This window comes from Acinetobacter sp. MD2(2019) (genome assembly GCF_035615615.1).
Lineage (GTDB): Bacteria > Pseudomonadota > Gammaproteobacteria > Pseudomonadales > Moraxellaceae > Acinetobacter.
The window spans coordinates 1-57,671 of record NZ_VTDU01000013.1 but is presented as its reverse complement, the minus strand read 5'-3'; the positions used below and the strand labels follow the sequence as shown (position 1 = coordinate 57,671).

The 57,671-nt window shown below is 40.4% G+C and carries 56 protein-coding genes, 3 tRNA genes and 1 pseudogene (1 of these 60 running past the window's edge); 17 read left to right on the top strand and 43 right to left on the bottom strand.

From position 1 onward, the window contains the following. From era to I2F62_RS08620, 6 genes are all read right to left on the bottom strand, one after another. Window positions 1-164, bottom strand: the beginning of a protein-coding gene (era, locus tag I2F62_RS08645; RefSeq protein ID WP_324626628.1) for a GTPase Era. The gene continues 856 nt to the left of window position 1, outside the view; only the first 164 of its 1,020 coding nucleotides appear in the window; the start codon lies at window positions 162-164; its stop codon lies off the left edge, out of view. 2 nt (window positions 165-166) lie between these two features. Continuing rightward, entirely contained in the window at window positions 167-868 is a 702-nt protein-coding gene (gene rnc, locus I2F62_RS08640; RefSeq protein ID WP_324626611.1) for a ribonuclease III, read from the bottom strand. Continuing rightward, window positions 840-1,217: a DUF4845 domain-containing protein gene (locus I2F62_RS08635; RefSeq protein WP_324626610.1), complete on the bottom strand. Its 378-nt coding sequence runs from the start codon at window positions 1,215-1,217 to the stop codon at window positions 840-842. The genes rnc and I2F62_RS08635 overlap by 29 nt, the downstream gene beginning before the upstream one ends. A gap of 24 nt (window positions 1,218-1,241) precedes the next feature. Beyond that, on the bottom strand, window positions 1,242-2,105 hold the full coding sequence (gene lepB, locus I2F62_RS08630) for a signal peptidase I (protein WP_324626609.1): 864 nt from the start codon (window positions 2,103-2,105) through the stop codon (window positions 1,242-1,244). 20 nt (window positions 2,106-2,125) lie between these two features. Continuing rightward, on the bottom strand, window positions 2,126-3,943 hold the full coding sequence (gene lepA / locus I2F62_RS08625) for a translation elongation factor 4 (protein WP_324626608.1): 1,818 nt from the start codon (window positions 3,941-3,943) through the stop codon (window positions 2,126-2,128). Between the two features lie 207 nt (window positions 3,944-4,150). After that, window positions 4,151-4,603 (bottom strand): thioesterase family protein, encoded by a 453-nt coding sequence (locus I2F62_RS08620; protein ID WP_324626607.1) that lies wholly within the window; start codon window positions 4,601-4,603, stop codon window positions 4,151-4,153. Window positions 4,604-4,732: 129 nt separating this feature from the next. Between I2F62_RS08620 and I2F62_RS08615 the strand changes: the two genes are divergently transcribed. Next, a complete protein-coding gene (locus tag I2F62_RS08615) occupies window positions 4,733-5,206 on the top strand; it encodes a DUF523 domain-containing protein (RefSeq protein WP_324626606.1) in 474 nt (157 codons plus the stop codon). A gap of 42 nt (window positions 5,207-5,248) precedes the next feature. Further along, window positions 5,249-5,842: a uracil-DNA glycosylase family protein gene (locus I2F62_RS08610; protein WP_324626627.1), complete on the top strand. Its 594-nt coding sequence runs from the start codon at window positions 5,249-5,251 to the stop codon at window positions 5,840-5,842. A 50-nt stretch (window positions 5,843-5,892) separates the two neighbouring features. Here I2F62_RS08610 and I2F62_RS08605 read toward each other — a convergent pair whose 3' ends face one another. From I2F62_RS08605 to pabC, 7 genes are all read right to left on the bottom strand, one after another. Continuing rightward, window positions 5,893-6,636 carry an amino acid ABC transporter ATP-binding protein gene (locus I2F62_RS08605; protein ID WP_324626605.1) on the bottom strand — a complete coding sequence of 248 codons (744 nt, stop codon included), beginning with the start codon at window positions 6,634-6,636 and terminating at the stop codon, window positions 5,893-5,895. Window positions 6,637-6,651: 15 nt separating this feature from the next. Continuing rightward, window positions 6,652-7,326, bottom strand: coding sequence for an amino acid ABC transporter permease (locus I2F62_RS08600; RefSeq protein ID WP_324626604.1), 675 nt, complete (start codon window positions 7,324-7,326; stop codon window positions 6,652-6,654). A 1-nt stretch (window position 7,327) separates the two neighbouring features. Next, entirely contained in the window at window positions 7,328-8,170 is an 843-nt protein-coding gene (locus I2F62_RS08595) for an amino acid ABC transporter permease (RefSeq protein ID WP_324626603.1), read from the bottom strand. A 70-nt stretch (window positions 8,171-8,240) separates the two neighbouring features. Next, the gene (locus I2F62_RS08590) at window positions 8,241-9,095 is read right to left on the bottom strand and encodes an amino acid ABC transporter substrate-binding protein (protein ID WP_420713749.1); all 855 of its coding nucleotides are present in this window, start codon (window positions 9,093-9,095) and stop codon (window positions 8,241-8,243) included. Window positions 9,096-9,473: 378 nt separating this feature from the next. Next, a complete protein-coding gene (gene tmk, locus I2F62_RS08585; protein ID WP_324626601.1) occupies window positions 9,474-10,082 on the bottom strand; it encodes a dTMP kinase in 609 nt (202 codons plus the stop codon). After that, window positions 10,082-11,152 (bottom strand): endolytic transglycosylase MltG, encoded by a 1,071-nt coding sequence (gene mltG / locus I2F62_RS08580; RefSeq protein WP_324626600.1) that lies wholly within the window; start codon window positions 11,150-11,152, stop codon window positions 10,082-10,084. Before mltG ends, tmk begins: the two co-directional genes overlap by 1 nt. Then, window positions 11,137-11,976 carry an aminodeoxychorismate lyase gene (pabC, locus tag I2F62_RS08575; RefSeq protein ID WP_324626599.1) on the bottom strand — a complete coding sequence of 280 codons (840 nt, stop codon included), beginning with the start codon at window positions 11,974-11,976 and terminating at the stop codon, window positions 11,137-11,139. The genes mltG and pabC overlap by 16 nt, the downstream gene beginning before the upstream one ends. Window positions 11,977-12,298: 322 nt before the next feature. Between pabC and I2F62_RS08570 the strand changes: the two genes are divergently transcribed. From I2F62_RS08570 to I2F62_RS08540, 7 genes are all read left to right on the top strand, one after another. Continuing rightward, window positions 12,299-12,838 carry an RBBP9/YdeN family alpha/beta hydrolase gene (locus I2F62_RS08570; RefSeq protein WP_324626598.1) on the top strand — a complete coding sequence of 180 codons (540 nt, stop codon included), beginning with the start codon at window positions 12,299-12,301 and terminating at the stop codon, window positions 12,836-12,838. 222 nt (window positions 12,839-13,060) lie between these two features. Beyond that, window positions 13,061-13,984 carry a CysB family HTH-type transcriptional regulator gene (locus I2F62_RS08565; RefSeq protein ID WP_324626597.1) on the top strand — a complete coding sequence of 308 codons (924 nt, stop codon included), beginning with the start codon at window positions 13,061-13,063 and terminating at the stop codon, window positions 13,982-13,984. Between the two features lie 98 nt (window positions 13,985-14,082). Beyond that, window positions 14,083-14,820 (top strand): hydroxyacylglutathione hydrolase, encoded by a 738-nt coding sequence (gene gloB, locus I2F62_RS08560; RefSeq protein WP_324626596.1) that lies wholly within the window; start codon window positions 14,083-14,085, stop codon window positions 14,818-14,820. A gap of 283 nt (window positions 14,821-15,103) precedes the next feature. Next, the gene (locus I2F62_RS08555; protein WP_324626595.1) at window positions 15,104-15,307 is read left to right on the top strand and encodes a hypothetical protein; all 204 of its coding nucleotides are present in this window, start codon (window positions 15,104-15,106) and stop codon (window positions 15,305-15,307) included. Window positions 15,308-15,793: 486 nt separating this feature from the next. Further along, window positions 15,794-16,420: a hypothetical protein gene (locus I2F62_RS08550; RefSeq protein ID WP_324626594.1), complete on the top strand. Its 627-nt coding sequence runs from the start codon at window positions 15,794-15,796 to the stop codon at window positions 16,418-16,420. A gap of 232 nt (window positions 16,421-16,652) precedes the next feature. Next, window positions 16,653-19,283, top strand: a complete 2,631-nt coding sequence (gene mgtA, locus I2F62_RS08545) for a magnesium-translocating P-type ATPase (RefSeq protein WP_420713748.1) — start codon at window positions 16,653-16,655, stop codon at window positions 19,281-19,283. A 352-nt stretch (window positions 19,284-19,635) separates the two neighbouring features. Next, complete coding sequence (locus I2F62_RS08540; protein ID WP_324626592.1) at window positions 19,636-20,343, top strand: hypothetical protein; 708 nt, start codon at window positions 19,636-19,638, stop codon at window positions 20,341-20,343. Between the two features lie 160 nt (window positions 20,344-20,503). Here I2F62_RS08540 and I2F62_RS08535 read toward each other — a convergent pair. Then, window positions 20,504-20,579 (bottom strand) — tRNA-Gly (locus I2F62_RS08535). Between the two features lie 62 nt (window positions 20,580-20,641). After that, complete coding sequence (gene cysS, locus I2F62_RS08530; RefSeq protein ID WP_324626591.1) at window positions 20,642-22,069, bottom strand: cysteine--tRNA ligase; 1,428 nt, start codon at window positions 22,067-22,069, stop codon at window positions 20,642-20,644. 208 nt (window positions 22,070-22,277) lie between these two features. Between cysS and I2F62_RS08525 the strand changes: the two genes are divergently transcribed. From I2F62_RS08525 to lptB, 5 genes are read left to right on the top strand one after another with little or no spacing between them, the layout of a single operon-like run. Continuing rightward, entirely contained in the window at window positions 22,278-23,252 is a 975-nt protein-coding gene (locus I2F62_RS08525; RefSeq protein ID WP_324626626.1) for a KpsF/GutQ family sugar-phosphate isomerase, read from the top strand. After that, the gene (locus I2F62_RS08520) at window positions 23,252-23,791 is read left to right on the top strand and encodes an HAD-IIIA family hydrolase (protein ID WP_324626590.1); all 540 of its coding nucleotides are present in this window, start codon (window positions 23,252-23,254) and stop codon (window positions 23,789-23,791) included. Before I2F62_RS08525 ends, I2F62_RS08520 begins: the two co-directional genes overlap by 1 nt. Before the next feature lie 34 nt (window positions 23,792-23,825). Continuing rightward, entirely contained in the window at window positions 23,826-24,374 is a 549-nt protein-coding gene (gene lptC / locus I2F62_RS08515) for an LPS export ABC transporter periplasmic protein LptC (protein WP_324626589.1), read from the top strand. Next, entirely contained in the window at window positions 24,358-24,942 is a 585-nt protein-coding gene (gene lptA, locus I2F62_RS08510) for a lipopolysaccharide transport periplasmic protein LptA (RefSeq protein WP_324626588.1), read from the top strand. Before lptC ends, lptA begins: the two co-directional genes overlap by 17 nt. After that, complete coding sequence (gene lptB / locus I2F62_RS08505; protein WP_324626587.1) at window positions 24,939-25,682, top strand: LPS export ABC transporter ATP-binding protein; 744 nt, start codon at window positions 24,939-24,941, stop codon at window positions 25,680-25,682. Before lptA ends, lptB begins: the two co-directional genes overlap by 4 nt. Window positions 25,683-25,788: 106 nt before the next feature. Here lptB and I2F62_RS08500 read toward each other — a convergent pair whose 3' ends face one another. The 5 genes from I2F62_RS08500 to I2F62_RS08480 form a co-directional block, all read right to left on the bottom strand. After that, the gene (locus tag I2F62_RS08500) at window positions 25,789-26,847 is read right to left on the bottom strand and encodes a 2,3-butanediol dehydrogenase (protein WP_324626586.1); all 1,059 of its coding nucleotides are present in this window, start codon (window positions 26,845-26,847) and stop codon (window positions 25,789-25,791) included. Window positions 26,848-26,920: 73 nt separating this feature from the next. After that, window positions 26,921-28,321 (bottom strand): dihydrolipoyl dehydrogenase, encoded by a 1,401-nt coding sequence (gene lpdA, locus I2F62_RS08495; protein WP_324626585.1) that lies wholly within the window; start codon window positions 28,319-28,321, stop codon window positions 26,921-26,923. Window positions 28,322-28,331: 10 nt separating this feature from the next. Next, entirely contained in the window at window positions 28,332-29,876 is a 1,545-nt protein-coding gene (locus I2F62_RS08490; RefSeq protein WP_324626584.1) for a 2-oxo acid dehydrogenase subunit E2, read from the bottom strand. A 1-nt stretch (window position 29,877) separates the two neighbouring features. Next, the gene (locus I2F62_RS08485; RefSeq protein WP_120429437.1) at window positions 29,878-30,897 is read right to left on the bottom strand and encodes an alpha-ketoacid dehydrogenase subunit beta; all 1,020 of its coding nucleotides are present in this window, start codon (window positions 30,895-30,897) and stop codon (window positions 29,878-29,880) included. Window positions 30,898-30,912: 15 nt separating this feature from the next. Continuing rightward, the gene (locus I2F62_RS08480) at window positions 30,913-31,875 is read right to left on the bottom strand and encodes a thiamine pyrophosphate-dependent dehydrogenase E1 component subunit alpha (protein ID WP_324626583.1); all 963 of its coding nucleotides are present in this window, start codon (window positions 31,873-31,875) and stop codon (window positions 30,913-30,915) included. A 452-nt stretch (window positions 31,876-32,327) separates the two neighbouring features. Between I2F62_RS08480 and I2F62_RS08475 the strand changes: the two genes are divergently transcribed. Continuing rightward, window positions 32,328-33,434, top strand: a complete 1,107-nt coding sequence (locus I2F62_RS08475) for a transcriptional regulator (protein ID WP_324626582.1) — start codon at window positions 32,328-32,330, stop codon at window positions 33,432-33,434. A gap of 72 nt (window positions 33,435-33,506) precedes the next feature. Here the strand turns inward: I2F62_RS08475 and I2F62_RS08470 are convergent, their stop codons facing one another. Continuing rightward, window positions 33,507-34,907 (bottom strand): PepSY-associated TM helix domain-containing protein, encoded by a 1,401-nt coding sequence (locus I2F62_RS08470; RefSeq protein ID WP_324626581.1) that lies wholly within the window; start codon window positions 34,905-34,907, stop codon window positions 33,507-33,509. A gap of 14 nt (window positions 34,908-34,921) precedes the next feature. Between I2F62_RS08470 and I2F62_RS08465 the strand changes: the two genes are divergently transcribed. Together I2F62_RS08465 and I2F62_RS08460 are read left to right on the top strand one after the other, a co-directional pair. Further along, window positions 34,922-35,380, top strand: coding sequence for a DUF2946 family protein (locus tag I2F62_RS08465; protein ID WP_324626625.1), 459 nt, complete (start codon window positions 34,922-34,924; stop codon window positions 35,378-35,380). A 118-nt stretch (window positions 35,381-35,498) separates the two neighbouring features. Further along, window positions 35,499-37,439, top strand: coding sequence for a TonB-dependent copper receptor (locus tag I2F62_RS08460; RefSeq protein WP_324626580.1), 1,941 nt, complete (start codon window positions 35,499-35,501; stop codon window positions 37,437-37,439). A gap of 123 nt (window positions 37,440-37,562) precedes the next feature. Here I2F62_RS08460 and I2F62_RS08455 read toward each other — a convergent pair whose 3' ends face one another. The 22 genes and pseudogenes from I2F62_RS08455 to I2F62_RS08350 form a co-directional block, all read right to left on the bottom strand. After that, entirely contained in the window at window positions 37,563-38,618 is a 1,056-nt protein-coding gene (locus I2F62_RS08455; protein ID WP_324626579.1) for a dipeptidase, read from the bottom strand. 33 nt (window positions 38,619-38,651) lie between these two features. Further along, window positions 38,652-39,797, bottom strand: a complete 1,146-nt coding sequence (gene pqqE, locus I2F62_RS08450; protein ID WP_324626578.1) for a pyrroloquinoline quinone biosynthesis protein PqqE — start codon at window positions 39,795-39,797, stop codon at window positions 38,652-38,654. Continuing rightward, a complete protein-coding gene (pqqD, locus tag I2F62_RS08445; RefSeq protein WP_324626577.1) occupies window positions 39,794-40,078 on the bottom strand; it encodes a pyrroloquinoline quinone biosynthesis peptide chaperone PqqD in 285 nt (94 codons plus the stop codon). Before pqqD ends, pqqE begins: the two co-directional genes overlap by 4 nt. Further along, window positions 40,075-40,836 carry a pyrroloquinoline-quinone synthase PqqC gene (pqqC, locus tag I2F62_RS08440; RefSeq protein ID WP_324626576.1) on the bottom strand — a complete coding sequence of 254 codons (762 nt, stop codon included), beginning with the start codon at window positions 40,834-40,836 and terminating at the stop codon, window positions 40,075-40,077. Before pqqC ends, pqqD begins: the two co-directional genes overlap by 4 nt. Before the next feature lie 12 nt (window positions 40,837-40,848). Beyond that, window positions 40,849-41,760 carry a pyrroloquinoline quinone biosynthesis protein PqqB gene (gene pqqB, locus I2F62_RS08435; protein WP_324626575.1) on the bottom strand — a complete coding sequence of 304 codons (912 nt, stop codon included), beginning with the start codon at window positions 41,758-41,760 and terminating at the stop codon, window positions 40,849-40,851. A 70-nt stretch (window positions 41,761-41,830) separates the two neighbouring features. Beyond that, a complete protein-coding gene (pqqA, locus tag I2F62_RS08430; RefSeq protein WP_001982218.1) occupies window positions 41,831-41,905 on the bottom strand; it encodes a pyrroloquinoline quinone precursor peptide PqqA in 75 nt (24 codons plus the stop codon). A 316-nt stretch (window positions 41,906-42,221) separates the two neighbouring features. Next, window positions 42,222-43,403, bottom strand: a complete 1,182-nt coding sequence (locus I2F62_RS08425; RefSeq protein ID WP_324626574.1) for a fimbrial protein — start codon at window positions 43,401-43,403, stop codon at window positions 42,222-42,224. Further along, entirely contained in the window at window positions 43,403-45,964 is a 2,562-nt protein-coding gene (locus I2F62_RS08420) for a fimbria/pilus outer membrane usher protein (RefSeq protein WP_324626573.1), read from the bottom strand. Before I2F62_RS08420 ends, I2F62_RS08425 begins: the two co-directional genes overlap by 1 nt. 11 nt (window positions 45,965-45,975) lie before the next feature. Beyond that, complete coding sequence (locus I2F62_RS08415) at window positions 45,976-46,680, bottom strand: molecular chaperone (protein WP_324626572.1); 705 nt, start codon at window positions 46,678-46,680, stop codon at window positions 45,976-45,978. Window positions 46,681-46,697: 17 nt separating this feature from the next. After that, complete coding sequence (locus I2F62_RS08410; protein WP_324626571.1) at window positions 46,698-47,282, bottom strand: fimbrial protein; 585 nt, start codon at window positions 47,280-47,282, stop codon at window positions 46,698-46,700. 697 nt (window positions 47,283-47,979) lie between these two features. After that, window positions 47,980-48,056, bottom strand: a tRNA-Ile gene (locus I2F62_RS08405). A 63-nt stretch (window positions 48,057-48,119) separates the two neighbouring features. Further along, window positions 48,120-48,196, bottom strand: a tRNA-Val gene (locus tag I2F62_RS08400). Between the two features lie 203 nt (window positions 48,197-48,399). After that, window positions 48,400-49,185: a formate dehydrogenase accessory sulfurtransferase FdhD gene (gene fdhD, locus I2F62_RS08395; RefSeq protein WP_324626570.1), complete on the bottom strand. Its 786-nt coding sequence runs from the start codon at window positions 49,183-49,185 to the stop codon at window positions 48,400-48,402. Window positions 49,186-49,263: 78 nt separating this feature from the next. Then, entirely contained in the window at window positions 49,264-51,678 is a 2,415-nt protein-coding gene (locus I2F62_RS08390) for an FdhF/YdeP family oxidoreductase (protein ID WP_324626569.1), read from the bottom strand. 152 nt (window positions 51,679-51,830) lie between these two features. Further along, window positions 51,831-52,295: a molybdenum cofactor biosynthesis protein MoaE gene (locus I2F62_RS08385; RefSeq protein WP_324626568.1), complete on the bottom strand. Its 465-nt coding sequence runs from the start codon at window positions 52,293-52,295 to the stop codon at window positions 51,831-51,833. Window positions 52,296-52,298: 3 nt separating this feature from the next. Continuing rightward, the gene (locus I2F62_RS08380) at window positions 52,299-52,550 is read right to left on the bottom strand and encodes a MoaD/ThiS family protein (RefSeq protein WP_324626624.1); all 252 of its coding nucleotides are present in this window, start codon (window positions 52,548-52,550) and stop codon (window positions 52,299-52,301) included. Window positions 52,551-52,583: 33 nt separating this feature from the next. Beyond that, window positions 52,584-53,801 (bottom strand): molybdopterin molybdotransferase MoeA, encoded by a 1,218-nt coding sequence (locus I2F62_RS08375; protein WP_324626567.1) that lies wholly within the window; start codon window positions 53,799-53,801, stop codon window positions 52,584-52,586. Next, on the bottom strand, window positions 53,798-54,721 hold the full coding sequence (gene moaCB / locus I2F62_RS08370; protein WP_324626566.1) for a bifunctional molybdenum cofactor biosynthesis protein MoaC/MoaB: 924 nt from the start codon (window positions 54,719-54,721) through the stop codon (window positions 53,798-53,800). Before moaCB ends, I2F62_RS08375 begins: the two co-directional genes overlap by 4 nt. Before the next feature lie 83 nt (window positions 54,722-54,804). Beyond that, window positions 54,805-55,854, bottom strand: a complete 1,050-nt coding sequence (gene moaA, locus I2F62_RS08365; RefSeq protein WP_324626565.1) for a GTP 3',8-cyclase MoaA — start codon at window positions 55,852-55,854, stop codon at window positions 54,805-54,807. Window positions 55,855-56,035: 181 nt separating this feature from the next. Further along, window positions 56,036-56,395, bottom strand: coding sequence for a DUF1304 domain-containing protein (locus I2F62_RS08360; RefSeq protein ID WP_324626564.1), 360 nt, complete (start codon window positions 56,393-56,395; stop codon window positions 56,036-56,038). 68 nt (window positions 56,396-56,463) lie between these two features. Continuing rightward, window positions 56,464-57,441 (bottom strand): zinc-binding dehydrogenase, encoded by a 978-nt coding sequence (locus I2F62_RS08355; protein ID WP_324626563.1) that lies wholly within the window; start codon window positions 57,439-57,441, stop codon window positions 56,464-56,466. 73 nt (window positions 57,442-57,514) lie between these two features. After that, window positions 57,515-57,671 (bottom strand): annotated as a pseudogene (locus I2F62_RS08350) (IS5/IS1182 family transposase); the annotation flags it as partial.

Here is a 57,671-nt window from a genome sequence, read left to right as displayed (position 1 = left end):
TGGTTCATTAATGTCGATTTACCTACGTTTGGACGACCAACGATTGCAACAAATCCACTTTTAAAATCCGCTGGAATTATTGTACCTTGTGACTTAAAGAACGAATCAATTAAGTTTGGTTCTTCTGGGTTCACATTTTGATCATCATGCTGATCAGATGACATCGTCATGCTGTTTTTTGCTCCAATAACTTCAATATTTCAGCAGCCGCTGCTTGCTCTGCAAAACGACGACTACTTCCTTCACCTAGGGCAACCGGCAAAGCATCCACTTTACACACCACTTTAAAGTGTTGATTTGGTGCATCACCTTGGATGTCCGTCACCTCATAAATTGGCAAAGGCTTTTTGTGTGCTTGTAAAAATTCTTGCAAGCGTGATTTTGGATCTTTTAACTGATCCGTTGGTTCAATATGGCTTAAATACGGCTGATACCAATTTAAAACAATGGTTTTTAATTTTTCTAAATCGTTACAATCTAGATAAATTGCACCAATAATGGCTTCAACAGTATCGGCAAGAATAGATTCGCGGTGATGTCCACCCGACTTCAATTCTCCCATACTTAAAATCATATACTGACTAAGTTTCAAATCGTTTGCAATTTTGCCTAAAGTTTCTTGACGAACCAATGTTGCACGCATTCGCGTTAAGCGACCTTCATTTTCATGCGGATAGGCATGATATAAATAGTTTGCAACAATCATTCCAAGTAAAGAATCTCCAAGAAATTCTAGACGTTCATAATTATATTTATGACTCACCGAACGATGCGTTAAAGCAAGCTGCAATAATTCAGCTTGCTGAAACTGATAACCAATTTGTTGAGCTAAGCGCATATTACTTAGCTTGGACTGACCTTTGATCAAAACTTTTCTCGAAGCTTAGTATTAAATCAATATTGAGAAACAGGTGACGACGGACTTCGTAATCTTTTTTCACCTGTAACTGACCTTCTTTACGTTCAACTTTGGCAATGCTCGCAAACTTTAAGTCTTCGATATTATTTCGACTAAAACTTTCAGCCATTTTCGCTGAGTAGGTTTCTATAGAAATAGACGAATCGTTAGTTTTTAGGGTTTCTACAATCTGTTTATTGATGATGTAATCATCCCAATACGCAGGCCATGTAATTAATGCGACTTTTAGAATCGCAACAAATACCAAAGCACCAAAAACCAAACCTAAAGTTGAAGCACCACGCTGACTTTGCAACATTATCGTTGTTATCCAAGTTAAATTTTAGTCAATTTTACCATTTCGACCAAAACTTGGAAGATGTAATCCTGGTTCTTTATGCATCCAAACATAAAATGCACGGCCTGTTAAGTTTTCTTCAGGCACAAAACCCCAGAAGCGACTGTCTGCACTTTCATCGCGGTTATCGCCCATTGCAAAATAATGTCCTTTTGGAACCGTAACTTCCCATGCCTTACCTTCACTTTGCACGAATGTTTGATTCGCACTTGCAACAAACGGTACTGCACTTGCTTGATTAGCAGACACAGCATAATTATATTGCTCGACCAAAGGATCGCGTCCCTCTAAATGACGAACAAGATGTTTATGTGTACCTAAAGTCTCATAGGTATATAACGGTGCAAAAGAAGATAACTTGTCTTTTTCGCGATTAAATTGCGTTGCTGTTTCCGCAAGGGTTTGACCATTAATGGTGAGCAAGCCATTACGGTAACTGATATGATCGCCCGGTAAACCCACAACACGTTTGATATAACTGATTTTCGGATCGAGTGGATAACGAAACACAATTACATCGCCACGTTCAGGCTCGCCCACATTAATCACTTTCTGATTAAGCAAAGGCAAACGAATCCCGTAATTAAACTTATTCACCAAAATAAAATCACCGGTTTCTAAGGTAGGCACCATAGAATCTGATGGAATATTAAATGGCTCATATAAAAATGAGCGCAAAATTAATACAACCGCAAGCACCGGCCAAAAGTCATACGCCCATGTAATGACAAAATGTTCATTACCCCGTCCTCTTGTTTGGCGCTGTTTAAGTTTCAACTTATCCAACAGCCAAATAAAGAATAAAACAATCGTTACGGGAACGAGGATTAAATTAAAATCAAAATCCATGGGGGTATCCTAATGGTGGTTTATCGATCGACTTTCAATACCGCTAAGAAAGCTTCTTGTGGAATTTCAACGCTTCCCACTTGCTTCATGCGTTTCTTACCTTCTTTTTGTTTCGAAAGCAATTTCTTCTTACGCGAAACATCACCACCGTAACATTTTGCCAATACATTCTTACGCATTGCTTTTACAGTTGAACGGGCAATAATTTGTGCGCCAATCGCTGCTTGAATAGCAACATCGTACATTTGACGTGGAATCAAATCTTTCATTTTTTCAACCAAAGCAATTCCACGATGTCGCGCATCTTGACGGTGACAAATCATCGCCAACGCATCGACTTTTTCGCTGTTAATCAATACATCAACTTTCACTAAAGATGAGCTTTCAAAACGCACGAAGTTGTAATCTAACGATGCAAAACCACGCGAACATGATTTTAATTTATCAAAGAAATCCATCACCACTTCAGCCATTGGAATTTCAAAAGTCACTGAAACTTGGTTGCCCAAGAACTTCATGTCTTTTTGCACACCACGACGTTCAATACACAATGTCATTACATTACCCAAGTATTCTTGAGGAACTAAGATATGACATTCTGCAATAGGCTCGCGTAAATCTTCAATCGTACTGCCGTCGGGCATTTTTGATGGACTGTCGATGTAAATCGTGTCGCCTTTTTTAGTCACGGCTTCATAAATCACCGTTGGCGCAGAGCTAATTAAGTCTAGATCGTACTCACGCTCTAAACGCTCTTGTACGATTTCCATATGTAGCATGCCTAAGAAGCCACAACGGAAACCAAAACCTAGCGCATCTGAACTTTCAGGTTCAAAGAACAAAGCGGAATCGTTAATTTGTAGTTTTTGTAATGCTTCACGGAACGGCTCGAAGTCGCTCGCGTCAATTGGGAACAAACCCGCATAAACCTGAGGTTTTACCTTTTTAAAACCGGGTAAAGTTGCAACTTCAGGCGTTGAAGATAATGTGATGGTATCACCGACGGGCGCACCAAAAATATCTTTAATCCCTGCAATGACAAAGCCAACTTCACCTGCTTCAAGAATATCGGTTTCGGTATGTTTTGGATTAAACACACCGACAGAAGTTACAGGATGAACTTGCCCTGTCGATTTCACCAGCATTTTGTCGCCCTTACGGATACGACCTTGCTTAATACGCACCAAAGACACGACGCCCAAATAGTTGTCGAACCATGAGTCAACAATTAACGCTTGTAGCGGTGCTTCACGGTCGCCTTCAGGTGCAGGAATCACATCGACCAAACGCTCAAGTACGCCTTCAACACCTAAACCAGTTTTAGCTGAACACGTTGGTGAGTCTGTTGCTTCAATGCCAATAATTTCTTCAATTTCGTGAATAACGCGTTCAGGTTCTGCTTGTGGCAAGTCAATTTTATTTAAAATAGGTAAAACTTCTAAGCCTTGCTCAATTGCGGTATAGCAGTTTGCAACTGATTGTGCTTCTACGCCTTGTGCAGCATCTACTACAAGCAACGCACCTTCACAGGCAGCAAGCGAACGTGATACTTCATAGGAGAAATCGACGTGCCCCGGAGTGTCAATAAAGTTAAGCTGATACTCTTGACCATTTGGATGCGTGTAATATAAGGTCACAGACGCGGCTTTAATGGTAATACCACGTTCACGCTCAAGCTCCATAGAATCCAAGACCTGAGCTTGCATTTCACGATCTTGCAGACCACCACACATTTGAATAAAACGGTCGGCCAAAGTCGACTTGCCGTGGTCGATATGCGCAATAATAGAAAAGTTGCGAATATTTTTAATATCTACGGATTTTTTAGCTTGCGCCATGGGTTACCTTGAGAAAATAAAACGTCATTGGCTTATAAAAAGCAATGAACCAAACGGTTTAACAAAATTGTCGTGAATTATAGCAGAAGCGTAAGATCAAGGCGCAAAATATTTTATCCTTTGCACAAACACAGCGCACAAGCATATAAATCCACCATTTTTTAAAATTACAGCACGTTATTCGCCAACAATTTTTTTGATGATTATTTAAAAATCTGTGTTTTCAGTAAAGTCGAATGGATTCACTTGTTCGGATAATGCGCTATAGGCCTGAATAAATGTTGGCGACATGCGTTTTGGTCGTCCCGTGCTTAGTTCTACGCATGCCCATTTAGTGGTCCCGACTAAAATAATTGCTGCATCTTTGGCACGATACAACGCATAATCGCGATAACTATGCATAGAATCTGTTTTAGAAACCCATGTTCGAAGTATCAGTTGATCTGCTAAAAAGGCAGCTTTACGATATTGCACATGCTGCTCAACTACCACCATGGCATGCTTTAATTGTTGGAATATTTCTAAACTTAAGCCTAAATGTGTTGAATGCGCCTGTGCAATCTGCTGCATCCATGCTAAATAAGCCATCTGCTGGACTTGCCCTAATTCATCCAAATGTTCAGGCAATATTTGTACCTGTAAATCAAACACCTGACTCATAATTTTTCCATCAAAACCTAAACAATCATGTTACGCCAATTTAAATAATGCCTGCATCAAATAAAAATAAATCTGCACATATTCAAACCACTACACTATACTCAAATACAATAAATTGAGATTCATTTTATGATTTTAGTCAGTGCCTGCCTTGCAGGTGAACCTGTTCGTTATGATGGAAAATCATGCCTAACACCACTCTTAGCAACCCTGATTGCACAAGGTAAAGTAAAAACAGTATGCCCTGAATTACTAGGAGGATTTAGCACGCCAAGACTTGCAGCTGAAATACAATATGGTACAGGTGCAGACGTATTAAATGGTGATGCAAAAGTTGTAGATTCTTCAGGCCAAGATGTCACCGCCATGTACCTAGACGGTGCAAAAAAGACCTTACATTATGTACAAAAACTTCGTCCTCAATGTATCGTTTTAAAAGAAAATAGCCCTTCATGTGGTTCAGCATTTATTTATGATGGTCATTTTCAGCAAAAGAAACGCCATGGATTCGGGGTCACAACTACGCTATTGCAGCAGCATGGCTTTCAAGTGATTTCAGAGCATGAGCTTCCAACATGGCTTGACCAACATCCACTCGATTAAACGGATGAATAGATTTTGAAAAATAAAGAAAATAACCACATTATTTCCGAGCAACAAATTGAAACTCACCCTCTACCACCATTCTTACCCATAAATGCACAGCTTTTAATGCTTGGTAGCTTTCCACCGCCACAAAGTAAATGGAAAATGGATTTTTATTATCCAAATTTTCAAAACGATATGTGGAGAATTATGGGCTTACTGTTTTTTCAGGATAAAAACCAATTCTTAGATTTAACCAATAAACAATTTAAATTAACCGAGATTAAAGCTTTTCTAGAATATTACGGCATTGCCATTTACGATACCGCCTATCAAGTGATTCGGCAAAAAGGCAATGCGTCTGATCAGTTTTTAGAGGTAGTGACGCCCAGTCCACTCATCGAAATCTTAGAAAAAATTCCCGCTTGCCACAGCATTATGACCACAGGTGAAAAAGCAACAAACACGCTGATGCTTAATTTTAGCCCAGACACCCCCAAACCCACACTGAACCAAGCATCACAAGCGCAATTAAAACAGAAAGCATTACAATTGTATCGCTTACCTTCAAGCTCAAGAGCCTATCCGCTGGCTTTAGAAAAGAAGGCCGAATGTTATGCCGAGTTTTTTAGAAATATAGGTATGCTCAATTAAAAAACCCCTCTTAACTTTAAAAGGGGTTTTATTGAAAGCATTACAGCGAATTAATGCACCGCTTGAATTTTTTCTAGGAAAGATTTGGCACGTTCATGCCGTGCATCTAGGTTTCCGAAAAATTCAGAGGTTGCACAATCTTCTAAAATCTCACCTTGATCCATAAAAATCAGGCGATTAGATACTTTTTTTGCAAAGCCCATTTCATGAGTTACGCACATCATGGTCATGCCTTCGTTTGCAAGTTGCACCATCACATCAAGCACTTCGCCAACCATTTCTGGATCTAGCGCAGATGTCGGCTCATCAAACAACATACAAATTGGGTCCATGCACAAGCCGCGCGCAATCGCCACACGTTGTTGCTGACCACCCGAAAGTTGCCCCGGAAATTTATCTTTATGCGCCAACAAACCAACACGCTCTAAATATTGTGTCGCTTTGGCACGTGCATCGGTTAAATTACGCTTAAGAACTTTAATTTGTGCAATGGTTAAATTTTCAAGCACAGTCATATGTGGGAAAAGTTCGAAATGTTGAAATACCATTCCCACACGTGAACGAAATTTGGCTAAATCCGTTTTAGGATCGGTTAATGACACATTATCAACAATAATTTCGCCTTTTTGGAATGGCTCAAGTGCATTAACAGTTTTAATTAAAGTAGATTTCCCTGAACCTGAAGGGCCACATACAACAACAACATCGCCTTTTTCAATTGATGTAGAGCAGTCTGTTAAAACACGGAAATCACCATACCATTTAGAAATGTGTTGTATATCGATCATCGGCATTTTGATATCCTCAATTTAGCGAATAATGGCTACTTTTTGCTGTAAGCTCTTAACTAATCTAGATAAGAAGAAAGAAATACAAAAATAAACCACGGCAACAATAAGATAGAATGTTGCTTTTGTTTCTGGTCCATACGTATTGGCTAAGCTGTCTGCATTACCTAAGAAGTCTGGCGCACCAATCACATAAACCAATGAAACATCTTGGAATAAAATAATGGTTTGGGTCAGTAAGACAGGAATCATATTGCGAAATGCTTGTGGCAACACCACATAACGCATCGATTGCCCATAGGTAAATCCCAAAGCGTAGCCAGCAAAGACCTGCCCTTTAGACACCGATTGGATTCCTGAACGCACAATTTCAGAGAAGAATGCTGCTTCAAATACCGCAAATGTGACCACACTTGAAAACAATGGACCGTAATAAGTATCTGACTGAAAATGAAAAACTTTAGGTAATAAAAAGTAAAAAATAAAAATGACTTGAATGAGTGGAATACCCCGAAAACAATCCACATACAGTTTTGAAAAATTCCGCGCAATTACGTTATTTGACAAGCGCATCATCGCCAGCGGCGTACCAATCAAAATCCCGCCAATCATAGCGAGTACGGTCACGGTCAGCGTAAACTGCAAGCCTTTTAATAAGGTCTGAATCACATCAGGATGTAATATACTATAATCCATATTATTTACCTCCCGAGCCTAATCCAGGCACACTCATGCGCTTTTCAATCCAAGCCATCACGCCTTTAATCGTGTAGGTAATGATTAAATATACTGGTGTAGAAAGAATCAAAATGACCACATCTTGCGAAGTTTCTTCACGCATGGTTTTAGTATAAGCAAAGAAATTAAGTACACTCAACGCATATAAAACGGCTGAGTTTTTAAAGATGTTCATTGATTCAGAAGTGAGCGTTGGCCAAACAATTCGATATGCTACAGGTAAAATTACATAGCGATAGCTTTGTGCTGTGGTAAATCCCATTGCAGAAGCAGCAAATTTTTGACCGCGCGAAACAGTTAAAATCCCTGCGCGAATATGTTCAGAAATACGTGCTGCCGTATATAAGCCAAGCGCCATAACCCCAATAATTGCAGGATGTTGATTCAGAATACCTTTCCACCATCCACCCGCAACAATTTCACCACTACCTGGGCTTAAACTATGCGGTAAAAACTCAGGGAAGACGAATGCCCAGAAAAACAATTGAACAATCAATGGAATATTTCGGAAGATTTCAACATAAGTATTGCCAATTGCAGCCAATGGCTTATTCGGCAAAGTACGAATAACCCCCAACACCGAACCCAATAAAAAAGCAATAACAAAAGATACTAATGCCGTCCACACCATGGTCAAGACACCATTTCCAAGCATTTGTAACCATGTTGGTGCTTCAGCAAACGTGGAATAATTACTACCACCAATATGCTGACAAATCGTTTCTGCCCATTGTGCTTTATCGACGCTGTATTCATTGGATGCTAAGCAGAACGAAGTCCAATTTAATGAGCCAAGAGACATAAATGCTCCTCATAAAAACAAAAACCTGATCACTCACAGCGTGAATGATCAGCGTTATTAAAATGGCAAATTAGATACCAGCGTCAGTTGGGCGCGCTTTTAATTTATTGAATGATGCACTTGGCTTCATATTTAGGTTGGTATTTTTTGGTGGGATTGGAGATTCAAACCATTTTTTATACAGCTTGTCCATTTGACCAGATTTCCACATGTTGGTTACGACACGGTCAGCCACCGCTTTGATAGGTGCATCGCCTTTAGCCAACATAATTCCATATGGTTCAGAAGATAACACTGGCCCAACAATGGCAAAACTCTTTGGATTTGAAGATTTGGCAATTAAGCCTGCTAAAATATTATCATCCATCACAAACGCTGCGGCACGGCCTGACGCCAACATTGCAAAAGAGTCGGCATGGTCTTTACCATATACGTTTTGTACTTTTACAGACTGACCTTTTTCATTCATTTTAATGTATTTATCAGACGTTGTGCCTTGTGTAGTCACAACCGCTTTACCATTTAGGTCACCAATACTTTTAATGCTTGTACCGGCTTTAACAGCCATACGCACTTCGGTTGCATAGTAGTTGGTTGAGAAGGAAACTTGTTGCTGACGTTGAATTGAGTTTGTGGTTGTGCCACATTCCATATCGATATTACCAGAAAGCAATTCAGGAATTCGCGTTGAAGAAGTGACTGCCTTATATTCAACTTTTAAGTTTGGCATTTTCAATTCTTTTTTAATTTCATTTGCAACATTATTACAAATATCAATTGCGTAACCGACCGGCTTACCCGCAACAACATATGAAATTGGATCTGAAGATTCACGATGCCCAATCACAATTTTGCCAGAACTTTTAATTTTAGCTAAAGTGTCTGCTGCCTGAACTTGAGTCGCTCCGCCAATTGCACAAAACATTAGTGCAGAAGCAAGTACTGATTTAGAAGAAATTTTCATGATTCACTCCGTGATTAGTCATTGTTTTAACCATTTATATCCAGATAGATTTGTTACTCTGGCTAAAACGATTCTACTTTTTATAAGGCAAATAACATGCCAACCATTATTTAGTAATATTTATTTTTTCGAATTACTAATGCTAGATTTATAATCAATTTACGAACAAGTGTGAACTAAAAACCAAGCGCATACGACTTTTGTCTAATTTTAGCGCAAAATTTCAAACTCTATTGAGCATCCATCGTCATTTTTTCAATCTTCACATTCCGTATTTATCGCTAAAAATAAAAAACGCCCAATTAAAGAGCGTTTTTAGCAAAACTGTTTGTTTTTGTTTCAGTCTGTTTGATTTAGTGCACGCAAGGCTTGCTGAAAAACTTGTTCTTCATTTTGCGTAGCATCTAAACGAATGATTCGTTGTGGATATTGCTCATATAAATATTGATATCCCGCGCGCACTTTGTTAAAAAATTCCATTTTTTCTTGCTCGAAACGGTCGAGTGCGCCACGTTCTCGTGCACGCGCCATGCCCATTTCAATGGGTGCATCTAACCAAAAGGTGATATCGGGTAAGCGTGTAACAAAGTTTTGGTTGAGTAGCTCAAGTTTATTTTGGTCTAGTCCCCGCCCTTTGACTTGGTAGGCAAAACTGGCATCACAAAAGCGATCAGTTAAAACAATTTTATTTGCCGACAATGCCGGTAAAATCACTTGGTTTAAATGTTGGCTTCTTGCCGCATACATTAATAAAAGTTCGGTGTCTGCACTCATGCTTTCATCATTATCGACTGCAAGCAACATCGACCGAATTTTTTCCGCCAATGGCGTACCACCCGGCTCTCTGGTTAATACAACATCATGATTTAAATTTAAAAAATGTGCATGTAATTTGCGAATTAACGTGCTTTTACCTACACCTTCTGTACCTTCAAAACTTATAAACATTATGGTGTAGCTCCACTTTTCTTGGCTCTTAAAACAGCTAAATATTGTTGCACGGCGCGATTATGATCCTCTAAGTTTGCAGTAAAGGTATGACCGCCATTGCCGGTTGCAACGAAATAAATATTATTCGATTGGTCGGGATGTAAAGCCGCTTGAATGGCTTTTTTACCAGCCAACGCAATCGGTGTTGGAGGTAATCCGGCCATGGTATAGGTATTATAGGCTGTTGGTGTACGTAAATCGTCTTTGGTTAATTTACCCTGATAACGCTCGCCCATGCCATAAATGACGGTCGGATCTGTTTGTAAGCGCATACCTTGTTGTAGTCTGCGAACAAACACCCCTGCCACTTGAGGTAACTCTTTATCTAAACTGGTTTCTTTTTCAATAATTGAAGCCATGGTCAGTGCTTCATATTTATTTTTATACGGTAAATTCGGTGCACGCGCAGCCCATGCGGCATCTAAATTTTCCATTTGATGATGATACAGATCAAGCAGAATTTTTTTATCTGACTCGCCCTTATTATAAAAATACGTATTTGGGGCAAATAACCCTTCTAAATGCGCATACGGAATACCTAAGGCCTGAACCATTTCTGAGGTAGGTAAATTCACCACGGTTTTATCGACCAAGGGGTCTTGCTGTAGTCGTTCAATCAGCTGTTTAAAGGTGGTGCCTTCAATCACCAAAATTCGATTCATTTGCGCATTTTCAGCATTCGACATCATATTTAAAACTTGGCGAACGCTCATACCACGGCGAACTTCATAAACGCCGGCTTTCAGCGAATCGTGAATCATGAATTTTTGATAGATTTTGAGCACAATCGGCAGCTTGACCTTATTTTCTTTGGCTAAGCTGTCAATAAATCGCGTATAGGTTTCACCGTTATTGACCGAAATAAGCTGACGCTCCCCTTGAATCGGGTACGTTTTCCATAAACTTATCGAACCGATCCAAAACAAGCCCATCAGCACAATAAGCAAAATAACCAGCAACCCTTTTCCTTTAGAAAATGGTGCTTTCGACTGTTTTTTTGCCGCTTTTCTTTTTACTGGTTGAGCCATAATCCGTCTATCTGATTCAGTTGAAGTTGCTTAAATAATGTTTGTGCAGGTTCGGTACATAATTTTCGCCCATTGAAATGCGCGGCTATTTGCATTGGATGTAAGGCATTACAAAAAAACAGCACATCCACCTGTGAAAGCTGCGCTATTGTGATAGTTTCTTCAAAACATGCAATATCTAACTGCTGCATACGGGCTAAAATTTCCGCACGCATTACCCCATGCACGCCATTATAACCAAGATTAGGGCTAATCCAGCGATTATTCACACGCATAAAACAATTACTGCTTATCCCTTCAACAATCGAATCGTTTACGTCGGCGACCAACGCTTCAGTTAAACCTTTAGAGGATGCTTCTTGTTTTAACATGACTTGTTCTAAGCGGTTTAAACTTTTTATGCCCACCAATTCCGGCATGGTTAAGCCCATGCGTAAATCTAAAAGTTCAACCTGATCAATAATACTTTCACATACCCCCTGTTCAATTGTACTTGGATAAAAAAATAGCCAAATATCCGCAGCATGGTCGGGAAACGCATAACCACGTTGCCCTTCACCTCGGCTAATCACAATTTTTAAACTGCCGTTCAATGCCTCTGCTTGGGTGGCTTTTAATTGCTTTAAGCTCTGCTGAATGACAGCCAAATCACACGACAATTTGAGTTTTTCGCATGCGCTCTGCAAACGCTTTAAGTGCTTTGACCACAGTTGCACTTGATCATGCACAACCTTTGCTGTGGTAAAGCAGCCATCCCCATAATGAAATGCGCGATCTTGTACGGCGATAGACCTTTGGATTTCACCATTTTTATAACAGATCATAAAAGCGAGCCAAGCAATTGATTTTATGGCTTAGTTTAAAACGAATTGGGGCGATATTTTTTCGTTTCCTTTTTCTCATTTATTCATATACATTTCATTTATTATTATTTTTTTAGATTTAACACTTATCGTATGCTTCATGCCAACAATGAGCATCTACAGAGGATGAAAAATAAAATGCTGTTCAATCCATTGAAAATCCAGCTTTAATGTACTTTTATTCAGTGTATGCATGACATTTGCATTAAATATTTTTTTAAACCTTTGCTCAACTTGAATAAACAACCTGTTGCAAAAGAAATAGAAAGTTGGAGTTCACAAGATGACGCATCATTTGATTGTTCCTGGGGTTGGCGGTAGTGATGCCGAGCACTGGCAATCTTGGTTACAAACTCAGATTAAACAGAGTTCGCGCGTCGAGCAAGATTGGGATCGCCCAATTTTAAGCGAGTGGGTGTCTAACTGGGTCAAAGCCGTTCAAAATATTGATGCACCGATTAAAGTAATTGCACATAGTTTTGGCTGCCTGACCAGTCTTGCTGCGCTGGCACAACACCCTGAACTTACAAGCAAAATATCTAAACTGATTCTTGTGGCACCTGCAAATCCCAATCGTTTTGACGAATCTGGATTTGCAAAAATTGGGCAAGCCAATTATCAGCATGTATTTAAAACGATGAACATGACTGTCGAGAGCGTAATGCTTATTAGTGAAAATGATTCTTGGCTTGGTTTGGATGATGCAATGGTATGGGCGAAATGTTGGAATATTCCGAGTGTGAATCTTGGCTCAGTCGGACATATTAATGTTGCCTCTGGCTTTGGCCCGTTTCCACAAATTCTGCCTTATTTGAATCTTTAATGATCAGCCGACCGATTCAAATCAATATGCACCGCGCGATTCAACAGGTAATTGCGCTTGCTGTGCCGAGTTGATCTATTTGCAATTGTAAGACTGAATGAGTTAAAACAAGTTAAGCTTAGCATTAACAATTTTATTCAAAACAACTGTATTGATTTGCATATATTGCAGTTGAAATACCAGAAATCTCCCTTTAAAACGACATTAGGTTAGTACCCTGTTATGAATTTTCAGCAATTACGAATTATTCGAGAAACGGTTAGACAGAATTTTAATTTAACCGAAGCTTCTGCGGCGCTGTACACCTCGCAATCAGGGGTCAGCAAACACATTAAAGATTTAGAAGATGAGCTTGGCGTACAACTGTTTGTGCGTAAAGGCAAACGCTTGTTGGGTTTAACCGAACCGGGACAATCTTTACTTGGCATTGTAGAAAGAATGCTGGTCGATGCCGATAACATTAAACGCCTTGCCGACGATTTTAATAAAGTCGATGAAGGCACCTTAACCATTGCCACAACCCACACACAAGCGCGCTACGTGCTGCCACCCATTGTAAACTTATTTAAAAAAGAATTTCCTAAGGTGCATTTGGTACTACAACAAGCAAGCCCAAATGAAATTACCGAAATGCTGCTGCGTGGCGAGGCCGATATTGGGATTGCAACAGAATCTCTGACCACCGAAGAAAACTTAGCCAGCGTACCCTACTACACATGGCAACACAGTATTATTACCCCAGAGCATCATCCTTTAAGCCACAAAGAACAGATTGGCTTAGACGATTTAGCTCAACATCCAATTATTACTTACCATAGTGGTTTTACAGGTCGCTCTAAAATTGACCGTGCTTTTGATGAAGCCAATATAGATGTCGATATTGTAATGTCAGCACTCGATGCAGATGTGATTAAAACCTATGTTGAACTGAATATGGGCATTGGCATTGTGCACGATGTCGCTTACGACCCAATCCGTGATGCGCATTTAAAACAAATTAAAACCGATTTATTCGGCACCAATACCACATGGCTTGCGGTACGCAAAGGACATTTACTGCGTGGCTATGGCTATGCGTTTATTTCCCTGTGTTCGCCTGAAGCCAATATCGCGCAATTAAAAAAACAGGCATATCCTGAAGATTAATTCAAAAATTTTAACTTCGCCTCTAAAAGCATTAGAGGCTTTTTTATTGCTCGGTTAAACTAGGTCTATAAGCGCCATCGCCAATAAGGACTCCATAGATGTCTGACTATAAAATTCATGTTATTGATGTAAAAAATAACTTAAAAAATTATATTTGGTTAGTTGAACACCTTGCTAGCCAAGATGTCGCGGTTATCGACCCAACCGAAGCACATTTAGTTCTAGATTATTGCCGGCAAAATCAGTTAAATTTGGCTCAAATTTGGCTTACCCATTGGCATAAAGACCATATTGGTGCAGTACCCACTTTGCTAAATGAACAGCCTAATTTACCGATTTATGGCCCGCGCGAAGAATTAAGTAAAATTCCTTTTCTTTCGCATCCACTGCATAACGAGCAAACATTTAAATTTCATGAATTAGAGCTTGATGTGATTGCAGTGCCCGGGCACACCTTGGGGCATATCATCTATTATAGTGAGCAGATCCATTCGGCGTTTGTTGGCGATAGTATTTTTGCTATGGGATGTGGCCGCGTCTTTGAAGGCACTTTTGAACAAATGTTTCATTCTTTAAACCGCATTGCTGCATTACCTGAAAAGACCGAACTATATTGTGCGCACGAATACACCCTTGCCAATGCCCAATTTGCTATTGGCATTGAGCCACACAATCTTGCCCTACAAGAACGGCTCGATCATGTTGAATCTTTACGCATGTTAAATCAAATCACCCTACCTACAACCGTTGCTGTAGAATTAGCCACCAACCCCTTTTTAAGAGCCAACTCTTTAGAAGAATTTACCCGCATTCGCCAACTTAAAGATCTAGCATAAACAAAAATTAGACTTCAGTTACGCCTAAATATTGATTGAGCTACGCATGACGCTGGCTGAATCAATATTTTAAATAAAAACCTAATTTTCAACAACTTAACCTATTATTTATCTCATTTTTATGTACTTTGAGTGTTTAAAAAGAATTGCGTGTCCATGCTTCAGTTACATTCCTAATACTTTTTTTGATCATTATTAAAAATTATTCACGTAGTTACCCTTTAAAAAGTCATGCCCTATCCTTATAAATACTAATAACTGTTAAGACAAAAAAGGATTCGCCATGAAAAAAGTTGTTAAAGCCAAAAACCTCAGAGCTTTTCGTATTTGGTTAGAAAAGTTAGGCTATTCTGTAAAAAATCTAGCCGACAATAAAGGTTTTACCTTTAGCTTTAAAAAGGAATATGGCTTAGTTACTTGCGATTTATCTGGTAATACATTGGCAATTCAACTAGGTGAGGAATTTGAAGATCACTTAAAAGCCTAATTAGATTTGCCCTTAATGATATAAGCACGGAAACAATATCATTTTTATTTTTCAGAATTACTTTTAGTCCTGATATAACACCATTTATTTTTTATTCGACTTCTCGTTCATTCGAGAAGTCTTTTTTATGGCTAGTAAAATTTACGCGCTGATTGATTAAAAGACTTGTAAATTCAAAAAACAAATATATACTACGCGCAAATTCAATACGAGGAGACCCTAAGTGGGAAGTTGTTCGAGGTTATACTGTAAAGCGATTACACAACCTATTATCTGAGCAAGTACGTCAACTTAGGGCGGCTATCTTGCAACGAGATAGCTTGTCAGCACCTTTATATTTAAATCTATTTTTTGCAGCCGCACTTGTATAGTGTCTATGCAATACGCCCGCTTAGGCCTCCTCAAATCGGGGAGAAGCCAATGTTATTACATGCTTCCATATTAAAACTTTTTAGTTTGCCATATGTTTGTGTATGGATCTTTCTTTTGCTGACTCAATATGCAAAAGCAAGTCCGTTACTCAATACGGATGACACCGCAATTGTCGCGGCACATCATTGCCAACTTGAATCAGCGATTGTCTCTGCTAAACAAGCAGATACAGTCTATCAAGTGAATACCGCCTGTCAGTTACTTACAGGGGTCGAGTCTTCTATTGCTTATAGCGCAACCGACTCACATTCAACTGAAACCACTTGGTCAGCACAATTAAAAACTGTACTCAAGCCAATGGATGGTTGGGGCATTGCGACAAGCTTACTATTTTCTCAAACGCAAACTGTCACTGGCACACACAATGATTGGTTCTTGAATGTACCAGTTGAATGGGCTGCCTTAGACGACCGACTGCATATTTATAGCAATATCGGCTATCAACATTCAGCAGATCAACCGAACTTGCTGCGTTGGAGTTTGGCGACTAACTTCGCTATTACACCAAAAACTAGCATGAGCCTTGAAGCTTTTAATCAAGATCGACAAGCCCCTATCGCACAAACCGTATTGCACTATACCGTTATTCCAGATTTACTCACCCTCGAGGCCTCATTTGGCCAACGTTTAAACGATTTCCGACAGCGATTCTTTGGCTTCGGACTGAGTTTTACACCTTAAGTTTTCTCCCAAACTCACTTCAAACTTTTAGTTTTTTAGCTGGCTTTATTTTTACTTAAATAGAGTCTGGACTTCGTATGCCTGAAAAAGGAGATCTTGAATGAAATATGATCTATGGCAACGTCTTTTTACTCGTTTTTTAAACACTTTTCACTTTAAGCGCTTTTTTGAACGTCATCGTTCATTTAAAGAATTACGCCAATCTAGCCATGCACAGCAAATTGGTCAAGCATTGACACAGCATTTAAAAGACTATGCACAAGCCGATGTAGACATAGTCTTAACACGCTTATACACGCAAGCAGATGGCCTGACTGAAAAACAAGCCTATGATAAACAACGGACGATTGGGCTCAATGAAGTTGCTCAAGAAAAACCGTTACAGTGGTGGCAACATTTATGGTACTGCTATCGCAATCCATTTAATATTTTATTGAGCCTATTGGCATTGGTGGCTTATTTAACCGATGATGCAACGGGTGCAAGCATTATCAGCCTGATGGTTTTACTTTCAACGTTATTGCGTTATTGGCAAGAAGCAAAATCAAATAAAGCTGCCGATGCGCTCAAAGCCATGGTCACCAATACAGCAATGGTATTACGTAGCCAAATCAGCTATGCCGATCAAACCTTATTGAAGCAGCGGTATCAGGTTGAAATGTCAAAATTAAAAGACATTCAATTTGAAATTCCGATTCAATATTTAGTCCCTGGCGACATTATTTTACTTTCTGCCGGTGATATGATTCCGGCCGATTGCCGAATTTTAACCGCAAAAGATTTATTTGTTTCACAAGCGGCAATGACTGGCGAATCAATGCCTGTTGAAAAATATGCAACACAAAAAAATGCCAATATTGATTCACCATTAGAGCTAGACAACTTACTCTTTATGGGCACAAATATTGTATCTGGTACTGCGCGTGCAGTCGTGGTCAGCACTGGAATTCAAAGCTATTTTGGTGCATTGGCGCATCGTGTAACCGCAACAGATCATACTGTTACCGCCTTCCAACTCGGTGTGAATAAAGTCAGTTGGTTGCTTATTCGCTTTATGCTGGTCATGGCACCCGTGGTTCTGTTTATTAATGGATTTACCAAAGGCGATTGGGGCGAGGCTGTACTATTTGCGCTGTCTGTAGCGGTGGGGTTAACCCCAGAAATGCTACCGATGATTGTCACCTCAACTTTAGCCAAAGGCGCGGTATTTTTATCTCGTAAAAAAGTCATTGTAAAACGCCTAGATGCCATTCAAAACTTTGGTGCGATGGATGTGTTATGTACTGATAAAACCGGTACGTTAACCCAAGATAAAATATTTTTATCACACCATGTCGATATTTATGGTCAAAAATCACATGACGTATTAATGCAAGCCTTTTTAAACAGTTACTATCAAACTGGGCTGAAAAACCTACTTGACGTTGCCGTACTTGAAGCGGTTGACCAAGAAATGACCTTTGAGAAACTGCGTTATAAAAAGCTAGATGAAGTACCGTTCGATTTCGAACGTCGTCGCATGTCAGTGGTTGTTCGCACCCCGCAAAAAGAAGTGCGCATGGTCACCAAAGGTGCGGTAGAAGAAATTTTAAAAGCATGTTCACATGTGGAAATTCAAGGCAAAGTACAGCCATTAACTGCACAAATTCAAAGTGAAATTGAAACAATCACACAGAACTACAACCGCGAAGGCTTACGTGTGGTTGCAGTGGCTTATCGCCAGTTTGATGCCGACCAAGATACTTTTTCGGTTCAAGACGAATGTAATTTAACCTTAATTGGCTATTTAACTTTTCTTGATCCACCGAAAGAGTCCGCTCGACCTGCGGTAGAAAAATTACATGCCTATGGTGTCGCAGTTAAAGTACTGACTGGTGATAATGAGTTTGTGACGCAAAAAATTTGCCGTGAAATTGGTATTGCCCATGAGCAAGTTTTATTGGGAGGCACTATTGAACAACTTACCGATGCAGAGTTAAAACAAGCGGTTGAAGAACATACCATCTTTGCCAAACTCAGCCCAATTCATAAAGAACGTATTGTAGATCAACTCAAAGCCAATGGCCATGTTGTCGGATTCTTAGGCGATGGTATTAACGATGCAGCGGCCATTCGCGCAGCTGATATTGGTATTTCGGTCGACACTGCGGTGGATATCGCCAAAGAATCTGCCGATTTAATTCTCCTCGAAAAGAGTTTAATGGTGCTGGAAAATGGCGTTATTGAAGGTCGTCGCACCTTTGCCAATATGCTCAAATATATCAAAATGACTGCAAGTTCAAACTTCGGAAACGTCTTTTCGGTCTTGGTTGCTAGTGCATTTATTCCATTTTTACCAATGTTACCAATTCACTTACTGATTCAGAACTTACTGTATGATGTTTCGCAAATTGCCATTCCATTTGACCATGTGGATGAAGAACAACTTGAAAAGCCTCAACGCTGGCAGCCTTCGGATGTTGGACGCTTTATGGTGGTTTTTGGCCCAATCAGTTCAGTATTTGATATTTTAACCTTTTGTTTAATGTGGTTCGTATTCCATGCTAATACACCTGAACAACAAACGCTGTTTCAATCAGGTTGGTTTGTGGTTGGGTTACTTACACAAACGCTGATTGTACATATGATTCGTACACAAAAGATTCCTTTCATTCAAAGCTGTGCAGCATTGCCCTTACTACTAATGACGGTGATGATTTGTGCAATTGGTATCTTTTTACCGATGGGGCAATTTGCACATTATTTTAAATTACAAGCATTGCCTGTCACTTATTTCTTATATTTACCGTTTATCTTAATGGCTTATATGTGCGTGACTCAGTTCATTAAACGCATGTATATTCGCCGCTATGGATGGCAATAACGGCCAATATAACGCAATTTTTTATCAGCTAAATTGCGATATTTTTAGTTAGATACATTACTTTTCAATGGCAGTATCAATCATGTGTTACAGACTTGGGCTGAAATAACATATATTGATATTGCCAAATGTTTTTAGATATCAACGAAACAGTTTTAAATAGGCTTTGTTGAACAAATAAAAAAATGGTGCGATTCGTAAGCTTACTGCAAGTGAGACAATACACGTTAATTCGGATAGTATAATGACAGATACTTTTAGTTAATGGAGGAACTATGAAGTTAGTGGAAAGAAAAATAGTTAAAAAATCTATAACGAAGAAATTTATTGAAAAATATTGAGCATTTAAATCATGAAAAAACTCTTACTATTTAGTATCTTGTTTTTTGTATTATGCAATAGTTATGCGAAAGATTATCCATTAACTGATAATATTTGCATTAAATCAGAAGTTAAAAATAGTTCATTATTTATATATAAAAGTGACTGCAACAAAAAAAAATATTTATTAGATAAATTCGAAGTTCCGAATGATATTCCTGAAATTGATTTTGTTTTTTTAAAAAACATAAAAGATGAAAGATATATATTCATATCACTTAAATATAGTGAAGACTATAGAGATGAAACCAATAAAATAAATTACGCTGGTAAATACCATTTAAATTACGTTTATCAATGTAAAAAAGAATGTACATTTGATAAAAAAATATCTAACTTTTTGGGTGGTGGCGGTGATCTTATTGATATACATACCAAGAAAGTTGTATACGCATTCCCATATAAAACATCCAATAATGTTGAAAAAGATTTAAACTCTAATTTTTTTAAAATTTGGTTCAACAATCAACTCAATGATGGAATTGTAAAAAACAAGACTGAAATTTATGAAGATGCTAGGTTAAATTCAAAAAAAATAGCTTATCTAATTTCTGGTGATAAATTTAAAATTATAGATATAACATCAAGATGGCTTAATATTTCCTATGCAGGAAGAAATAAAAAACCAATCATTGGTTGGATTCGCTGTGAAGATACGAATGTTTGTAATAATAAATAATAATTTGCCCGACTTTGCCCATGTTGTATTTTTTTGGGATTGAAAGAAGCCATTATCATTGCCCTAGAGTATTAAATACTTACCTGTTTTTCTTTCAGCATACTCTTTAAAACACAGCCAATAAAAAACCCTAATCTTTCGATTAGGGTTTTTTAAATTTTGGAGCGGGAAACGAGACTCGAACTCGCGACCCCAACCTTGGCAAGGTTGTGCTCTACCAACTGAGCTATTCCCGCAATAGGACGCATTATAAAGAGATTTAAATTCGAGTCAAGCCCAACCTTAATCAACTGCTGAATTAATCAGCACGTCGCCACAAAGTGCCTTGACGGGTATCTTCTAACACAACGCCCTTTTCCAATAAATCCTGACGAATCGCATCAGCACCGGAAAAATCTTTGGCTTTTTTAGCATCACTACGTTGCTGAATTAATGCTTCGATATCTGCATCAGACAAACTTAACGCGCTTTGGCCAATATCCGACCTCAAAAACTCGTCAACATCATGCTGAACCAAGCCTAAAATGGCAGTTAAATAGCGCAATGTTGCAAAAGCAATATGCGCCGCTTCATCTTGCTCTTCTTTTAAAGCACGATTTAACTCTTTATTCAGTTCAAATAAAACCGCCAAAGCTTCTGCAGTATTAAAATCATCCGACATAGCGGCATTAAAACGCGCGATATAATCTTCATAAACAGGATGGGTTGGATGTTGTTCCACCCCAAAGCGTTGTTGATAGGCTTTAAATGAATGATAAAAACGGCTTAATGAAGTTTTCGCTTCTTTTAACGCAAAGTCAGAGAAATTAATTGGGCTACGATAATGCGATGACACAATAAAGTAACGAATCACTTCAGGATGGAACTTTTCCATCACATCACGAATGGTAAAAAAGTTGCCTAACGATTTAGACATTTTTTCGCCATCAACATTAATAAAGCCAACATGCATCCAATAATTCACATATTGTTCGCCTGTTGCCGCTTCACTTTGCGCAATTTCATTTTCATGATGTGGAAATAACAAATCCGATCCGCCACCATGAATATCGAAATGATTTCCTAAGCAGCAAGTCGACATTGCCGAACATTCAATGTGCCAACCCGGGCGACCATTGCCCCACGGCGAATTCCATGCCGGCTCGTTGTCTTTGGCACGTTTCCAAAGCACAAAGTCGAACGGATGTTTTTTCTGAACTTCCACATCAACGCGTTCACTGGCACCTGCTTGCATGTCGTCTAATTTACGCCCCGACAAGCGACCATACGGTTTAAATTGGTCAACCTTAAAGTACACATCACCATTATTTGCCGCATAGGCGCTGCCGTTATCGACCAATGTGCCAATCATACTTTGCATTTGGTCAATATAATCGGTCGCTTTCGGCGCTTCATCGGGGTCAGCACAGCCTAAACGATGTGCATCTTCGTTCATTGCATCAATAAAGCGTGTGGTCAGCGCTTGAATCGTTTCGCCATTTTCATTGGCACGTTGGATAATTTTATCGTCAATATCGGTAATGTTACGTACATATTTGACTTGCCAACCTTGGCTACGCAAAAAGCGGATAATATAGTCAAATGCAACCATGACTCGCGCATGTCCAATATGACAATAGTCATAAACCGTCATGCCACACACATACATGTCAATTTGCCCGGCTTTTTTTGGTACAAATTCAACTTTTTTGCGTTGCTCAGAGTTATATAAAACAAAAGGTTGCATACGTCTTTTAAACACCCAACAAAGATAGGCTAATATCATAACTGATGCGCCTAATCTTCACCAAGTTTTATGCTAAAAAAATATATGCTTGTGAAAATAACATTTGAAAACGTGACTTTGGCGGAACTATGATAAGATGTCATTCATTATTGCAGCATCAATGCCGTCCTCTGTTTAAAGGTAATCCGCTTTGAATTTTCCACAAACAATCAATTCTGTTGATTTCAAAAAAGTCGCACGAGAAACGATTAATATTGAAAAAAATGCCCTCGATATTTTAAGCGAACAAATTGACGAACGCTTTACCCACGCTTGCAATATTATTTTGCAATGTAAAGGTCGTCTCGTTATTACAGGCATGGGAAAATCTGGGCATATTGGCCGTAAAATGGCGGCAACTTTTGCATCAACGGGCACACCTTCTTTTTTCATGCATCCGGGCGAAGCTGGTCATGGCGACTTAGGTATGCTGGTTAAAGGGGATGTTTTAATTGCCATTTCTAATTCGGGTAAAAGCGACGAAATTATGATGCTGATGCCTTTAATCAAACATTTAGGCATTCCTTTAATTACCATTAGCGCCAACGACACTGGCCCAATGCCACAAAACGCCGATGTTGCGCTTACATTAGGTGCGGCACATGAAGCCTGCCCACTCGGTTTAGCCCCAACGTCAAGCACCACCGCAACACTGGTTTTAGGTGATGCTTTGGCGGTGGCTCTACTCGATGCCCGCGGTTTCACATCGGATGATTTTGCACGTTCTCATCCTGCTGGCGCCTTGGGCAAACGTTTGTTATTGCACGTAAAACATTTAATGCACACGGGCGCAGAATTGCCAAAAGTTCACCCCAATACACCAATGAACCAAGTGCTTTATGAAATTAGTGATAAACGCTTAGGATTAACCACCGTAGTCGATGAAAACGACCACTTATTGGGTATTTTTACCGATGGTGATTTACGTCGCTTAATTGACCGCCAGCAAGGTTTTGATGTGTCATTGCCAGTTTCTGAAGTTATGATTAAACATCCTGCCACTATTCAAGAACATATCCGTGCGGTTGAAGCTTTAGAGCAATTACGCGATAAAAAAATTAACCAATTTGTCGTGACGGATTCTAACAACAAAGTCATTGGCGTGATTGGTATGCACGACTTAATTGCCGCAGGAGTTGCGTAATGGCCTCTTATATTTTGCTTGAAAAAGCACGCGATATAAAAGCACTGGTTTTAGATGTCGATGGTATCTTAAGCGATGGCTTTGTTACCCTCACCAATACCGGCGATGAGATTAAATCGTTTGATATTCGTGACGGTTTAGGCATGAAATTGATACAAAAAGCGGGTTTAAAAGTTATTATTATTACCGGACGTAAAAGTAATATTGTTGAAAAACGCATGTCTGATTTAGGCGTAGATTTAGTGTTTCAAGGTCGAGAAGATAAAGGCACTGCGCTGCGTGAAGCCTGTGCCAGCCTCAACTTGAATCCTGAAGATTGCTTATATATGGGCGATGATTGGCCCGACCTGTCTGCATTTGCTATTGCAGGCATGAAAGTTACGGTACCGAATGGTCACGTAGAAGTGCGCAAACGTGCCGACTTAGTCACCCAAGCTATGGGCGGTCGTGGTGCTGTACGTGAAGTCTGTGACATGCTGTTACAAGCAAAAGATGTGTATAGCGACTTGCTTGAAACATATTTAGCAACACCTCATTAATCTTTAACTGAAATTTGTTTGATACACTACGCTTATGGATACAAGAAGTTTATATATAGTTGCCCTTGTGGTTGCGACCGTAAGCGGTGGTTACTATTACTACAGCGGAAAGAGCAAAAGGTTGGATAATAATCCCACCCAAAATCTGACCTATGCAGCAAAAGAAATCAAAATGACACAAACAGATGTTCATGGTCATTTATCTGCGCGCGCCTCTGCAGATGAGATGTCGCAAAATAAGCTCAACAATGCCTCTGAGTTATCAAACTTTAAAGCGGTGACTTATAATCAAGGTCAACAAGATGCTGACTATTATGCATCTAAAGCGCAAGGTTTTAATAACAACGAAAAGATTGTGCTTTCAGGTCAGGTGATTTCACATAGAAATACATCGCAAGGCATTATGACTTTAACCACAGATCAATTAACGGGCTATCCCAAAACGAAACAAATCGAAACAAATCATGTTGTGAATGTCGACTCACCTCAGAGCCAATTTATCAGTCAAGGGCTTAAAGCTGATTTAATCACAGGACAATATGAGTTTTTCAATATTCGAGGAAAGTATGTTCCAAAATCTTAAATTTCTGCCTAAAGCTTTCCTAAATGTTGCCGTACTAGGTGCTTTATCTTGTGCTGCAATGTCGACATTTGCTTTGCCAACCGACCGTAACCAACCTGTTTCATTGGTTGCAGACCGTGCGACTTATAACGACAAAACAGGTTATACCACTTATTCTGGCAATGTTGTGGTTGAACAAGGTTCGATGAAACTTCAAGCAGATACGGTTACGGCTCAGCTGAACTCAAACCGCCAAATGAGCGTTGTGACAGCCAATGGTCGCCCTGCCCGCTTCCAACAAAAAACCGATCCAAATAAAGGTTTTGCCAAAGGCGAAGCGCAAAAAATTGTGTATAACGCAGACACAGGCATTATTACCTTAACGGGGAATGCGTTTGTCGATCAGGATGGTGCCAGTGTTCGCGGTGCAACCTTACGCTACAGCATGAACAAAGGCGATATTGAAGCAGTTGGTGGTTCATCAAAAGGCACAGCGACCTCGACGAATCCATCGCAAAATAGTGGTCGTGTGCAAATTGTCATTCCACCTAATAGCTCGGTTGCAACACCAGGAGCAAAAAGTAAATGAGTGAAGTAATACAACCACAAACGTTGTGTATTCGTCACCTTGCCAAAAACTACAATAAGCGCTGGGTCGTTCAAGACGTTTCGTTTGAAATTCAAAGTGGACAAATTGTGGGCTTATTGGGCCCAAACGGTGCAGGTAAAACCACCAGCTTTTATATGGTGGTTGGCCTTGTGCGTATGGATAAAGGCGAAATTCATTTAGATGATCAAGACTTGTCGCATTTTGCCATGCACGAACGTGCACAAAAAGGCATTGGATATTTACCCCAAGAAGCCTCTATTTTCCGTAAATTGACCATTGGTGAAAACATCATGGCGATTTTGGAAACTCGTAAAGAGCTCAATAAAACCCAACGCGAACAGCGACTCAAAGAATTGTTGGAAGATTTTAAAATCGGGCATATTAAAGATTCTTTAGGCATGAGTGTTTCGGGTGGTGAACGTCGTCGTGCTGAAATTGCACGCGCACTTGCAGCCGATCCAAAATTTATGCTGCTTGATGAACCTTTTGCAGGAGTCGATCCAATTTCGGTTGGCGACATTAAAGATATTATCCAAAACCTAAAATCTCGTGGCATTGGCGTATTAATTACCGACCATAACGTCCGTGAAACTTTAGCCATTTGTGAAAAAGCCTATATTGTCAGTGAAGGTGCCGTCATTGCAGAAGGTTCTCCGCAAGAAGTACTAGAAAATGCAATCGTACGTGAAGTCTATTTGGGCGATGACTTTAAAGTTTAATAGCCTTCAAAGTTAAAATTTTACAGATTTAAACCACTGTTTTAAAAGATGATTGGTATAAAAAAAGCTGATGTTAAACATCAGCTTTTTTTCATTTTTGATGCAACTACGGCTGCACAATAATTTTAACTGCCGATTCATTATTATGAATTAACGTTTCAAATCCTTCAGAAATTAAATCGTCTAATTGAATACGCTGAGTAATAAACGGCTCTAAATTAATTTTGCCTTCTTCAACCAGTTTAATGGTTTCCTGATGATCATTCACATACGCAATCGTTCCGCGAATATCTAACTCCTTCATCACCACGCTATGCACATTCACAGTTGCAGGATGACTCCAGATTGAAACAATCACAATCACGCCCGTTGCTTTGGTGGCGGCAACCAATGTGTCTAATACTTTATTCACACTGCTGCATTCAAAGGCAACGTCTGCACCTTTATCCTGCGTAATTTTCATAACTTCTGCAATCACATCGACTTGCGTTGGGTCGAGAATATAGTCCGCAACGCCCGATTCTTTGGCTTTTTCTTTTCGCTTACTGCTCAGCTCAGTGATAATCACCGTTAAACCTTTGGCTTTTAAAATAGCAGAGAGCAATAAACCAATTGGGCCTGCACCGCCCACCAGTGCCACATCACCCGCTTTGGCACCACTACGTACAAAAGCATGGTGCCCTACAGAAAGTGGTTCAATTAATGCGGCCTGATCCAGTGGAATTGCATTCGATATTGGATGCACCCAACGGCGCTGAACTGCAATTTTTTCTGATAGTCCGCCGCCACGACCACCCAAACCAATAAAGTTCATATTTTTAGAAAGATGATAGTTTTCACCAGGGCCAGTTGGAACATCATCGGCCACGATATAAGGCTCGACCACCACATGCTGTCCAACTTTAATATCATCTATACCTTCACCTACAGCATAGACCACACCCGAAAATTCATGCCCCATGGTAATCGGTGCCGATTCTCCCGAAATAGGATGTGGATGCCCACATGGCGGAATAAAAATTGGACCTTCCATAAACTCGTGTAAGTCTGTGCCACAAATCCCACACCAAGCCACCTGTATGCCTACAGTTCCAGCTATTACTTCAGGCTCTGGAATATCTTCAATACGGATATCCCCACGATCATAAAAACGTGCTGCTTTCATTGTTATATTCCTATTAAATTATGTTGAAATACATGAAGTGGTACAGCATCTCACAACGGTAACGGTCATTGTTTTAGATATGAATTGCCCGTTGCATAGATGCTAGAATAGACTCATGCATGGCTTCAGACAAGCTTGGATGCGGGAAAATCACCTGCGCCAAATGCTCATCGGTTGCTTCAAGGGCTTGTGCGATGGCATAACCTTGTATCTGCTCTGTGACTTCATGGCCCACCATATGCGCACCGAGTAACTCGCCAGATTCCACATCCACAATTGTTTTAACAAAACCAGCGGTTTGCCCTAGTGCAATCGCTTTACCATTGGCAGACAACGGAAATTTTCCGATATGAATTTGTTTGCCTTGTGTTTTGGCTTGCTGCTCAGTCAATCCAATACTGGCAACTTGAGGATGGGTGAAAATGCAAGCTGGAATTTGCAGCCGATTCAGTGGATGAACACCTGCGATACCCGCAATTTTCTCTACACAGACTATGGCTTCATGACTGGCTTTGTGTGCCAAACACGGTGCACCAGCAACATCGCCAATCGCATAAATACCGACAACATTGGTTCGACACCATTCATCTGTCTGGATGAATCCATTGTTAAATACCATGCCCAATTGCTCCAGACCTAAACTCTGTGTATTCGGTTTAACACCGATGGCTGAGAGCACATGGTCAAAGCTAAAGGATTGAACGCCAGAAGGCCCTTTTATTTCACAATGTACCTTTCCATCACGAACGTCCAAATGCTCTACAGTACTTTCTGTCAGAATATACATGCCCTTTTGTTCAAACTGCTTTCGTACATACGCTGCAACTTCATGATCTTCGGTGGGTAAAATCTGCTTGGCAAGATCGACCAATGTCACCTGACTGCCTAAATCCTGATACAGGCTCGCAAATTCACTACCAATCGCACCAGAACCAATGACCAGTAACGACTTGGGGAGTTGCTTGGGTTGCAATGCCTCTTTATAAGTCCAGACATATTCCCCATCGTTTGGAATCTGAGGAAGTGAAGCTGCATGTGCCCCTGTTGCCACAATAATATGCGGGGCACGAATGGTCCGTTTCTGCTGTTGTGCATCAACCAACTCTAAGCATTCTTTGGCAATAAATCGGGCTTTGGCATAAAATACGCTGATCTGATTTTTACGCAGTAAGTGCTCAATCCCCTGCACCAATTGCGCTGAAACCTGACGACTATGTTGAACCAATTTCGTTAAATCAAAATTGATATCTCCGAGCTCAAATCCAAACTGCGAAGCCTGTTTAAACTGATGCGTAAGCTCAGCACCCGCCAATAATGCCTTGGTTGGTATACATCCCCAGTTTAGACAAATACCTCCCAGATGAGTCGCTTCGACAAGCGCTGTTTTTAGACCCAGTTGGGCTGCTCGAATCGCAGCCACATAACCTCCAGGACCAGCACCAATCACCACAAGGTCAAATTGTGTGTCTGACATGCTTATCCTCCTACACCAAAATCAAAGCAGGGTTTTCGACAAACTGCTTGAAGTTTGCCAAAAATTTAGCTCCCAAAGCACCATCAATGACGCGATGATCACAAGAAAGTGTGACCGTCATCACCTGCCGAATCACAATATGATTTTGCTCAACGACTGCACGTGCCTCTGCACCGCCCAGTGCCATAATCGCACCTTGTGGCGGATTGATAATCGCATCAAAGTTTTTGATGCCGAGCATGCCTAAATTAGAAATACTAAAGCTGCCACCTTGGAACTCATCAGGCTGAAGCTTACCTGTTTTGGCTCGGGTTGCCAGATCTCGCATCGTAGTCGAAATTGTGGCGAGTGATTTTTGATTGGCGGCTTTTACAATCGGTGTGATGAGTCCATTTTCAATAGCAACTGCAACCGAGATATCCGCATCTTTAAACTGTAAAATCTGCTGTTTTTCTTCATCATATTGCACATTAACTTCTGGCACTTTAATGAGTGCTGCGGCAGTGGCTTTAATCAACATATCATTCATCGATAGCTTGAGCTGGGGCACGGTATCGTTGATCTGCTGGCGTAAAGCTTGCAGAGCTTCAACATTGACGTCAATGCTTAAACGAAAATGAGGTGCATTACGTTTTGCCAATTGTAATCTTGAAGCAATGGCCTTACGCATCGCATTCATCGCTACAGCTTTGACAGGATTTAGCTCAACTGACGTTTCAGAACAACGAACTGGTGTGGCTGTATCGACTACAGGATGTTCACGATAATAAACCGCTTCTACATCCTCTTTACAGACACGCCCCCGAGTACCCGAAACTCGGCAATCATTTAAGTTAATTCCCCATTTTTGCGCTAAACGGCGTGCGACAGGTGTTGCAGCTATATGCCGATCATCAGCGTTCGATTTGATTGCTTTGTGACTGCCCTGACGTTTTATTTCTACCCATTGACCACCTGCTGCTTGTACCACAGACTGCAAATCTTGCACGCTAATGCGACCCAACCGACCTGTACCCGTCACTTGAGCAAGATCAATATTGTGTTTCTCTGCAAGTTTTAATGCATGTGGCGTAGTAAATACATCTGATGCCTTAAAGCCCTGTAACGCTGCTGGAATCACAACACCGTCTTTTGGCGCAGTCTTTGGTTTGGTTTCAACAATACTCTGAGGCTGAGATGGACTGTCCACTACTGGCGATTGATCAACTTCAGGGGTTTGAGCTGTGATGACTTTAGCCTCTGTTGCAGTATTCGCTGTCTGGGTACCATTTAAATTCTGGGCGAAATTTTGAATTTCGGTATCAGAAACATCAGCTTCGGCACAAATGGCAATCAAGCCACCTACAGGCAGCGTATCTCCTGCGTGTGCTAGAATCTGACGCAACGTACCATCAAAAGGTGCTTCCAAGACATTTACAATTTTAGTGGTTTCAATTTCACAAATTTCATCGCCTTTTTTGAAACTCGTACCGATTTCGATCAACCACTGTGCGACTGTTCCTTCTTCCATGGACAATCCCCATTTCGGGATTTCTAGTGTTTTAATTTCGCTCATCCTAAGCCTCCAGTATTTTTCTGACCGCTTGTTCGATCCGCTCGACACTTGGGATCCATTCTTTTTCAAGTACTGGTGAAAAAGGAATTGGCGTATGTGGCGGTGTAACCAGTTCAATCGGTGCTTTTAAATAGTGAAAACCTTTTTGTGCAATAAGTGCCGCAACATCATGGCCGAAACCGCAGCGTGCTGCTGATTCATCCACAATCACCACACGACCTGTGCTTGCAACGGATTCTAAAATCCCATCTTCATCCAATGGTGAAACGGTACGTGGATCGACCACTTCGACAGAAATGCCTTCTTTGGCGAGTTTGTCTGCAACTTCATTGGCACGATGAACCATCAGACTCAATGCAATAATGGTGACGTCTGTGCCTTCACGGGTATAATTGGCCACTCCAAATGGGATGGTATAAGCTTCATCCGGTGCTTCACCCTTGATGTCATACAAGAGTTTATGTTCACAAAACACAACCGGATCATCATCTCGAATGGCTTGAATCAATAAACCTTTTACATCGTAAGGACTCGATGGCACCACCACCTTTAAACCAGGTACAGATGCAAAGACATTATAGGGTGACTGGGAATGTTGTGCTGCTGCTGAGAAACCAGCACCAATCATACCACGCACCACCATAGGTGCTTTGGCTTTACCACCAAACATATAACGGAATTTGGCGGCTTGGTTATAGAGCATGTCGTGACAGACACCATAAAAATCCATAAACATTAAATCTGCAACTGGGCGTAAGCCTGTTGCTGCCGCGCCTGCGGTCATTCCAATAATGGCAGATTCGGTAATCGGGGTATCAATCACACGTTCAGAACCAAATTCAGTCCACAACCCTTTGGTTACACCCAATACACCACCAAAACCTTCCAGCTTATTTTCATCTGTATTTTTTCCGCCATGCCCGCCACGGACATCTTCACCCACCACAATCACGGTCGGATCACGTCGCATTTCTAGCTCAATGGCTTCTTTAATGGCATTTCGATAACTTTTATTTGGCATTTCGTTACTATTCCTTTAGTAAGAGACATAGACATCTGTTAAAAGTTGAGAGATTTCTGGATATTTTGCTGCACGCGCTTTGGCTACAGCATCATCAACATTGGTTTTTGAAGCAGCGTCAATGGCATCCAATTTGGCTTCATCAATCTGGCCCTTCACTTTTTCACGGAAAATCTTGATCGGATCTTTATGTTCCTTCACATAATCAATTTCATCTTTGGAACGGATGAGTCCTGGGTCGCCTTCAAAATGTCCATAGAACCGATTGGTGACCGTTTCAATGACACTTGGCCCCTCACCACGGCGGGCGCGTTCAATCGCCTTTTGCGCAGCAGCGTAAACTGCAAAAAAATCTGTGCCATCCACTTTTTCGGCGGGTAAGCCAAAACCTGCGGCACGTCCTGCAATATCCTTACTCCCTACGGCGTAATCGTGTGAAGTACCTTCACCAAATCCATTGTTTTCAAAAATAAAAATCACAGGTAGTTTTAAGACAACGGCCATATTGATTGCTTCAAAAGTCAGGCCCTGATTCGATCCACCATCTCCTGTAAAAGACAAACCAACACCACCTGTTTTTAATGTTTTTGCCGTCAAGGCTACCCCAATCGCAAGCGGTGGCCCACCACCCACAATGCCATTGGCACCAAGCATGCCTTTGTCCAAATCGGCAATATGCATTGATCCGCCTTTTCCTCGGCACAATCCTGCATCTTTGCCAAAAATTTCTAGCATCATGTCGTGAATATCGCAGCCTTTGGCAATACAATGCCCATGCCCACGATGGGTTGAGGTGATGTAATCCTGATCGGTGAGATTTTCACAGATTCCAACGGCTACCGCTTCTTCACCACTGTAGAGATGAATAAACCCGGGAATATCCCCTGTATTATTTTCTTCATGAAGACGGTCTTCAAATTCACGAATATCTCGCATGCGTTTATATGCGGCAAGCAATTGTTCTTCAGTAAGCTGCATACTCATTTCCTTATTTTTTGATCTAAGTGATGTCGTCCAAGCATCCACTTAATCTAAAAATATTTTTTATTTCTTGGATATTAGACTAATAAAATAAAGCGCTGCTACAAAGGTATAAAACTTAAATAATATATTGATTTTTTGATATTTTTATTTAAATGTAATTTTTTATTAAAGATAAATTCCAGTGCAAAACAAACTTTTAACCAACCTTTATTCTTTAAACTTGCGCACCATTTTTATCAAAGTTAAAAAACATAAAAATTTAGCTACAATCTCACCACTTTTAGAAACATTTTTTGATTCAATTTGCCAATGTCTTTCAACTAGACTATTGCTTAAATAAAATCATCTGAAGGGTTGTTTTAAATATGCAAAAATAAAAATCGCCATCATTTCGGCTCACTTAAAGGATTTAAGTGAACGGTTGTAGCATAAAAAAGGAAGCCATCATGGATTTAAAGCCAAGCTCTTTTACACAAATCACACCTATCACCCCACCTAAAGTAGATGAGGTCTTGCCCACGGCTGCACCTCTTTTATCACTTGAGCAAGACTGGCAATGTTCGCTGTTCGGACGCACAATTGATCAAAGTCAAACCATGATGTCGCAAATTGCGCAGGAAGCCGATATGGCTATGGGCATTACAGATACCTTTGGCACCTTACTTTGGACATGGAGTAGCCAGAGCATGCGCTCATCGGCAGAACAAGTCCATTTTGTTGAAGGCGGGCAATGGTCTACTCAGTCTGTTGGGACCAATGCCATTGGCGTTGCACTAAATACGCAGCAAACCAGTTGTGTTTATTCCAATGAAAATAAGATGAATAGTGTGCAAGATTGGGTCTGTTATGCCACTCCAATTATTGACCCCAATACACAGCAATATTACGGCATTCTGAATCTTTCAACTCAATACACCAAACATAGCAATTTAGGTAAACTGGCAGTTGAACGTTGTGTGCAGCTATTAAGCCAAGTGTTACAACATCAACAACAAGATACTTTAGCCATGCAAGTTTTTGGCACGCCTATTATTACCTTTAATCAAAACCGGCTCACACTCACCCACCGCCAAATTGAAATTTTAGCTATTTTGGCTTTATGCCCATTGGGTATGCAATTAGATGAATTACATTATGCGCTATATGGCGACCGAGAAGTGAGCCTAACCACGCTTAAAGCTGAAATTTCACAGTTACGCACTCTACTCAATGGCAAAATTCAGCCGCGCTGTTACAGACTCAACTGCGAATTAGAATGCGATTTTTTACGTGCAGAACGTGCACTTAATGCAGGTTACTTACAAACAGCTGTTCATCTGTACCGAGGAAGCTTTTTAACAAAAACCGAAAGCCCTTTTTTACGCGCTTGGCGTGACGCGTTCGATGCACGCTTAAGTCATCATATTTATCATTGTACTAACCCAGAACTATTATTTAAGTTGATACAACACAACCCCGAACGGATAGACGCCATCGAACGTTTACTCGAGATTTTACCTGAAGATAGTCCTTATCGAACATCGTTATTGCAACAACAATTGCAAGATGTTTAATCTACAAAAGTGAAGTTTGTAAAATGCGATGTGATGCTTAGCAAAGTTTATTCCCTATAAATCATAAACTAATCAACTTATCTGATTTCTAGTTAGCTTTGTACCTATCCAACATAAGAATTGCAGTAACACCAAACTGACCACCCAAACAGGCACTATAAAATATAGCGCTATTAAAACAACCAGTGCGATACCGCATTGTAAAGCTGTCGCCTTCTGCCAAAGCGACATCCACAAACGCGGCGCATTTTGCAAGGTTTTCTTGACCTCAACACGACTTAGCCAACTGTAATATCCCAAAGCAATTAACAGCAAAATTGCAGTCGCGCTAAAGATTAAAATCAACTGATTAATCCAGCCAAACAACACCCCAATATGCGCATCAACTCCCCAGCGGGTCAGCTTTGCCGAAAGTGGAAAATCTTTAAAATGCAGGCGATCAACCACTTTGAGTTGCTGCATATCAATGGCCAAAGCATCAATTTTAATTGGCCATTTGTGCTGAATTTCTTCAACTGTCCATGCTTGGTTGGCTTCAATATTCGGTTTAATTTGCAAGGCCGCTGCGTTTAAGCCTTGCCGACGTGCAAGCTGTTGAATGACATCGAACTGGTTAGGATCTATCAGATTTTGCTGTGCCATCTGCATGTGCATATGATGTTCGGCGTGTGCATCTACAAGTGTGCTGCTTTGTCCAGCCAATGTATGCAATTGTGTATTTAAACTTGGGGTATCACTATTGGCCCAATGACGAAATTTGGCAATATTCGCCCCCGCCCAATTTGACCATGTTAAACCCGTAGCAGAGAAAAAAATCAGCATCGGGAAAAAAGCCAAACCCACCCAGCTGTGCCACTGTTTTGATGTGACATTGCTTTGATGTTGAGTCTTTTTTTTACGCTTACGGTACAATTGTAAAAAACCCGTCAGCGCTAAAACACCTAACCAACTGGCCGCCAGTTCGCTATAGGCACGGCCATACGTCCCTATCAATAAATTACGATGTAAATTATCTAAAAAGGTGCGCATGGGCAATACGCCACTGGTGCCATATACGGGCAAACGCCCTTGAACCGCCAAAGTATAAGGATTCACAAACAGTGCGATGGTTTGTTCAGGTTGATGAACATCCAAATAAATAATTCGGGTGGTTGCATTCAAAGTTGCTGCCGGACGTACTGCGACAATTTGCGCCCGTTCAGGTAAAAAATGTTGCGCTGCACGAATTTGTGCGCTTAGCGGTTGTGCTGCGTTTTTTTTGACTTGATCGACAAATAATTGCTGCTGATAAATACTATTTTCAATTTGTGGCGTTAAGGCATACAACAGCCCTGTTAGTGCAGCAATAAAAATAAATGGCGCAACCAATACACCGACTTGCACATGCAACATCTGTAATAATTGACGAAAAATGGGCGTTCTTGCCGATTTTTTATCCATAGACCCTACAATGCCTAAACCCAAAGATGGCATATCTTAACAAGTTCATGTACCCTACACACCGTTTTAAGTTTAAATTAAGTTTTCTTCCCTCAATGCGGCAATTTGGATTCACGTTTGGCCTACTGGCACTTTTGTTACAAAACCTTGTGTTTTGGCAAATTGCGATGCCTAAAACCATGCAATCCAATCTCGTCTGTGCAGAGATTAGTGTTGCTTTAGACCAACACAGCATGTCAATGTCCGAACATCACATGATGATGCAAGACATGCAGCATGACATGAGCAAAATGAAAACATCGTCAACACATGACGATATGCTTAAACACTGTCATTTTTGTCAGCTTTACCATCAATTATCACCTCTCACTGAAATCAACCTCGATTTAATTGAAATCGCGCTACTTGTTCGCCTTATTTTATTGGCGACATTGGCCTATGTTTTCTTTGATTTACGTCGTTTATTTCTGTGTCCTCAAGGTCGAGCCCCGCCGCTTTACGCCTAAATATTGCTTTTAAGGTCAGCTTCTGACCTAACACGTTGTCAATTTTTATTTGGCAATGTGCTGTATTTCTACGCGTTTTTTCTGCGTAGCGCATATTTATGTTTTGAGATAAATCGTCATGACTCGACCACAATTTTTATTACAACCTTTAGCCGCAGCATTATTGCTTAGCATCAATCCTGCATTCTCCCATGCAGAAGATGCCCCAACGCACAATTTAACGCCAATTGTGGTGACCTCGCAAAATGATCACCTCTCGAATGGGCTGATGATTCAGGCTGATCCGAAGCAACCGATTCAACCCGTGCCTGCAACGGATGGCGCAGATTATTTACAAAGCATCATGGGCTTTAATGCCATTCGTAATGGCGGAAGCAATGGCGACGTGACTTTCCGCGGCATGTTCGGTTCAAGAATTAAAATTTTAACCGATGGCACCGAAAATTTAGGTGCATGCCCCGGGCGGATGGATGCGCCAACTTCTTATATTAACCCAGAAAGTTACGACCAAATTACTGTGATTAAAGGCCCTGAAACCGTGCAATATGCCAATACAGGTTCGGCGGCAACGGTGCTTTTTAAGCGCAAACCAGTACATTTTCAGCCGAATCAAAACCTTCAAGGTCAAGCCAGTGTTTTAGTCGGTCGTTATGGACGGGTGGATCATAATCTTGAAACAGCAGTTGGTCGCGATGATTTATATGCACGCCTGAATGCCAATCGTTCTGTGTCGAATGACTATCAAGATGGTCATGGCAACAGCGTGCATTCCTCTTGGGAAAAATGGAATGCAGATTTAGCTTTGGGCTGGAAACCCACTCAAGATACGTGGCTTGAATTACGTGGTGGCACTAGTGATGGTAATGCAGCTTATGCAGGACGTGGCATGGACGGCGCACAATTTAAACGACAAAGCTTAGGTTTACATGCCGAACAACAAAACATTAGCGATGTCATTACAAAAATTGAAGCGCAAATTGACTACAATTACAACGACCATATTATGGACAATTTTAGCTTACGCACCCCTGTTATGCGTGGTATGGCCTCTGAAGTGTCACGGCGTACCTTAAATGCACGCACTGCAATAACCACCACATGGGACAAACTCAGCATTGTGTCTGGGCTCGACAGTCAACACAATCAACACGTCAACAATGGTCGCAAAAGTTTGGCTTTTCAGTCTTATGGCGCCTTTAGCGAATGGAATTATGCCCTCAGCGATAGCACAAATGTAGTGACTGGCGCACGGCTGGATCATGTGGAATTTAACAATAACAAAAACAACCAAAACAGAACTGAAACCAATCCAAGTGGATTTATTCGTCTTGAAAATAGCTTCCCTCAATATGATTTAAAAACCTATGCAGGGATTGGTTATGTTGAACGCACGCCCGATTATTGGGAATTCGTACGTGCCTCAAGACTTGGCAAAACACTGGCTGATTTAAAGACCGAAAAAACCACCCAATTGGACATCGGTTTTAACATGCAACATCAAGCATGGAACGTTTGGGCTTCAGCCTATGCAGGTTTAATCAATGATTTTATTTTGGTGGGATATCAACATACTCCATCTATACGCAATGTCGATGCTGTGATTGCAGGCGCAGAAGCAGGCGTTGGCTATCAATTTACCGATCAACTCCAAGCCGATGTTTCAACCATGTATGCATGGGGGCAGAACACCACCGACCATCGCCCACTACCACAAATTGCACCGCTTGAAGCGCGTTTTAACTTACGCTACACCCAAGATCAATATAGCTTAGGTGTGTTGTGGCGTGTGGTTGCCGCACAGAATCGAGTGAGCTTAAATGAAGGTAATATTGTCGGATACGACATGAGCCAAAGCAAAGCATTCAATACCTTTGCCATCAATGCTGCCTACAACATCACATCTAATTTAGATGTTGCCATCGGTATTGATAATTTATTTAACCGCAGCTATGCCGAGCATTTAAATAAAGCCGGCGTGGCAGCATTTGGTTATGCAGCAAATGAGCAATTTAACAACATGGGACGCAATTATTGGTTGCGGATGAACATGAAGTTTTAATTTGGTTTTCTTCTAAATACAGCCACGAATCCAAGTGATTCGTCGCTGTTTGAATATAACTTTAGCGATGTTTAGCATCACCGATTCATCAATGACAAAGGGAAAATGACATTTATTGATCGGTTACTTTTTCCAAATCCGCGCTAACACATTGAACCAGTTGTCTTTACAGATTTGCTCAATCAAGCGATTTGTATAACCTCGTTGCTGCATTTTACTGACAATTTTTTGCAAGCCCGTCACATCGCCAATTTCATCACTTAAACACCCACCATCAAAATCCGAACCAAAACCCACCCGTGTTTCACCTAGTTTTTGCATTAAATATTCAATGTGGTCGAGTAAGACATCAATTGAGGTGTATTTATTGCGCTGTCCATCAGCACGTAAAAATGCAGTATCAAAATTGACGCCAACCATGCCCTGACTTGCTGCTATTGCAGCCAATTGACTGTCGGTTAAATTTCTTGCTTGCGGGCACAATGCATGTGCATTGGAATGGGTCGCCACAACTGGCTGATCACACTGCGCTAAAATTTCGGCACTATCCCAAAATGCAGCTTCGTTCATGTGCGACACATCCACCACCATGTTCAGCTGCGCAGCTTTTGTGATGAGCTGTTTGCCTAATCGAGTCAAGCCCTCGCCCGTATTGGGCGAATGTGGAAAACTGGCATTTAAACCATGTCCAAACAAACTTGTGCGATTCCACAATGCGCCTATACTACGCAAACCTGCTGCATACCAATCATCCAATAAAAACAAATTGGCATCGAGTGCTTCAGCACCTTCCATATGCATCACAATCGCGATTTGCTTATTGTTCTGACAATTTTTAATCTGGTCGACTGTGGTACACAATTGTAATTGCTGCTGTGAACGTGCCACCAAATCGTGTAAAAGTGCAATTTGTTGTTGCACAATCTGCTGCATTTCAGCGCGACTAAACTCAGTGGCATTTAAATCAACAATCTTATTAGGATGATGCTGTTTTACATAAGCAAATGGTGGAATAAATACCGCAAACATCCCCCCTAAAAAGTGAGCTTGTTGGCAACGTGGTAAATCCATTTCAGTTGCCAAACCACCATTTAAAAAAGCAGCAACTGGATCAGCAGCATCACTTAACCAGAGCCGTGTTAAAGCATCATTATGACCATCAAAAATCAACGGCTGCATGGCTAATATCCTTGTTTAAGCTGTATCTATAGATCAATCGGTTTGTATCAGTTCAATCCGCTGTTGCAGATATTTTTTTGAGTTTTTGCTATTTCTAAATTGAAGCTGATCTAAATCAACCGCTTGATGGCTTTGCTCTCGTGCCTGCTCAATTAAATGATGATACGGCGATTTTCCACAGACAGGATCGGCATTTTTGGCGTCCCCCGTCAGCATAAACGCCTGACAACGACAGCCACCAAAATCACGATCTTTTTTATCGCAACTGCGGCATTGCTCAGGCATCCAGGCATCGCCCCGAAAGGCATTAAAACCCTCTGAATCGTACCAAATTTCAGTAAGTGGCGTCTGTTTTACATTGGGAAAACTCAAAGGTAATTGTCGTGCAGCATGACATGGCAAAGCTGTACCATCAGGCGCAACCGTTAAAAAGATTTTACCCCAGCCATTCATGCAGGCTTTGGGCTGTTCTTCATAATAATCAGGCACCACAAAAATAAGTTTACACGGATGCTTTTGTTGCTTTAATTTTTCACGATATTCATTGGTAATACGTTCAGCGCGGACGAGCTGTGCTTTGGTCGGCAACAAGCCCTGCATATTTTCAAATGCCCAACCATAAAATTGGCAAATCGCCAATTCAACGGTGTCGGCATTAAGCTCTATACACAGCTCAATAATTTGATCAATTTGGTCGATATTATGCCGATGAATCACAAAATTGAGCACCATCGGATATTCATATTTTTTGACCAATCGGCTCATGTCATACTTTTGTTCAAAGGCATGTTTTGAACCTGCTAAAGCATTGTTGACCACAGGGTCACTGGCTTGGAAACTCACCTGAATATGGTCAAGACCAGCTTGTTTTAAAGCGGCAATTCGGTTCTCGGTTAATCCCATCCCGGAGGTAATTAAATTGGTATAAAACCCTAAACCATGGGCATGTGCCACCAATTGCTCTAAGTCTTGACGAACTAACGGTTCTCCACCCGAAAAACCCAGCTGCACCGCACCCATGTTTCGTGCCTGATCAAACACATCACACCATTGTTGGGTGCTGAGTTCGTCTTTATATTTGGCATAATCCAGCGGATTGGAACAATACGGGCATTGTAACGGACAACGATAGGTCAACTCTGCCAAAAGCCACAGTGGCAAGCCCACAGCCTGACTCATTTAAACTCAATCCAATGTTGTTGTTCAGCCACCAACATATATTCAATCACATCATTGCCAATTGCATCGATATCACCAAATTGTTGTTTCAGTACTGCAATAATATCAGCAACGGATTGTTCACCATCAATATGCTGCCCAATGGCGGAAGCGCTTTCGTTGAGCTGAATCATGCCTTCAGGATACAAAATCACATGGCGATTTTGCGCAGCTTCAAATTGAAAGCGGTAACCGTGTCGCCACGTGGGTATTTGAGTCACATCAAAATTTGCAATACTCATGCTTTAAATAATCCTTTGTGCCAAACGCGATCACGGGTGACGCTTTGATATGGTGCTTGATTGTGAACATAGGCCAGCGACAACGCATCTAAAATCGTCCACAAAATATCGAGTTTGAATTGTAAAATTTCGAGCATGCGCTGTTGCTCGTCATATTCAGTGAATGATTCAAGGGTAATGCTCATACCGTGTTCAACATCACGGCGGGCTTGACTTAAGCGTGAACGAAAATAGTCATAACCGGCTTCACTAATCCACGGATAATGCGCAGGCCATGAATCTAAACGCGACTGATGAATTTGCGGTGCAAATAATTCAGTTAAAGAACTACTTGCCGCCTCACGCCAAGTGGCACGGCGAGCAAAACTGACATAGGCATCTACCGCAAAACGCACCGCAGGCAGCACCAATTCTTCCGACATCACTTGCTCACGGGTCAGCCCCACAGCCTCAGCTAAACGTAACCACGCTTCACGCCCGCCACCGTCTGGATAAACGCCATCTTGGTCAATCATGCGCTGAATCCACTCTTGACGCACTCGATGATCAGGACAATTTGCCATAATCGCCGCATCTTTCAGTGGAATATTAATTTGGTAGTAGTAACGGTTTGCAACCCAAGCTTGAATTTGCTGTTGCGTGGCTTTTCCTTCATACATCATCACATGAAATGGATGATAAATATGATAATACTGCCCTTTGGCCAAAATGGCTTGCTCAAATTCGGCCGTCGAAAGTGCTTGCGGTTTTGCGGTCATGGCATTGCCCTTTTACAATTCAATCTGCATGCCATCAAAAGCCACTTCGACTTGATGCGCTTGCAATTCGGCAAATTGTGCCGACTGTTCATTTAAAATTGGATTGGTGTTATTGATGTGGATATACACCTTACGCGGTTTACTCAGTTGATCTAAATACGACAACGAACCCTCTTCACCACCAATATATAAATGCCCCATTTCACGACCTGTTTTTGTGCCCACGCCACATTGTTGCATTTCATCATCTTGCCACAAGGTACCGTCAATCATCACACAGTCTGAATCTGCCATAATTTGCATGATGTCATCACTGATTTTGCCAAGCCCCGGTGCATAAAACAGTTGTTTTTGGGTTTTATGGTCTTTAATCACTAAAGCAATGTTGTCGCCATCGTGTGGATCATGGCGATGCGGTGAATATGGTGGTGCAGCACTACGAATAATCAATGGAATGAATTCTAAGTTTTCAAAACCATCAATTTTAAAGGCTTGTTTAGGATCGATGAGTTTATGCTGCAAACCACCATTCCAATGCTTGAGCATATTAAATAACGGAAAGCCTGTGCTTAAATCCTGATGTACCATTTCAGTACACCATACTTCCATTGGGCAACCTTCGCGTAGGGTTAAGAGCCCTGTGGTATGGTCAATTTGACTGTCCATCAACACCACAGATTTAATGCCTGTGTCACGCAATTGTCGTGCGGGTTGCGCGGCTTTAAAGTCAAATAATTGCTGACGAATATCAGGAGAGGCATTACATAGCACCCAGTCGATGCCATTTTCTGACACTGCAATGGAGGATTGTGTACGTGGCTTGGCTTGAATGGTGCCTTGACGCAGGCCATTACAGTTTGCACAATTACAATTCCACTGTGGGAAACCCCCACCTGCGGCTGAACCTAAAACATGAATATACATAAAATAATACTTATAAAAATATATAAGCCCTAGAAATCTAGGGCTTATGAGTTTAACAGGGTCTTAGCTATTAGCGTGCTTCGAAGTACATTGTCACTTCAAAACCAATGCGTAAATCTGTAAAAGCAGGTTTAGTCCATTGCATGTTTTTTCTCCAGTAAAGGATAAATGATTTTGCTTGCTTCTATTGAAGATGAAAACCATTTAGTTTTAGTGAGTTTTAAAGAAGCATTTTAACTAAAAAGTCGCGTCAAGCAAACTCTGATTCGCCTATTCCACAAACGAGCACATAGAAATAATAAATAAAGGGTTAAATTATAATAATTTATCCGTTTTATTACGCTTATTTAGATGTTTAAAAAGTGACTAAATTTGGTAATATCCTAAAATTTGATCATCAGGAAAACTGAATTTAGCCTAGTAAATCAACGATCTTTAATCTATAAAGTTTTTTCGCCACGTTATTTGTACATCACCGTCACTGTTGCTGTCGAGTTTAATGTTCCAGCAGATGTATTAGCTGAATCCAATTTATAATATTTTGCATAGTAGCCTCTACTCGCTATTGGATTATCTTTATCTTGTGATGTAGTACCAAATTCTGTTTCTACACCCAATGTTACAGGCATATTCGTTTTTGCATCAAAAATCTGTATAGCAACATTCTTAGATGCACTTGGTGTTTCAGCATTTATTAAAACGCCTTTAGAAGCCTTTTCTATTTGAGAACTGCCAACATCTTGATTATCTACTATAGTGCTATACAAAAGTGTATTTTCTAAGCCAGATGTGCACGTTGCTTTAACTGTAAAGTTGGTTTTTCCTGCTGTATCGCCAACATTTTTCAATGTATGTGTTGACATGGTTGGTAATACGACATTAGGGCTATTCACATTACATGTTTTTAATGAATACGGCGTTATGTTTAATCGAATTTGAGCAACTTGAGTTGCTGAAGTTGTGAAGCTAGCGTCCTGCTGGCTAGATTGGTCTGGCTTTATCGTTCCATTTATATCGTAATATTTTTGGTTTGGTTCTTGCCTCGTCCACGCAACATCTAAACTACCAATTTTAATAGGCACATTCGTGATCGGCTGTATCGGTGCTTTATCGAACGCTATAGATAAATTATGAATTTTTAAACCTTGTGTATATGTATCTAGTGTACGAATATTTCCGTTTGGTTCATTCAAAGTATATTCTGGTGCTTTTGCGGTGTTATCACTATAAGAAAAATAAATATACGCATAATCGTTTATAAATTTATTACTTGTATTCACTATTTTATAGTAACTTTTACCATTAAATGTTTTTTGCATATTTGATGAAATATTACTATTAAAAAAAGGGTTAAATGTTGCCGTTTTTGTTCCAGCTAACATTTGCTGTTGACCGTCTACACCATTATATTTCCGAATGTTACATTTTATGAGGCTACTACCTACAATAGACTGCTGTTCGGGTGTGAGTATATTTTTCACATCTCCCGAATTCAGATTTTGGTCAACAGCAGCCCTTGTGTTTGACGGATGCAATTTACTTGCTGCATTACCACCATTATTACAACTCTGCTGGGCAGCCCAGATGTTTCCTGATAAAAGCATAAGATTAAAAAAAGTAAAATAATGAATATAAGGATGCATTATCTACACTCCACATCGATGATTTGGAAGGTTTTGCTTTTCGCCTTTTTAGAAAGGTTGATCTTAGATGGTATTTTAATGACACAGGATTGCGTATTTATAGCCCCCCAATAAACAAATATTTCTTTAGATTTCAAAAATTTCTCTTTTTCAATAAACAACTGATTTGACTGACCAAAAACACCTAGAATATTATTTTTTGAATCCATTGCCTGCGCACCGATTGGGATTTCTACTCCTTTATCCGTATGAACATTAAACAGCAAATTTGATGTTTTTTCTGTTTCGAATTCAATCAAAGTAGAACTGTAACGACGAGGGATAATTTCTGCTTGGTTTGCTTTCAGATTAACATTAACAGGAAGGTTTCTCGTGTCCACACTGAGCTCGTTTACTTCATAGGGTGAAAGACTTGAATAAATCGCATTACCAAAGCGATCAATTTTTACACCCCAAGCATTATTAACATCTGCATCGGTTGCGCCATCGGCATGAATAATCGTAAATGTGTCAGCAATCGCATTGCTTGCCGTTATGCCATGTCGATGTGCAACAAATGCACCCTGAGCACTAAAACCAAATTGTTGATCAGTATTTGAAATACTAGCAACACTATTTAGTCTAATTTGCGGCAGGTTATATCCTACGCTAGCAGATAAAGACTGATTATTCTGATAACCGTCTATATTACTATTTACGGATAGACCATAATCCATTTGATTATTTGAACCTAGTGTACCAGATACCCCAATAACTGCAGAGGTTGGATTTCCTGCGATATCACTATGCTGTATATTTGAATATAGGTTCGCGTGTTTATTAGACCAATCTAAAGGTAGTGTAAATGTTAAATAAATACGTCTTTCAGTTTTATTATCATAGAAGGATGTAGAGCTTTGTGAAAAGTTGATTGAGTAATTCAATTTTTTAAAAAAGTTCGCATATCCAACATTATACTGCATATAGTCTTTATTCGCGTTCCAATATTCATTACGAGAAGCACTAACATAAAATGTGCCCCATTTATCTTTTAAATTTTGATACAGCGAAATATTCTGCTGCTGTTTTAACCGATAGGTTTGAAAAATATTTTCTATTTCTGATTCAGCTAAGTCATTATAATTAAGTAATGAAAGCGTATTGTTCATACTCAAAAATTCTTTATCTTGATACTGAGCATTTAGGGTTATATTTGTTTGTGTTGGCTTAAAATTAAACTGATATGAGGCTTGATATTTATTGCCTTTATGCAGCTGATTTAATAATTCAGCATCAGCATGTTCGATATCTACTTTAAAACCACCAAAGAAAGTATTACTCCCCAACCCCAATAGATAGCTTTTATATGGCTGACTCAAATTTACACCAGAATGAATACTCACATAGTTGCTCAGACCATATTCCAAGCTCAATTGTGAAATATAGGTATCCGTTACTTTCTGATTAATTTTATATTTACCTGTCGCAGCACTATAATTCAATTGCCCCAAACGAATTAAATTAAAGTTGCCCTGTAGAGGAACAATAAAACTATGTTTTTCACCTCCATTTTCAGTAACCTGCACCGTGAGATTACCATTAGAACTAATCGCTGTAAGATCATTGATTTCAAAATTACCCGCAGGAACAGATCGTTCATACACTTTACGCCCACCTTGAAAAATAGAAACCAAGGCATTTGTATTGGCATTACCTTTAATGAGTGGCGCATAACTCCGCTGTGACATCGGGCGCATACTCATATCAGTTGCAAGCTGCGCACCTCGAATTTGTGCAGAGTCAATATCGTAAGCTTGAGTATTAAAATCCCCTATCGTGATACGTGATTTTAATGCAAGTATGTCTGTTGAAAGCGTATTTAATGATGAATGATATGTACCTAAACGAGAACCTTGAGAATCAAAACTCCCTTCATGTCGATAATTAAATCCACCAAGGTTAATACCACCAGCCAAATTTAAATAATTACTAACCGATGCCTGTTCATGATTATATTGATAACGATAGGTATTAAAATCATAACTGATAAAAGCAGAACTAATACCTTTATCAAAGCGATCTGGTGCAATATAACCTGCCGGTCGATTGTTCGTAATTACTAAAGGTAAAGAAAAATTAAGTTCTAATTGCGATCGATCAAAATCATAATAAGCATCTGAATTAATGTCTTTAATGGTTAGACATTCTTTATGAGGCAGTCGTTGCAAGACTTCTTCTTTCAAATCTAGTTTTTCTAATAAATCTGAATCGATACACAAGACAGCATCTTGGCTTGCGTCAAGATGATCAAACTTTAAATTTAAATTTCCTATACTCCGATTATTAATACTCGTGTTCACTGAATAAAGACCTGAAGTCACAGCATTAGCACGAGTATATTGACGCAAATCAATATCTTGACTTGCACCACCGAAAAGAGCATGCGTATCATAGCTGTAAAGAGTTTTATTATTTTCCGCCTGTAAAGGTTTTGAATTTGATACGTTCGGGTCTAAATCATCATCTGCGAAAATAGACTGCATTTGGACAAGGATGAGTATACTTAATAAGCTACGTTTCATGAATTTACAGATTATTTCAGGTCTATTGTGTAGGGCTGATTAGAACCATAATCATTTATAAGGGTATATATCATTTGAGTTGGTTTAAAATTCAGCTTGGGCTGAATCTTACTTTCTGAAAAAGGAGCGATCATAAGTGGATCGGTATAAACTAAATGTTCTTTTTGAGGATTAAAATCTAGATTTAAAAAGTTTAAAAAATAAGGTGATGGATTATTAATTTTTAAAGTTTTGTCTGCCTCGTTATAGCTAAATTTCACAGATGTAAATGCTTTTTCTTGCACCATATTTAATTTAGTAGGACGGTAAAAAACTTTAATTCGTGAACGAATTGAAATATTCAGCTGATTCTGGGCAGTTTCAGTTGTTGGAGGAATATCTAAAATATTAAACCAAAATAAACTCTCACGATCTTTCGGTAAAGTCTCAGTTCCTTTAGAAACTAGACGAATCATTTGCCCTTTATTACCTTCAATCATTGTAATTGGAGGCGTTAAGATAAATGGAATTTTATCGGCTGAAGGAATTTTACTTGGGTCACCATCATCTAGCCATGACTGTATTAAAGCAGGTTGTTTTAATTGATTATTCAGCTGAACAGTAACCGTACTCTGATTAGAGGGAAAAATAATACGCGTACCAGTAATGACTACGCCTGCATGCGTAATCGTAGACAGCGCAAATACACTAACCAGCATTGACAATTTAGAACGCATATTATTTTTCCTTCTTATTACTTGTAGATAATGCTATAGCTAACAGAAGCTGTTACCTTTCCAGCTACAGTTTTATCTGTTGCGTAATAGCGAGCAAAGTAATTGTAAACATAATTATTACCGTCCAACTTGGCTGTAGGCGACTCTTGATCAGCTTTATCTTTAGATAAGTTAATCACCCGTTGTTGATCAGTTAAGAGTTGAATATCAACAACTTTCTTAGTCTGCTCATCTGTATTTTTTAGACGACCAGCATCATTGACTTTACCTGCTTCAGGCTCAAAGTATGGCGTCGCTGTTTTAGAAGTATCAGACCCTAAAATACATCCATTAGTGGTACCTGCCCCCCCATTTAATGAAATACCAAATTTAGTTAGACCACCTGTCGTATCGGCAGCAGGTAAAGCAGATACATTTAGTGTAGGCAACGTTACCGTTGCATCAGCGCCCTTAGCCCCAGGAGTCGAACCACCAATGACTGTGGGTGTACATGTGCTATCAACTAACTGACCATTAAAAGTAATAGTTCCATCAACTGCGAATGCCGCCGATGGGACAAACGATAATAAGAAAATTGGCGCTAAAATTTGAAAAGTTTTCATACAATCTCTAGAAATAAAAACATACAAGGGTGTTAATTTTGAGTCGCGCATACTAACAACAAAATGTGACAAATCTAACAAAATTAATAAAAAATACTTCTAATTGTTATCTATTTAAACAATATAGTGATTTGTAAAATGTTTTATTTTATTTAAGTGCTTGAAAATACTTTTTTTAATTTTTATATCCTATCTTTTACATAAATTTACCATAAAGTGGCAACAATAGTACAAAAAAACACCAGGGATTCAGTATACAAAGGTGAACCCACTAAAAATCTAAGCTAAATAGCATGTTTTTCCACCATGATTAAGATGTGAGTTTATAGCTCGTTATGCACTTGAGTCATACGGGCTAAAGCGGGATATTGAAGGATTAATTGGGATAAAAGCTATGACTAATAACGGTTTGTGCTTTTTTAAAAGACTATTTACACTATAGAGAAGTTGAGTCAACTTTCGTACACTGTATTATTCTTAAAAATATCTACCAAGATTGGAATATGACTTCCAAAATCACGTTTCTATATTACGCTATTGGTAAATTTAGCAAGATTCGATAAAGTAATAATAGAACAGGCTATATCATTATAAAGCATTTTTGCTCATACAGATTTATTCTGCTTACATATTACTTACATGGATTTAGGTATTAAAAAACCACTTACGATTAATGCACGTAAGTGGTTGTTTTATATGGTGGGCCCACACAGACTTGAACTGTGGACCAACGGATTATGAGTCCGCTGCTCTAACCAACTGAGCTATAGGCCCTTATTGTGTAATTAAGTCTAATTTTGACCCAATTTAAAACCTTAGGAGTTTATATAAATAAACTGGTAGGCATATCCAGACTCGAACTGGAGACCTCTACGATGTCAACGTAGCGCTCTAACCAACTGAGCTATACGCCTAAAGTAGTTGCATCATATTCATTCTTTAAGCATAAATCAAGAAAAATATAGACCAGATACCTCTTAAACGTTTGCTTTTTATTCAGATATTTTATTTCTTAAATTAACCTACAAAACAAATGATTAATGATATTAATCATTACATGAAGTAAGTGAGTGAAATTCTGCTAGTCTAGAATCTAGTGAATTAAGCTGTCAGCAAACTAACCATAACAAACAAAACCATTCTGCCTACAGAAACTAACTAAGGTCATCCCTGCTGTTTTTGCCATTTCTATCGCCATACTGGTCGGTGCTGAAATAGTTGCAATCATCGCAATATCGAAAATAGCGCATTTTCGAATAAGCTCATAACTGGCGCGACTGGTCATAACAACAAAGCCATTCGATCGAGCAATATTTTCAGTTGCAATAAAACCAAGTAATTTATCGAGCGCATTATGGCGGCCTACATCTTCAAATAAGGCAACGATGTTTCCATTTTCAACCCAAGCCGCCGCATGGGCACCACCAGTTACAGCACTAATCGGTTGATTTTGTTTCAGTTGCTGAATTGCATTTGGAATATCTTTAAGCCAATTTAAGTTAGCTTTGTGACTAATTGTTTTCAAATCAAAATGGAACTGCTTTAAGCTTTCTATGCCACACAAACCACATCCTGTTCGTCCAATTAACGCCCTACGCTGCTGCTTCAAAGCCACAAATGCTCGTGTCGAAATTTCCATTTCAACTTGTATGCCCAATGAATTATAATGAACTTCAATAGCATAAAGTTCGGATAAACTTGAAATAATCCCTTCAGATAAGCTAAACCCTTTTGCAAATACTTCAATATCCACAGGTGTGGCCATCATCACTGCATGAGAAATCCCGTTATAAACCAATGCAATAGGATATTCTTGCACCACTTCATCGAATGTCGCCTGCGACTGCCCAGCTTGAAAGCGTTGTACCGATACCTGCTCATAACCTTTTATGGGAATACTCAATTATTTCATCCTTATTCAAAAAATAAGAGAGTCCAAAAACCCTCTTATTGCAACACCACTTTCACTTAAAAGGCCATGTTATGCGATGGTTTCGGCATCGACTGTTTCTTCTAAATTAAAATGGGTCGGCGCGGCTCCTGCATGTAATACAACAGGTACGCTTTTAGATGCAGGAATTTTTGCCGCAGGATCGTGACTACTCAGCGCAACCAATGGATTGGTTTCGGGATAATACGCCGCCAAACTTCCTACAGGAATATCGTACGGTACGATTCTGAAACTTTTCACAATTCGCTGCACGCCGTCAGAGAAAATACTTTCAATATCCACCCATTGATTAGCCACAAATCCAGCAGCATCAATATCGTGTTGATTCATAAACAGTACACGGCGCTGCCCAAATACACCACGATAACGGTCATCCAAACCATACAACGTGGTGTTGTATTGATCGTGCGAGCGCGTGGTCATTAAGGTGTAAATTTTACGCTGCGTATATTGCTTAGAATATTGATTTTCCTGATCTTCATACACATCAAGCAACGGTTTAATTAAGAATCTAGCCTTACCAACTGGCGTATTCCAAATATGTTTATTGGCTGGATGTTCAAGATGAAAACCACCCGGTGGATAAACACGCGCATTAAAATCTTTAAATTCATCAAAAACTTCAGCAATCGAATCACGAATGCGGTCGTAATTTTCGATATACCAACGCCATTTCACCTGACTTTCTTTTAAGGTGGCTTCAGCCATACGTGCCACAATATCGGGCTCTGAAAGTAAACTTTCCGATGCAGGTGCATTACGCCCCGCAGACAAATGCACGTTGCTCATTGAATCTTCAACAGAAATGGCTTGTGGTCCGTGCAATTGCTGATCGACTTCTGTTCGACCTAAACATGGTAAAACCAAAGCATCTTTACCACACACCAAATGGCTACGGTTCAACTTGGTCGCAACATTTACCACCAACGAACAACGTTTTAAGGCTTCTTGCGTATATACAGTGTCTGGTGTGGCCACAGCAAAGTTACCGCCCAAACCAATAAACACTTTAACCGCACCATCGTACATAGCTTGAATGGTTTCAACCACACCAAAACCATCTTCACGTGGTGATTTAATCCCAAAAACTTGATCTAAACGGTCTAAAAATTGAGGATTTGGATGTTCATTAATACCCATCGTCCGGTCGCCTTGCACATTACTGTGCCCTCGTACCGGACACAGACCAGAACCTGCACGGCCGACTTGCCCTTTTGCTAACAATAAATTCGCCAGCATATGAATATTTGATGTACCGTGACGATGCTGGGTAATGCCCATACCCCAACAAAAAATAGTCCGGTTGGACTCTGCAAACAGTTTTGCAAGCGATTCTAATTTTTCAGCCGTCAATCCAGAATATTGATAAATCAGCGCCCATTCGGTGCGGTCAATTTCTTGCAACATCGCATCGAAACCCACCGTGTGTTGTTCAATGAACGCTCGGTCAAATAACCCCGCTTTACCCGATGCTAGGGCTTGTTTATCCCACTCATAAAGGTGTTTCATCATGCCAAACATCAGCGCATAATCGCCGCCAATTTTGGGCTGAAAATAATAGCGGCTAATTGGCGTGCTGCTATTGGTCATCATTTCAATTGCAGCTTGCGGGTCTTGGAAGCGCTCTAATCCACGTTCTTTAATCGGATTAATTGCAATAATTGTTCCGCCACGGCGCGACACTTCACGCAATGTTGCTAACATCCGCGGATGATTGGTCCCCGGATTATGCCCGAAACTAAAAATGCTTTCGGCTTGATCAAAATCATCTAAAGTTACCGTGCCTTTGCCTAAACCCACAGCATCTTTTAAACCCACGCTTGTGGTTTCATGGCACATATTCGAGCAATCGGGGAAATTGTTGGTCCCAAAGCTGCGAACAAACAATTGATATAAAAAAGCAGCTTCGTTACTGGCGCGTCCAGAGGTATAAAATGCCGCTTCATTTGGATGTTCTAAGGCATTTAAATGTTCCGCAATCAGCTGAAACGCCGCTTCCCATGAAATTGGCAGATATTTATCGGTTGCGGCATCGTAGCGCATAGGCTCGGTTAAACGGCCCAAATCTTCTAAGTAAAAATCGTTTTGTTCCGCTAACCAACTGACCGTATGGTTGGCAAAAAAATCGGCCGTAACACGCTTACTGGTGGCTTCAAAGGCCACAGCTTTGGCGCCATTTTCGCAAAAATTAAATGCATGGGTATCTTTCTTTTCAGGCCATGCACAACCCGGACAGTCAAAGCCAGTCGGTTGGTTCACATTTAACAGCGTGATAGAACCTTTTTTAATAATGTCCTGACGCTTTAAATTCTTTGCAACACTCAGCAACGCGCCCCAACCACCGGCAGGCTGGGTATAAGACTCAATTCGTGCAAAAGGAGTATTTTCTTGCACATTTACGTTTTGATCTAACTGTTGGCCTTTATCGTTTTGATCCACTTGCATGCCCTCGCTGCGAGAATTTTGAATAAATCCAATCTATTCATAATGCGTCATTGTCTATGCTTCACATCTTAAACATCTACTCAATAATTTTGAACAATATTGAGTAGATGCCATGTTTTACATGCTATACAGATGTTTGCTTCAAATAAAATTCATTCATGTGAATGATGATGTTCAGTTTCAACATCATGCCGGATACAACAACCCGCAACATATTGACTTGTACCATCGAGATAAAACTCTTCTTTCCAAACCGGCACTTCGTGTTTCACACGTTCCACAGCTTCTTCACACGCCAAAAAGGCTTCTTTTCGATGGGCAGCATAGGCAACCGCAATAATGGCTTTTTCGCCAATATCTAAAGCACCAATTCGATGAACGACCTGAACATAGGATACATCGTATTTTGCCTTAACTGCTTGCTCGATTTCTCGAATCATTTTTTCAGCAATCGGTTTATAAGCCGTGTATTTTAAAGCTTTAACCACCCGTCCTTCATGATGATTACGTACGGTACCAATAAAAATACCAATCCCACCACATTCGGGATGGTTTTGAATTGTATCAAAGTCATCAAGGCTTAAAGCCGTGTCCTGAATACGTTGCAGCTCGGTCATGTCTTAGCCTCCGGCAACAGGTGAAAGCAGAACTAAGGTGCAATTTTGCGTCAACACATAGCTGCGCGCAATCATTTCATCACCGATTGCACACGCACATTTTTCTAAAATTTCATGGGCTTGAGGATATTGACGGTCAATTTTTGCAAGCACATCGGCAACTTGGCTCGCTGCTGGGCATACGATCGTCAAATCGGTTGGAAGATGAACCCCTACTGCACCATAAGATTCAATATTAACCTTAATTTCAGCCATTTTACCCTCTGCTGGCAAATCGTTTTTTAACATTTAAATTTCAATAAAACTAACATATTCAGGCGTGGCTTCAGCGGCGTGACGCATAGGAATACGCACAATGACATTGGCCTGATTTAAATTACTTAACATATGCGATTGCTGTTTTGCGAGTTTGGTAACGCTTAATTGCCCGTCATGACTCACAGCCAATTTCATTCTTAGCAACTGATCGCGACTGTCTGGCTTAACTTCGCTTTCGAGTCGCGCTTGTTTCCACGCGGGTTGTCCTTGTGTATTGCCCTGCAACGCATTTAACAGTGCCGTAACATGTAAGGACAAACAAACAAACACCGCCGCAGGATTGCCCGGTAAACCCAACAAATACGATTGCTGCGTTTCTGTTTGATACTGTGCAAAATACAGCGGCTTACCCGGTTTTTGTGCGACTTTCCAAAACACCTCTGTTGCACCCAGCTGCATAGAAACAGGACGAATTAAGTCATAATCCCCCACAGATACGCCGCCGGTCGTGATGACTAAATCGTAATGATCGAAGGCATTTTTAAGTGCTTGCGTTAAAATTTCACGCTGATCAACCACATGTTCAAGATGAATATTGCTAAAGCCTTGTTCTTTAAGCCATGTTAAAATCATCGGTGCGTTGGCATCAAATACTTGGGCATCGTTATCTAAACTTTGGCTGACTTCATCTCCGGTAATTAAAACGGCAATTTTAGGCTGCATAAAGACCTGCACTTGCTTAACTCCAGCCATACTTAATGCTGCAATCACACCACTTTTTAAATCTTGTCCACGCACAGCTAAAGGTGTGCCAACTTGTAATTCTTCACCTTGATAACGAATGTCCGTGCCTTTGTTGAGCGGTTCATTCAGCACAATTTTAGTTGGGGTCACTTGCATAATTTCTTGGCGCGCAACCGTATCTGCCGAATCTGGCAAGCGCCCACCAGTGAAAATGCGTACACATTGTCCAGACTGAATTTGAATATTTTCGGCAATCCCCGCTCGCACTTCACCCACCAACTCAAATTCGGTGACACCGGCCAAGATATCGTCACTTCTTAAAGCATAGCCATCAACCGCACTTTGGGTAAATAAAGGCAATGCGATATCAGAGACGACATCGGCAGCCAAATAATGCTGATGTGCTTGCATTAATGGCACGGTTTTCGTTTTTAGCGGTTGTACTACGCGGTATGCATCAAGTGCCTGATCGACCGAAATGAGTCCGTTTCCCGAGCAACTCATTCATAGCCTCCTGGATGTGGTAAATCCTTGCACACGTCAAAAATATGTACGATTGCGGGTAAAATTGCAGCCATCGATTCCGATGCACCGCCACGACTTCCCGGCAACGTAATCACCAAAGATTTGTCAATAAAGCCAGCCACGCCACGTGACATGGCCGCATACGGTGTGCGGCGCTGCCCAAACGAGCGCGCAGCTTCCATTAAACCATTCAGTTCGCGCTCTAGCATTGGTTGGATGACATCGACAGTTATATCTCGTTTTCCAATACCTGTGCCACCAACGGTAATGACACAGCCATACGACTGCGTGAGTGACTCAATTTGTTGTTTGAGTTGTATTTCATCGTCCGGTAACACATGGTAATGAATTGGATTAAAGCCTGCTTCAGTTAAGGTTTCAACCACAGAACGCCCTGCGGTATCAGGCTTTTTACCTGCTGCCACAGAATCAGACAACACCAATACAGCCGCCGCCACAGGTTGACGCAAATGACGGCTAAAATGTGATTTTCCACCTTTTTTTAAGTCGAGTCGGCATTGTTCAATAATCAGTTCATGCGGTTCGCAGTGCGGTTTAAGCATGTCGTAGATGGTTAAAGCCGCCAAACTTGCCGCAGTTAGAGCTTCCATTTCTACGCCTGTTGGCGCAATGGTTTCTACTGTTGCATGAATCAGCACGCGATCTGCCAATAATTCAAAGTCGATATCGGCACGGTAAATTGGCAATGGATGACACAGCGGAATCAGCTCATCGGTACGTTTTGCCGCTAAAATTCCAGCAATTCTGGCTGTTTTTAACGCATCACCTTTTTCGGTATTGCCATCTGCAAGTAACTGTAAGCAATGTGGCGGTGCCAATAATTCTGACGTTGCCGTTGCAATACGAAAGCTTTCAGGCTTCATGCCTACATTTTTCATAACATCTTTTTCCGAAACTAAACCAATAAAGTCGCTTGATATCCCATATTTTTAGGCACAAAAACCTAAACCTTGCACAACGATTAGCCCCCAATAGAATGCATACTAATCTTACGAATCGGCGCTGCCTGATAGGCAATATACCCTGCTTTTTTATACCATACGGCATCTAAAATTTGCTGAATTAAATCTTGCTGCCGTTCGGGTTTTAAAAGCGCGCGAATCGGTGTACCTGTATTGGCAAATAAACAGGTAAATAGCTCGCCAGTTGCGGTTAAACGCAAGCGATCGCAGGTTTGGCAAAAAGGCTTACTAATGGTTGAAATAATACCCAATTTATAAGATTGATTGAGCAAGTAAACGGTTGCAGGATCGTGGTTACGTGGTAAAGCCTCAAGCTGAAAATGCGGTGATAAAATATCAATAATTTCATCTTCAATCACCACTTTTTCACGCGCCCAATGCTGTGGTTGGTCTAAAGGCATATATTCAATAAAACGCAGCTCTATCTGCTGCTGATAAGCACACTGAACCAACTCTAAGACTTGCTGATCATTCTGCCCTTGCACCAAAACACAATTAATTTTTATAGGAATATTGGCTTTTTGTGCCGCCGAAATACCTGCAAGGACAGGTGCTAAGGGCTTTTTGGTCATGTCTAAAAAAGTTTCTGGGCGAATACTATCTAAACTAATATTTAAATCATCTAAACCGGCTTTTTTTAGTTCATCGGCATAGTGCTCTAAATAATAGGCATTAGTAGTCATGGAAATACGAGTCAGCCCCAAAACCCGTAAACGATTCAAACGATAAATAAAACTGACCACGCCTTTACGCATTAAAGGCTCGCCACCCGTTAAACGAATTTGATTAATGCCCAGTTTAACCATAACTTCACAAAACTGCTCTAATTCTTCAAAGCTGAGAATATCGTGTTTTGCAAGCCATTCTGGATGATCTGGCATACAGTAACTGCATTTAAAGTTACAGCGATCGGTCAAAGAAATTCTTAATTTTCTTTTTTGACGTTGAAATTGATCAATTAATTGAGAATCGGGTAAATTTAATACAGGTTGAGATTGGGTAAGACTTGAATGAAGCTGCGATTGCGCCTCCTCAATTGTGTGTACCATGTCTCACCCCTCTGTGTGTCTATAGAAACTGCGCTCTATACGACATTTACGCTTACTCCACCATCAAATGTACCCTGTTTAGGAATATGCTTTGATGTGGCTAAATCTCTATTATCCTTATCCCGATTCACCAATCAATGACTTTTTTTACAAAGCAGCATTTATTTGCAATGGCAATGAGTTAAATATGTAAATTCACCGCAATCAGTGCCAATATCGCAGGCACTGCCTGAATAAAGATAATTTTTTTATTGGCAGTAAAACCACCATAAAGACCTGCAACCAACACACAACCTAAAAAGAAATTTGCCAGTGCAACAGAGAAAGATTCAGGAATAGCACACAAAGACCAAATTAACCCGGCAGCTAAAAACCCATTATACAAACCTTGGTTTTGCGCCATCACTTTGGTTATTTTTGCTTTTTCTGGGCTATTGGCAAATGCTTTTAAGCCTGCGGGCTTATCCCATAAAAACATTTCCAAAACTAAAATGTAAATATGCAATACTGCAATTAAACCAATTAAAATATATCCTATCATTTTTGCGTCCTATCGATTGAATGCTACAGAAAAGATCGACCCATTCAGCCGATCTTTTCATTTCAAAATTATGGTTTTAGTAATACTTTACCCTGACGTGCAGCTTGTGTCGACTTTTCAGCAATTGTTGCGACATCGTCAAAGCTAAATACACCTTCTACTGGCAAGATCAATTTTTTCTGCGCTGCCAATGTGAGTAATTCCACGATCAATTCTTTTTTACGTTCTGCAGGCATTTCTCGGCTAATCACACTGGCCCAAAAGCCTTTTACAGTCGCTTGTTTAAAGATTAAATCACCAGATGAAATATTCATTGCGCCACCACTCATGGCCCCAAAAGAGACCAAAAGACTGTTTTCACCCAATAAATGAAGTAGCTCACCGCTGGCATTGCCACCAATTGAGTCGACTGCAACCGTTAATGGTTGATCGGCATGAATTGCTTTGACCTGCTCTTTCCAATCGGCTTGATCGGTTGCCACAACATGCTGAATACCTAACTTTTTCATATCTGCAATGGCATCGGTTCTGCGCACCAAGTTAATTACATTTTGCCCGCGCGCTTGTGCAATCATGGCCACTGTTTTTCCAACTGCGCCATTGGCCGTGTTTTGAATGAGCCAATGCCCAGTTTCCAAATGCACAAAATCTAATAACATTAATGCACTCAGTGGCATTGCAATCAGTTGTGCTGCGGTTTCATCATCAATGGCGTCTGGTAATGCAATCACGCCAGATGCAGGCGCAATAAAATATTCAGCCCACGTTCCATGTACGGATGCCACAGAAATACGCTGGCCAACTTCAACATGATTTACCCCCTCACCAAGTGCGTCTACAATTCCGACCGCTTCACTTCCGCCAATGGCTGGTAATTCAGGCTTGTAACCATAGCTTCCACGCACGGTCCATACATCATGGTTATGCACAGGTGATAACAACGTTTTTATTCTAACTTCGCCGGCTTTAGGTTCTGGCTTTGGCATTTCACCCAACTCAAGTACATCGACAGGTTCACCAAAACTTTTATGAATGATACTACGCATATTCTGTCCTAAAAATTTGAAATGATTGCTAATTTGGCTAGGGTGTGTTGACACTTACTGCTCAAATATTAATTTACAAGGGTAGCCATAAAAATATACAAGCGAGAGCAACTGAACTTTCATAGTTTCGTTTCAGCTTGTCATATCGAGTGGCTATCCCCCTAAATTGCTTCAGTCTACAAAACATATTTTCAACTAAGTGTCTGATTTTATATAAATACCAATCCATA

Bases quoted from the DNA above. Each gene is read 5' to 3' on its own strand.
- I2F62_RS08635 (WP_324626610.1), bottom strand. From the start codon at position 1,217: ATGTTGCAAAGTCAGCGTGGTGCTTCAACTTTAGGTTTGGTTTTTGGT.
- lepB (WP_324626609.1), bottom strand. From the start codon at position 2,105: ATGGATTTTGATTTTAATTTAATCCTCGTTCCCGTAACGATTGTTTTA.
- lepA (WP_324626608.1), bottom strand. From the start codon at position 3,943: ATGGCGCAAGCTAAAAAATCCGTAGATATTAAAAATATTCGCAACTTT.
- I2F62_RS08620 (WP_324626607.1), bottom strand. From the start codon at position 4,603: ATGAGTCAGGTGTTTGATTTACAGGTACAAATATTGCCTGAACATTTG.
- I2F62_RS08615 (WP_324626606.1), top strand. From the start codon at position 4,733: ATGATTTTAGTCAGTGCCTGCCTTGCAGGTGAACCTGTTCGTTATGAT.
- I2F62_RS08605 (WP_324626605.1), bottom strand. From the start codon at position 6,636: ATGCCGATGATCGATATACAACACATTTCTAAATGGTATGGTGATTTC.
- I2F62_RS08600 (WP_324626604.1), bottom strand. From the start codon at position 7,326: ATGGATTATAGTATATTACATCCTGATGTGATTCAGACCTTATTAAAA.
- I2F62_RS08595 (WP_324626603.1), bottom strand. From the start codon at position 8,170: ATGTCTCTTGGCTCATTAAATTGGACTTCGTTCTGCTTAGCATCCAAT.
- I2F62_RS08590 (WP_420713749.1), bottom strand. From the start codon at position 9,095: ATGTTTTGTGCAATTGGCGGAGCGACTCAAGTTCAGGCAGCAGACACT.
- tmk (WP_324626601.1), bottom strand. From the start codon at position 10,082: ATGTTTATAAGTTTTGAAGGTACAGAAGGTGTAGGTAAAAGCACGTTA.
- mltG (WP_324626600.1), bottom strand. From the start codon at position 11,152: ATGGCTCAACCAGTAAAAAGAAAAGCGGCAAAAAAACAGTCGAAAGCA.
- pabC (WP_324626599.1), bottom strand. From the start codon at position 11,976: ATGATCTGTTATAAAAATGGTGAAATCCAAAGGTCTATCGCCGTACAA.
- I2F62_RS08570 (WP_324626598.1), top strand. From the start codon at position 12,299: ATGACGCATCATTTGATTGTTCCTGGGGTTGGCGGTAGTGATGCCGAG.
- I2F62_RS08565 (WP_324626597.1), top strand. From the start codon at position 13,061: ATGAATTTTCAGCAATTACGAATTATTCGAGAAACGGTTAGACAGAAT.
- gloB (WP_324626596.1), top strand. From the start codon at position 14,083: ATGTCTGACTATAAAATTCATGTTATTGATGTAAAAAATAACTTAAAA.
- I2F62_RS08555 (WP_324626595.1), top strand. From the start codon at position 15,104: ATGAAAAAAGTTGTTAAAGCCAAAAACCTCAGAGCTTTTCGTATTTGG.
- I2F62_RS08540 (WP_324626592.1), top strand. From the start codon at position 19,636: ATGAAAAAACTCTTACTATTTAGTATCTTGTTTTTTGTATTATGCAAT.
- cysS (WP_324626591.1), bottom strand. From the start codon at position 22,069: ATGCAACCTTTTGTTTTATATAACTCTGAGCAACGCAAAAAAGTTGAA.
- I2F62_RS08520 (WP_324626590.1), top strand. From the start codon at position 23,252: ATGGCCTCTTATATTTTGCTTGAAAAAGCACGCGATATAAAAGCACTG.
- lptC (WP_324626589.1), top strand. From the start codon at position 23,826: ATGGATACAAGAAGTTTATATATAGTTGCCCTTGTGGTTGCGACCGTA.
- lptA (WP_324626588.1), top strand. From the start codon at position 24,358: ATGTTCCAAAATCTTAAATTTCTGCCTAAAGCTTTCCTAAATGTTGCC.
- lptB (WP_324626587.1), top strand. From the start codon at position 24,939: ATGAGTGAAGTAATACAACCACAAACGTTGTGTATTCGTCACCTTGCC.
- I2F62_RS08500 (WP_324626586.1), bottom strand. From the start codon at position 26,847: ATGAAAGCAGCACGTTTTTATGATCGTGGGGATATCCGTATTGAAGAT.
- lpdA (WP_324626585.1), bottom strand. From the start codon at position 28,321: ATGTCAGACACACAATTTGACCTTGTGGTGATTGGTGCTGGTCCTGGA.
- I2F62_RS08490 (WP_324626584.1), bottom strand. From the start codon at position 29,876: ATGAGCGAAATTAAAACACTAGAAATCCCGAAATGGGGATTGTCCATG.
- I2F62_RS08485 (WP_120429437.1), bottom strand. From the start codon at position 30,897: ATGCCAAATAAAAGTTATCGAAATGCCATTAAAGAAGCCATTGAGCTA.
- I2F62_RS08480 (WP_324626583.1), bottom strand. From the start codon at position 31,875: ATGCAGCTTACTGAAGAACAATTGCTTGCCGCATATAAACGCATGCGA.
- I2F62_RS08475 (WP_324626582.1), top strand. From the start codon at position 32,328: ATGGATTTAAAGCCAAGCTCTTTTACACAAATCACACCTATCACCCCA.
- I2F62_RS08470 (WP_324626581.1), bottom strand. From the start codon at position 34,907: ATGCCATCTTTGGGTTTAGGCATTGTAGGGTCTATGGATAAAAAATCG.
- I2F62_RS08465 (WP_324626625.1), top strand. From the start codon at position 34,922: ATGTACCCTACACACCGTTTTAAGTTTAAATTAAGTTTTCTTCCCTCA.
- I2F62_RS08460 (WP_324626580.1), top strand. From the start codon at position 35,499: ATGACTCGACCACAATTTTTATTACAACCTTTAGCCGCAGCATTATTG.
- I2F62_RS08455 (WP_324626579.1), bottom strand. From the start codon at position 38,618: ATGCAGCCGTTGATTTTTGATGGTCATAATGATGCTTTAACACGGCTC.
- pqqE (WP_324626578.1), bottom strand. From the start codon at position 39,797: ATGAGTCAGGCTGTGGGCTTGCCACTGTGGCTTTTGGCAGAGTTGACC.
- pqqD (WP_324626577.1), bottom strand. From the start codon at position 40,078: ATGAGTATTGCAAATTTTGATGTGACTCAAATACCCACGTGGCGACAC.
- pqqC (WP_324626576.1), bottom strand. From the start codon at position 40,836: ATGACCGCAAAACCGCAAGCACTTTCGACGGCCGAATTTGAGCAAGCC.
- pqqB (WP_324626575.1), bottom strand. From the start codon at position 41,760: ATGTATATTCATGTTTTAGGTTCAGCCGCAGGTGGGGGTTTCCCACAG.
- I2F62_RS08425 (WP_324626574.1), bottom strand. From the start codon at position 43,403: ATGCATCCTTATATTCATTATTTTACTTTTTTTAATCTTATGCTTTTA.
- I2F62_RS08420 (WP_324626573.1), bottom strand. From the start codon at position 45,964: ATGAAACGTAGCTTATTAAGTATACTCATCCTTGTCCAAATGCAGTCT.
- I2F62_RS08415 (WP_324626572.1), bottom strand. From the start codon at position 46,680: ATGCGTTCTAAATTGTCAATGCTGGTTAGTGTATTTGCGCTGTCTACG.
- I2F62_RS08410 (WP_324626571.1), bottom strand. From the start codon at position 47,282: ATGAAAACTTTTCAAATTTTAGCGCCAATTTTCTTATTATCGTTTGTC.
- I2F62_RS08390 (WP_324626569.1), bottom strand. From the start codon at position 51,678: ATGCAAGTGGATCAAAACGATAAAGGCCAACAGTTAGATCAAAACGTA.
- I2F62_RS08385 (WP_324626568.1), bottom strand. From the start codon at position 52,295: ATGACCGAGCTGCAACGTATTCAGGACACGGCTTTAAGCCTTGATGAC.
- I2F62_RS08380 (WP_324626624.1), bottom strand. From the start codon at position 52,550: ATGGCTGAAATTAAGGTTAATATTGAATCTTATGGTGCAGTAGGGGTT.
- I2F62_RS08375 (WP_324626567.1), bottom strand. From the start codon at position 53,801: ATGAGTTGCTCGGGAAACGGACTCATTTCGGTCGATCAGGCACTTGAT.
- moaCB (WP_324626566.1), bottom strand. From the start codon at position 54,721: ATGAAAAATGTAGGCATGAAGCCTGAAAGCTTTCGTATTGCAACGGCA.
- moaA (WP_324626565.1), bottom strand. From the start codon at position 55,854: ATGGTACACACAATTGAGGAGGCGCAATCGCAGCTTCATTCAAGTCTT.
- I2F62_RS08360 (WP_324626564.1), bottom strand. From the start codon at position 56,395: ATGATAGGATATATTTTAATTGGTTTAATTGCAGTATTGCATATTTAC.
- I2F62_RS08355 (WP_324626563.1), bottom strand. From the start codon at position 57,441: ATGCGTAGTATCATTCATAAAAGTTTTGGTGAACCTGTCGATGTACTT.